Source organism: Streptomyces sp. NPDC006655, from assembly GCF_040703965.1.
In the GTDB taxonomy this organism is placed as follows: domain Bacteria; phylum Actinomycetota; class Actinomycetes; order Streptomycetales; family Streptomycetaceae; genus Streptomyces.
This window is the reverse complement of sequence record NZ_JBEYJU010000050.1, coordinates 1-57,479: the sequence shown is the minus strand read 5'-3', so window position 1 is coordinate 57,479 and position 57,479 is coordinate 1. Positions and strand designations below refer to the sequence as shown.

The 57,479-nt window shown below is 71.5% G+C and carries 48 protein-coding genes and 1 pseudogene (1 of these 49 running past the window's edge); 25 read left to right on the top strand and 24 right to left on the bottom strand.

Annotation, left to right across the window (positions count from 1 at the left end):
* From AB0958_RS26760 to AB0958_RS26720, 9 genes are all read right to left on the bottom strand, one after another.
* Positions 1–1,035 carry the 5' portion of a glycoside hydrolase family 13 protein gene (locus AB0958_RS26760; protein ID WP_366893003.1) on the bottom strand. It extends 600 nt beyond the left edge of the window, so 1,035 of the gene's 1,635 nt are visible here — the first part of the coding sequence; the start codon lies at positions 1,033–1,035; its stop codon lies off the left edge, out of view.
* Positions 1,036–1,066: 31 nt separating this feature from the next.
* The gene (locus tag AB0958_RS26755; RefSeq protein ID WP_366893002.1) at positions 1,067–1,948 is read right to left on the bottom strand and encodes a carbohydrate ABC transporter permease; all 882 of its coding nucleotides are present in this window, start codon (positions 1,946–1,948) and stop codon (positions 1,067–1,069) included.
* Complete coding sequence (locus tag AB0958_RS26750; protein ID WP_366893001.1) at positions 1,945–2,901, bottom strand: sugar ABC transporter permease; 957 nt, start codon at positions 2,899–2,901, stop codon at positions 1,945–1,947. Before AB0958_RS26750 ends, AB0958_RS26755 begins: the two co-directional genes overlap by 4 nt.
* Before the next feature lie 5 nt (positions 2,902–2,906).
* On the bottom strand, positions 2,907–4,259 hold the full coding sequence (locus tag AB0958_RS26745) for an extracellular solute-binding protein (RefSeq protein ID WP_366892999.1): 1,353 nt from the start codon (positions 4,257–4,259) through the stop codon (positions 2,907–2,909).
* A 129-nt stretch (positions 4,260–4,388) separates the two neighbouring features.
* Positions 4,389–5,384, bottom strand: coding sequence for a LacI family DNA-binding transcriptional regulator (locus AB0958_RS26740; RefSeq protein ID WP_366892998.1), 996 nt, complete (start codon positions 5,382–5,384; stop codon positions 4,389–4,391).
* A gap of 67 nt (positions 5,385–5,451) precedes the next feature.
* Positions 5,452–6,267: an ABC transporter permease gene (locus AB0958_RS26735; protein ID WP_366892997.1), complete on the bottom strand. Its 816-nt coding sequence runs from the start codon at positions 6,265–6,267 to the stop codon at positions 5,452–5,454.
* A gap of 18 nt (positions 6,268–6,285) precedes the next feature.
* Complete coding sequence (locus tag AB0958_RS26730) at positions 6,286–7,149, bottom strand: ABC transporter permease (RefSeq protein WP_366892996.1); 864 nt, start codon at positions 7,147–7,149, stop codon at positions 6,286–6,288.
* Positions 7,150–7,152: 3 nt separating this feature from the next.
* Entirely contained in the window at positions 7,153–8,346 is a 1,194-nt protein-coding gene (locus tag AB0958_RS26725; protein ID WP_366892995.1) for an ABC transporter substrate-binding protein, read from the bottom strand.
* Between the two features lie 51 nt (positions 8,347–8,397).
* Entirely contained in the window at positions 8,398–9,429 is a 1,032-nt protein-coding gene (locus AB0958_RS26720; protein ID WP_366892994.1) for an ABC transporter ATP-binding protein, read from the bottom strand.
* Positions 9,430–9,551: 122 nt separating this feature from the next.
* On the opposite strand from AB0958_RS26720, the gene AB0958_RS26715 reads away from it, so the two are divergent.
* The gene (locus AB0958_RS26715; protein ID WP_366892993.1) at positions 9,552–10,289 is read left to right on the top strand and encodes a GntR family transcriptional regulator; all 738 of its coding nucleotides are present in this window, start codon (positions 9,552–9,554) and stop codon (positions 10,287–10,289) included.
* 38 nt (positions 10,290–10,327) lie between these two features.
* Complete coding sequence (locus tag AB0958_RS26710) at positions 10,328–11,242, top strand: cache domain-containing protein (RefSeq protein ID WP_366892992.1); 915 nt, start codon at positions 10,328–10,330, stop codon at positions 11,240–11,242.
* A gap of 93 nt (positions 11,243–11,335) precedes the next feature.
* Here the strand turns inward: AB0958_RS26710 and AB0958_RS26705 are convergent, their stop codons facing one another.
* Positions 11,336–12,007 carry a hypothetical protein gene (locus AB0958_RS26705; RefSeq protein ID WP_366892991.1) on the bottom strand — a complete coding sequence of 224 codons (672 nt, stop codon included), beginning with the start codon at positions 12,005–12,007 and terminating at the stop codon, positions 11,336–11,338.
* Between the two features lie 247 nt (positions 12,008–12,254).
* Between AB0958_RS26705 and AB0958_RS26700 the strand changes: the two genes are divergently transcribed.
* Together AB0958_RS26700 and AB0958_RS26695 are read left to right on the top strand one after the other, a co-directional pair.
* On the top strand, positions 12,255–12,908 hold the full coding sequence (locus AB0958_RS26700) for a helix-turn-helix transcriptional regulator (protein ID WP_366892990.1): 654 nt from the start codon (positions 12,255–12,257) through the stop codon (positions 12,906–12,908).
* 205 nt (positions 12,909–13,113) lie between these two features.
* Positions 13,114–13,341: a hypothetical protein gene (locus tag AB0958_RS26695; protein WP_366892989.1), complete on the top strand. Its 228-nt coding sequence runs from the start codon at positions 13,114–13,116 to the stop codon at positions 13,339–13,341.
* A gap of 21 nt (positions 13,342–13,362) precedes the next feature.
* Here the strand turns inward: AB0958_RS26695 and AB0958_RS26690 are convergent, their stop codons facing one another.
* Together AB0958_RS26690 and AB0958_RS26685 are read right to left on the bottom strand one after the other, a co-directional pair.
* Entirely contained in the window at positions 13,363–14,043 is a 681-nt protein-coding gene (locus AB0958_RS26690; protein ID WP_366892988.1) for a 4'-phosphopantetheinyl transferase superfamily protein, read from the bottom strand.
* On the bottom strand, positions 13,991–14,896 hold the full coding sequence (locus tag AB0958_RS26685) for a metallophosphoesterase (protein ID WP_366892987.1): 906 nt from the start codon (positions 14,894–14,896) through the stop codon (positions 13,991–13,993). Before AB0958_RS26685 ends, AB0958_RS26690 begins: the two co-directional genes overlap by 53 nt.
* A gap of 311 nt (positions 14,897–15,207) precedes the next feature.
* On the opposite strand from AB0958_RS26685, the gene AB0958_RS26680 reads away from it, so the two are divergent.
* Positions 15,208–16,329 (top strand): ATP-grasp domain-containing protein, encoded by a 1,122-nt coding sequence (locus tag AB0958_RS26680; protein ID WP_366892986.1) that lies wholly within the window; start codon positions 15,208–15,210, stop codon positions 16,327–16,329.
* Between the two features lie 262 nt (positions 16,330–16,591).
* On the opposite strand, the gene AB0958_RS26675 is transcribed toward AB0958_RS26680, so the two are convergent.
* Positions 16,592–17,092: a cupin domain-containing protein gene (locus tag AB0958_RS26675; RefSeq protein WP_366892985.1), complete on the bottom strand. Its 501-nt coding sequence runs from the start codon at positions 17,090–17,092 to the stop codon at positions 16,592–16,594.
* 209 nt (positions 17,093–17,301) lie between these two features.
* Here AB0958_RS26675 and AB0958_RS26670 point away from each other — a divergent pair, with 209 nt between their 5' ends.
* Positions 17,302–18,288, top strand: coding sequence for a helix-turn-helix domain-containing protein (locus AB0958_RS26670; protein WP_366892984.1), 987 nt, complete (start codon positions 17,302–17,304; stop codon positions 18,286–18,288).
* Positions 18,289–18,297: 9 nt separating this feature from the next.
* Here the strand turns inward: AB0958_RS26670 and AB0958_RS26665 are convergent, their stop codons facing one another.
* Positions 18,298–18,801 (bottom strand): MarR family transcriptional regulator, encoded by a 504-nt coding sequence (locus AB0958_RS26665; RefSeq protein WP_366892983.1) that lies wholly within the window; start codon positions 18,799–18,801, stop codon positions 18,298–18,300.
* 167 nt (positions 18,802–18,968) lie between these two features.
* Between AB0958_RS26665 and AB0958_RS26660 the strand changes: the two genes are divergently transcribed.
* Together AB0958_RS26660 and AB0958_RS26655 are read left to right on the top strand one after the other, a co-directional pair.
* Positions 18,969–19,913 carry an NADP-dependent oxidoreductase gene (locus AB0958_RS26660; protein ID WP_366892982.1) on the top strand — a complete coding sequence of 315 codons (945 nt, stop codon included), beginning with the start codon at positions 18,969–18,971 and terminating at the stop codon, positions 19,911–19,913.
* Between the two features lie 178 nt (positions 19,914–20,091).
* On the top strand, positions 20,092–21,771 hold the full coding sequence (locus AB0958_RS26655; protein ID WP_366892981.1) for a carbohydrate binding domain-containing protein: 1,680 nt from the start codon (positions 20,092–20,094) through the stop codon (positions 21,769–21,771).
* A gap of 57 nt (positions 21,772–21,828) precedes the next feature.
* On the opposite strand, the gene AB0958_RS26650 is transcribed toward AB0958_RS26655, so the two are convergent.
* From AB0958_RS26650 to AB0958_RS26635, 4 genes are read right to left on the bottom strand one after another with little or no spacing between them, the layout of a single operon-like run.
* Entirely contained in the window at positions 21,829–23,079 is a 1,251-nt protein-coding gene (locus tag AB0958_RS26650; protein WP_366892980.1) for an alpha-L-fucosidase, read from the bottom strand.
* Between the two features lie 4 nt (positions 23,080–23,083).
* Complete coding sequence (locus tag AB0958_RS26645) at positions 23,084–26,128, bottom strand: glycoside hydrolase family 38 C-terminal domain-containing protein (RefSeq protein WP_366892979.1); 3,045 nt, start codon at positions 26,126–26,128, stop codon at positions 23,084–23,086.
* A 45-nt stretch (positions 26,129–26,173) separates the two neighbouring features.
* Positions 26,174–27,511, bottom strand: coding sequence for a 6-phospho-beta-glucosidase (locus AB0958_RS26640; protein ID WP_366892977.1), 1,338 nt, complete (start codon positions 27,509–27,511; stop codon positions 26,174–26,176).
* Complete coding sequence (locus AB0958_RS26635) at positions 27,508–28,272, bottom strand: DeoR/GlpR family DNA-binding transcription regulator (protein WP_360526662.1); 765 nt, start codon at positions 28,270–28,272, stop codon at positions 27,508–27,510. Before AB0958_RS26635 ends, AB0958_RS26640 begins: the two co-directional genes overlap by 4 nt.
* A 127-nt stretch (positions 28,273–28,399) precedes the next feature.
* Between AB0958_RS26635 and AB0958_RS26630 the strand changes: the two genes are divergently transcribed.
* The 8 genes from AB0958_RS26630 to AB0958_RS26595 all read left to right on the top strand — a co-directional run bounded on the left by AB0958_RS26630 (position 28,400) and on the right by AB0958_RS26595 (position 40,152).
* Complete coding sequence (locus tag AB0958_RS26630) at positions 28,400–29,452, top strand: carbohydrate kinase family protein (protein WP_366892976.1); 1,053 nt, start codon at positions 28,400–28,402, stop codon at positions 29,450–29,452.
* Between the two features lie 80 nt (positions 29,453–29,532).
* Positions 29,533–30,807 (top strand): extracellular solute-binding protein, encoded by a 1,275-nt coding sequence (locus AB0958_RS26625; RefSeq protein WP_366892975.1) that lies wholly within the window; start codon positions 29,533–29,535, stop codon positions 30,805–30,807.
* Between the two features lie 88 nt (positions 30,808–30,895).
* On the top strand, positions 30,896–31,816 hold the full coding sequence (locus tag AB0958_RS26620; protein ID WP_366893011.1) for a sugar ABC transporter permease: 921 nt from the start codon (positions 30,896–30,898) through the stop codon (positions 31,814–31,816).
* A complete protein-coding gene (locus AB0958_RS26615; RefSeq protein WP_366892973.1) occupies positions 31,813–32,685 on the top strand; it encodes a carbohydrate ABC transporter permease in 873 nt (290 codons plus the stop codon). The genes AB0958_RS26620 and AB0958_RS26615 overlap by 4 nt, the downstream gene beginning before the upstream one ends.
* A gap of 28 nt (positions 32,686–32,713) precedes the next feature.
* Positions 32,714–33,634 (top strand): alkaline phosphatase family protein, encoded by a 921-nt coding sequence (locus AB0958_RS26610; protein ID WP_366892972.1) that lies wholly within the window; start codon positions 32,714–32,716, stop codon positions 33,632–33,634.
* The gene (locus AB0958_RS26605) at positions 33,631–36,570 is read left to right on the top strand and encodes a glycoside hydrolase family 2 TIM barrel-domain containing protein (RefSeq protein WP_366892971.1); all 2,940 of its coding nucleotides are present in this window, start codon (positions 33,631–33,633) and stop codon (positions 36,568–36,570) included. Before AB0958_RS26610 ends, AB0958_RS26605 begins: the two co-directional genes overlap by 4 nt.
* A gap of 49 nt (positions 36,571–36,619) precedes the next feature.
* Positions 36,620–38,455: a LamG-like jellyroll fold domain-containing protein gene (locus AB0958_RS26600; RefSeq protein ID WP_366892970.1), complete on the top strand. Its 1,836-nt coding sequence runs from the start codon at positions 36,620–36,622 to the stop codon at positions 38,453–38,455.
* Positions 38,456–38,478: 23 nt separating this feature from the next.
* Entirely contained in the window at positions 38,479–40,152 is a 1,674-nt protein-coding gene (locus AB0958_RS26595; RefSeq protein WP_366892969.1) for a histidinol-phosphatase, read from the top strand.
* A gap of 93 nt (positions 40,153–40,245) precedes the next feature.
* Here the strand turns inward: AB0958_RS26595 and AB0958_RS26590 are convergent, their stop codons facing one another.
* From AB0958_RS26590 to AB0958_RS26575, 4 genes are read right to left on the bottom strand one after another with little or no spacing between them, the layout of a single operon-like run.
* Positions 40,246–40,701 (bottom strand): MaoC family dehydratase, encoded by a 456-nt coding sequence (locus AB0958_RS26590; RefSeq protein ID WP_366892968.1) that lies wholly within the window; start codon positions 40,699–40,701, stop codon positions 40,246–40,248.
* A gap of 14 nt (positions 40,702–40,715) precedes the next feature.
* On the bottom strand, positions 40,716–42,221 hold the full coding sequence (locus AB0958_RS26585) for a long-chain fatty acid--CoA ligase (RefSeq protein ID WP_366892967.1): 1,506 nt from the start codon (positions 42,219–42,221) through the stop codon (positions 40,716–40,718).
* 10 nt (positions 42,222–42,231) lie between these two features.
* On the bottom strand, positions 42,232–43,107 hold the full coding sequence (locus AB0958_RS26580; RefSeq protein ID WP_366892966.1) for an amidohydrolase family protein: 876 nt from the start codon (positions 43,105–43,107) through the stop codon (positions 42,232–42,234).
* Complete coding sequence (locus AB0958_RS26575; RefSeq protein WP_366892965.1) at positions 43,107–44,024, bottom strand: SDR family oxidoreductase; 918 nt, start codon at positions 44,022–44,024, stop codon at positions 43,107–43,109. The genes AB0958_RS26580 and AB0958_RS26575 overlap by 1 nt, the downstream gene beginning before the upstream one ends.
* A gap of 216 nt (positions 44,025–44,240) precedes the next feature.
* On the opposite strand from AB0958_RS26575, the gene AB0958_RS26570 reads away from it, so the two are divergent.
* Positions 44,241–44,660 (top strand): MarR family transcriptional regulator, encoded by a 420-nt coding sequence (locus AB0958_RS26570; RefSeq protein WP_366893009.1) that lies wholly within the window; start codon positions 44,241–44,243, stop codon positions 44,658–44,660.
* Positions 44,657–45,427 carry an IclR family transcriptional regulator gene (locus tag AB0958_RS26565; RefSeq protein WP_366892964.1) on the top strand — a complete coding sequence of 257 codons (771 nt, stop codon included), beginning with the start codon at positions 44,657–44,659 and terminating at the stop codon, positions 45,425–45,427. The genes AB0958_RS26570 and AB0958_RS26565 overlap by 4 nt, the downstream gene beginning before the upstream one ends.
* 64 nt (positions 45,428–45,491) lie before the next feature.
* On the opposite strand, the gene AB0958_RS26560 is transcribed toward AB0958_RS26565, so the two are convergent.
* Complete coding sequence (locus AB0958_RS26560; protein ID WP_366892963.1) at positions 45,492–48,158, bottom strand: FAD/NAD(P)-binding protein; 2,667 nt, start codon at positions 48,156–48,158, stop codon at positions 45,492–45,494.
* Positions 48,159–48,516: 358 nt separating this feature from the next.
* Between AB0958_RS26560 and AB0958_RS26555 the strand changes: the two genes are divergently transcribed.
* Together AB0958_RS26555 and AB0958_RS26550 are read left to right on the top strand one after the other, a co-directional pair.
* Complete coding sequence (locus AB0958_RS26555) at positions 48,517–48,666, top strand: hypothetical protein (protein WP_366893012.1); 150 nt, start codon at positions 48,517–48,519, stop codon at positions 48,664–48,666.
* A gap of 180 nt (positions 48,667–48,846) precedes the next feature.
* On the top strand, positions 48,847–50,256 hold the full coding sequence (locus AB0958_RS26550; protein ID WP_366892962.1) for a glycoside hydrolase family 16 protein: 1,410 nt from the start codon (positions 48,847–48,849) through the stop codon (positions 50,254–50,256).
* A 53-nt stretch (positions 50,257–50,309) separates the two neighbouring features.
* Here the strand turns inward: AB0958_RS26550 and AB0958_RS26545 are convergent, their stop codons facing one another.
* Positions 50,310–51,206, bottom strand: coding sequence for an AraC family transcriptional regulator (locus AB0958_RS26545; protein WP_366892961.1), 897 nt, complete (start codon positions 51,204–51,206; stop codon positions 50,310–50,312).
* 145 nt (positions 51,207–51,351) lie between these two features.
* Here AB0958_RS26545 and tkt point away from each other — a divergent pair, with 145 nt between their 5' ends.
* The 5 genes and pseudogenes from tkt to AB0958_RS26520 all read left to right on the top strand — a co-directional run.
* Positions 51,352–53,442 carry a transketolase gene (gene tkt / locus AB0958_RS26540; RefSeq protein ID WP_366892960.1) on the top strand — a complete coding sequence of 697 codons (2,091 nt, stop codon included), beginning with the start codon at positions 51,352–51,354 and terminating at the stop codon, positions 53,440–53,442.
* Positions 53,443–53,474: 32 nt separating this feature from the next.
* On the top strand, positions 53,475–54,617 hold the full coding sequence (gene tal, locus AB0958_RS26535) for a transaldolase (RefSeq protein WP_366892959.1): 1,143 nt from the start codon (positions 53,475–53,477) through the stop codon (positions 54,615–54,617).
* On the top strand, positions 54,617–56,185 hold the full coding sequence (zwf, locus tag AB0958_RS26530; RefSeq protein WP_366892958.1) for a glucose-6-phosphate dehydrogenase: 1,569 nt from the start codon (positions 54,617–54,619) through the stop codon (positions 56,183–56,185). Before tal ends, zwf begins: the two co-directional genes overlap by 1 nt.
* Positions 56,182–57,117, top strand: coding sequence for a glucose-6-phosphate dehydrogenase assembly protein OpcA (opcA, locus tag AB0958_RS26525; protein WP_358985571.1), 936 nt, complete (start codon positions 56,182–56,184; stop codon positions 57,115–57,117). Before zwf ends, opcA begins: the two co-directional genes overlap by 4 nt.
* A pseudogene (locus AB0958_RS26520) lies at positions 57,110–57,479 on the top strand (glucose-6-phosphate isomerase); the annotation flags it as partial. The gene opcA and the pseudogene AB0958_RS26520, both read left to right, overlap by 8 nt.

Here is a 57,479-nt window from a genome sequence, read left to right as displayed (position 1 = left end):
CTCGCGACCGTACCGGGTGGCCGTGCGGGTCACGTCGTGGTTGCACAGCACCCAGGTCGCGGGGGCGCCGACGGGCGCGTGTTCGGCGAGCGTGGTGTCGATCGACGCGCGCAGCCGGGCCGCGTCCCAGGGGCAGGACAGGAAGGAGAAGTTGAAGGCGGTGTGCAGTTCGTCGGGGCGCAGGTAGCGGGCGAAGCGTTCGGCGTCGGGGAGCCAGACCTCGCCGACGAAGACCCCGTCGTAGGCGTCGGCGACCGCGCGCCAGGAGCGGTAGACGTCGTGGAGTTCGTCGCGGTCGACGAAGGGGTGCGGCCGCGGGTGGGTGGAAAGGTCCGGCAGGTCCGGGTCCTTGGCGAGCAGGGCCGCCGAGTCGATGCGGACGCCCGCGACACCGCGCTCGAACCAGAAGCGCAGGATGTCCTCGTGCTCCTGGCGGACGGCCGGGTGGGCCCAGTTCAGGTCGGGCTGTTCGGGGGTGAAGAGGTGCAGGTACCACTCGCCGTCCGACAGCCGGGTCCACACCGGTTCGGTGGAACCGACGAACTGCGACGGCCAGTCGTTGGGCGGTAGGTCGCCGTCCGGGCCGCGGCCGGGCCGGAAGTGGAACAGTTCGCGCTCGGGACTCCCCGGCCCGGCGGTCAGCGCCGCCCGGAACCAGGGATGCTGGTCGGAGACGTGGTTGGGGACGATGTCGACGATCGTCCGGATACCCAGCTCCCTGGCTTCCGCGATGAGTTTCTCGGCCTCGGCGAGGGTGCCGAAGGCCGGGTCGATGGCCCGGTAGTCGGCGACGTCGTATCCGCCGTCCTTCATGGGTGACGGGTACCAGGGGCTGAACCACAGTGCGTCCACGCCGAGTTCGGCGAGGTACGGCAGCTTCGCGCGGACGCCCGCGAGGTCGCCGGTGCCGTCGCCGTCGCCGTCGGCGAAGCTGCGGACGTACACCTGGTAGATGACGGCGGAACGCCACCAGTCGTGGTCCTCGTGGTCCTCGTGTTCCTCGTGGTCCTTCGGGGCGTGGCTGGGCTGTCCCACTGGGCGAACCTTTCTGTCGGAGGAAGGGCCGTCAGCCCTTGGTGCCGCCCGCGCTGATCCCGGCGATGACGTGCCGCTGGAAGACGAGGAAGAGCGCGACCATCGGGATGCTGGCGATCACCATCGCGGCGATGAGCACGGTGAGCTGGATGTTCTGCGACAGCTGGACCAGGGCCACGCTGATGGGCTGCTTGTCGGTGTCGGAGAAGACCATCAGCGGCCACAGGAAGTCCTGCCAGACCCCGACCAGGGCGAAGATCGAGACGACCCCGAGCACCGGCCGGGACATCGGCAGCACGACCGACCACAGGACCCGCAGCTTTCCGGCGCCGTCGATCTCGGCGGCCTCCAGCACGTCCCGCGGCAGCTGGTCGAAGAACCGCTTCAGCAGGTAGAGGTTGAAGGCGTTGGCGACGGCCGGGAGCCAGATGCCGAGCGGGTCGTTCAGCAGACTGGTGTGGATGAGGGGGAGGTCGGCGACGGTCAGGTACTTGGGTACGACCAGGGCCTGGGCCGGGACCATCAGGGTGGCCAGGATGCCGCCGAGGATCACCTTCCCGAACGCCGGTCCCAGCCTGGACAGGGCGTAGGCGGCGGCCGTGCAGAACACCAGCTGGAAGGCCCAGGCACCGGCGGCCTGCACCACCGTGTTCCACAGGTGTTCCGGGAGCTGCATCAGGTCCCAGGCGTCGGTGTAGGCGGACAGGTGCCAGTGCCTGGGGACCAGGGTGGGCGGGGTCCGGGCGATCTCGTCCGGGGATTTCGCCGCGCCGGTCACCATCCAGTACACGGGGAACAGGAAGGCGAGCGCGAAGAGCAGGACGACGGCGGTGAAGACGCTCCAGTAGACGGCCTTCCCGCGCGGGCGGGCCAGGGTCGCCGGGGAGATCAGGGTGCGGGTCGCGCCGCTCATCCGTCCTCCCCGGAGCGGGTCAGCCGCAGGTAGCCGGCCGAGAAGACGCCGAGCAGCACCAGGAGCATCACGCTGAGCGCGCAGGCGCCGCCGAAGTCGTTGTAGAGGAAGGCGTACTTGTAGATCAGGTAGAGCACGGTGACGGTGGCGTTCTCCGGGCCGCCCCCGGTGATGACGAACGGTTCGGTGAACACCTGCATGGTCGCGATGATCTGAAGGAGCATCAGCATCAGGATGACGAAGCGGGTCCCCGGGACGGTCACGTGCCGGACGCGCTGGAGGAGGTTCGCGCCGTCGAGTTCGGCGGCCTCGTACAGTTCGCCGGGGATGGACTGGAGTGCGGCGAGGTAGATCAGCACGGTGCCGCCCATGTTGGCCCAGGTGGCCACGATCACCAGGGAGACGAGCGCGGTGCCGGTGCCGTTGGTCCAGTTCGAGGTGGGCAGGTGCAGGAAGCGCAGGGTCTCGTTGGCGAGTCCGGCCCCGGGGTCGTAGAACCACTTCCACAGCAGGGCGCTGACCACCGGCGGGATCATCACCGGGAGGTAGACGACGATCCGGAAGAACGCCTTGGCGTGCCGGAGTTCGTTGAGGACCAGGGCGAGGACGAACGGGATCGCGAAGCCGATCAGCAGGGCCAGCAGCGTGAAGGCGAGGGTGTTGCGCCAGGCCGCCGAGAACTCGGGGTCGTGCAGGACCCGGGTGAAGTTGGCGGTGCCGACCCATGTGGGGGCCGAGCCCGGGGTGTACTTCTGGAAGGAGATCACGACCGCGCGGATCGCCGGGTACCAGGAGAACAGGGCGAAGCAGAGCAGTCCGCCGAGCAGGAAGCCGTAGGCGCGGGCCTGGTCGGCGAGGCGGCGCCGCCTCCGCTCCCCCGCCGGGGGCGGCGCCGGGACCCGTCGGGCGGCGACCGCCGCCGGGGCGGGTGGTCGTGCGGCCGTCTTCGTCATGGCGGTCAGCCCCGGGCCAGGATGCCGTCGATCTTGTCGTCGGCGTCCTTGAGGAGTTGGTCGATGTCGGCGTCCTTCCTGGTGAGGACGGCGGAGACGGTGCTGTCGAGGACGGAGTAGATCTGCTGGGCGTCCGGCGGCTCGATCTTCATCCGGAGGGTCTGGTTGCCGTCCAGGAACGCCTGGTAGTTCTGCACCGGGACGTTGGCGTTGGCCTTCTTGACCTGCTGGTCCTTGGCGTCGGCGGCGCCGGTGAACAGGCGCGGCTCGGGCAGGCCGACCGGTGCGTCGTGCTTCCTGGCGCGGGCGTAGTCGCCGAGGAAGCCGTCTCCGGGGGTGAGGAACATGGAGTCGAGCCACTTCAGTCCGGCGCGGATCTGGGCCGGGCTGTCCTTCTTGCTGAACATGTAGCCGTCGCCGCCGATGAGCGTGCCCTTGCCGCCGGGCATCGGGCCGAGGGCCAGGTCCTTGTAGTTGCCGCCCTTCTCCTTGACCAGGATCGGGATGTTGTCCGGGGCGGAGAGGTACATGCCGAGCCTGCCCGAACCCATCATCTGCTGGACGTCGTTGATGACGAGCAGCTGCTTGCTGCCCATCGAGTCGTCGGTCCAGCGCATGTCGTGCAGGTTCTGGAGGACCGCGTGGCCCTCGGGGGTGTCGACGGTCGCCTTCTTGCCGTCGGCGGAGACGACGTCGCCGCCCTGGGAGTACAGCTCGGCGGTGAAGTGCCAGCCGCCCTGGTTCTGCGCGCTGTAGTCGGCGTACCCGACGGTCCCGTTGCCGAGCGCGGCGATCTTCCTGGCGTCGGCGCGGACCTCCTCCCAGGTGGCGGGCGGCTTGTCCGGGTCGAGGCCGGCCTGCCGGAAGAGCTTGCGGTTGTAGATCAGGCCCATCGAGTAGCCGGTGCGCGGGATGCCGTAGACCCTGCCGTCGACGGTGTAGATGTCGCGCAGCTGCTTCTGGATGGTGCCGTAGCTCTTCAGGTCCTTGAGGTACGGGGTGAGGTCGGCCGCCTGGTGGATGTCCACGACGTGCCTGGCGTCGGTGAAGTACGTGTAGAAGACGTCCTCCATCTGGCCGCCGGCGAGCTTGGCGTCGAAGGTCTTCGGGTCCTGGCAGGGGAACGCGTCGTGCGCGACGACGTCGATGTCCGGGTGCTGCTTCTCGAAGGCGGCGATGTCCTGCTCGAAGAACGACCGGTCGACCTTGGCGCTCTTCGGCGGTTCGCAGTTGACGGTGATCCGCGTCCTGCCGCTCGCCGTGTCGTCACCGCCCGACCCGCAGGCCGCGGCGGAGAGCGCGAGTGAGGAACAGACGCCGATCGCGACGAGAGCACGACGGTACCCGGTGCTGGACATCGGTGGACCCCCAGAGCAGGAGCGGTGGCGCCGCACCGGATCCGGTGGGCGCCGCACACTCAAGCACCGGGGTCACTGCTCCGCAAGATGTCGCGCAGAATCTGTAATTATTCGACAGGTGGTCGGATCTCAGGGACGAGGTGCTTGCGCGGTGGAACCGCGCACCACCAGCTCCGGCTCGAAGAGCAGCTCGTCTGGCGCTACGACAGTGCCGTTGACCTGGGCGTTCAGCAGCTCCACGGCCGCCCTGCCCATGGCCTCGATCGGCTGCCGGACGGTGGTGAGCGGGGGCTCGGTGCAGTTCATGAACGCCGAGTCGTCGTAGCCCACGACCGAGACCTGCGCCGGGACGCCCAGACCCCGGCGGCGGGCCGCCCTGATCGCCCCGAGCGCGAGCGGGTCGCTGGCGCAGATGATCCCGGTGACCCCCTGGTCGATCAGGCGGGTGGCGGCCGCGTGGCCGCCCTCGATCGAGAACATGGCCCGGGCGACGTGCGCCTCCGGGAGGTCCCCCACGGCCTGCGCGGCGGCCAGCTTGCGGGCCGACGGAATGTGGTCGGCGGGCCCGAGGACGAGACCGATGCGCTCATGGCCGAGCGAGGCGAGGTGACGCCAGGCCTGTTCCACCGCCACCGCGTCGTCGCAGGACACGGCGGGGAACCCGAGGTGTTCGATGGCCGCGTTGACGAGCACCACCGGGATGTTGCGGTCGGCGAGCTGCCGGTAGTGGTCGTGCGGCGCGTCGGCCTGGGCGTACAGCCCGCCGGCGAACACCACGCCGGACACCTGCTGTTGCAGCAGCAGTTCCACGTAGTCCGCCTCGGACACCCCGCCCTTGGTCTGGGTGCAGAGCACCGGGGTGAGCCCGAGCTGGGCCAGTGCGCCGCCGATGACCTCGGCGAACGCGGGGAAGATGGGGTTCTGGAGCTCGGGCAGGACCAGACCGACGAGGCGGGCGCGTTCACCGCGCAGCTGGGTGGGGCGCTCGTAGCCGAGGACGTCCAGGGCGGAGAGCACCGCCTGGCGGGTGGCCTCCGAGACCCCGGGCTTGCCGTTGAGCACGCGGCTGACCGTGGCCTCGCTTACCCCGACCTTCTTGGCCACTTCCGCAAGTCGTCGCGTCATGTGCGCAAGAGTAGCGCAATTGACGCAAGCCGTTTGCGTAGCTCGGGAAGGGGCTGCCGGGAGCGCGTCAGACGCGGCTGCCGGTCGCCGTGTCCGACGACAGCCTCTGGGCGAGGTAGATCGGGACGACCGACAGCAGGACCAGCACCGCCGCCACCACGTTCACCACCGGGGCCTGTTGCGGACGGGTCATGTTGTCGAAGATCCACAGCGGCAGGGTCTGCACCCCGGGGCCCGCGGTGAACGTCGTCACGACGATCTCGTCGAAGGAGAGCGCGAAGGCGAGCAGCCCGCCGGCCAGCAGCGCCGAGCGCACCAGCGGGAAAGTGACGTCGACGAAGGCGCGGAAGGTGTGGGCCCCCAGGTCGGCGGCGGCCTCCTCGTAGCTGCCGGAGGTGCGGCGCAGCCGGGCGACCACGTTGTTGAAGACGATCACGACGCAGAAGGTGGCGTGTCCGACGACGACGGTGAACAGGCCGAGCCCCACGCCGAGCGGCTCGAGAACCGTGCTGAACGCCGAGTTGAGGGCGATCCCGGTGACGATGCCGGGCAGCGCGATCGGCAGGACGACCACGAAGGAGAGGGCGTCGCGGCCGAAGAAGCGGTACCGGGCCACCGCGAACGCGACGAGCGTGCCGAGCACCAGGGCGATCGCGGTGGCGCCGAGCCCCGCCTTCACCGAGGTCCACAGCGCCTCGCGGGCCCCGGAGCTGTGCCAGGCGGCCGACCACCAGCGGGTGGTCAGGCCGGACGGCGGCCAGCTCGCGCTGCGGTCGGGGCTGAGGGAGTTCACCAGGACCAGCAGCAGCGGGACGTAGATCACGGCGAAGCCGAGGGCGGCGGCGACGCGCAGGGCGGCACGGGCGGACCGGGAGAGTCGCATGGGAGGTGTCCCCCGTCGTCAGAGGCTGCTCAGCGCGCCCGTACGCCGCATCGCCAGCAGGTACAGCACGATGACGACGACCGGGACGGTGGCGAGCGCGGCGGCCATGGGCAGGTTGAGTTCGATGTCGGCGTAGACGAGGTTGCCGATGAGCTGGGTCTTGCCGCCGACGATCCCCACGGTGATGTAGTCGCCGAGGCTGAGCGAGAAGGTGAACACCGACCCGGCGGCGACGGACGGCAGCACCATCGGCAGGACCACCGACCGGAAGGTCCGCCCGGCTCGGGCACCCAGGTCCGCGGACGCGTCCAGCAGGTCGTCGGGCACCCGCTCGAGGGCGGTGTGGATCGGCAGGATCATGTACGGCAGCCACAGGTACGTCAGGGTGACCACGGTGGCCGGCAGGCCGAAGCCGGGGCCGTTCAGCCCGAACGGCCTCAGCAGCCAGTCGGCGAGGCCGCCCTCGGACAGGATCAACCGCCAGGCGTACACCTTGACCAGGTAACTCGCCCAGAGAGGGGTGAGGATGGCGACCACGAGGAGCGGGCGCCGGCTGGGCCTGGCGACCCGGGCGGTGTAGAAGGCGACGGGGAAGGCGATCACCGCGCACAGGGCGGTCACCGCGAGGGCGACGCCGACGCTGCGCAGGATCACCTGCCGGAACACGGGGGTGGTGACCAGTTCGTGGAAGTTGTCGGCCGACCAGACCTTGACGACCTGCGAGGTGAAGGAGTCCGTCGTCCAGAAGGCGGAGACGAACAGCACGGCCAGCGAGCCGAGGTAGAGCACGGCCAGCCACAGCAGCGGGGCGGTCAGCAGCAGCGCGAGGCGGAGCCGGGGGCGCCGGTGCAGCGCCCCCGCGGTCCGGGTGAGCACGGTCATGGCTCAGCCCTTGATCTCGGTCCAGGCCTGCACCCACTTGGCGTACGGCACGCACGTGACGTCGGTGCGGCCGTCCAGGCACTGCTCGATGGGGGTGTTCCAGAACGCGATGTTCTTCCAGTAGCTCTCGTCCGCCGCGTGGTAGGTCGCGCAGAAGTTCCTGTCGCTGGTCAGGTCGCAGGCCTTGGCGTTGGCCGGGGCCTCGCCGAAGTACTCGGCGACCTCGGCGTTGACCTTCGGGGAGACGATCCAGTTCAACCATTTGTAGGCGCAGTTGGGGTGCTTGGCCTTGGCGGAGACCATCCAGGTGTCGGACCAGCCGGTGGAACCCTCCTTGGGTACGAAGGCCTTCACCTTGGCGCCCTCGCCGGCGGCCAGGTTGGCGATGACCTGCCAGCTGGTGCCGATGACGGAGTCGCCGCTCTTGAAGGCGGAGATCTCCTTGAGGTAGTCGCTCCAGTACTCGCCGATGTCCGCGTTCTGCTTCTTCAGCAGGGCCACGGCGGCGTCGAACTGCTTCTGGTCGAGGGCATAGGGGTCCTTGATCTTCAACTCGGGCTTCGTGGCCTTGAGATACAGGGCCGCGTCCGCGATGTAGATCGGCGAGTCGTAGGCGGTGACATGGCCCTTGTACGTCCCGGCGTCGTCGAAGACCGCGGCCCAGGACGTGGGCGCGGGGCTGACCTTCTGGGTGTTGTACATCAGGAGGTTGGCGCCGCGGCCGTGCGGGATGCCGTACATCTGGCCCTTGACCGAGTTCCAGGCGCCGTTCTTCAGACCGCTGAAGACGTCCTTGTAGTTCGGTACGAGCTTGGTGTTGACCGGGGCCGCGTCCCCGGAGGCGATCAGGCGCAGCGAGGCGTCCCCGGAGGCGGAGACGGCGTCGTACTCGCCGGTCTTCATCAGTTTGACCATCTCGTCGGAGCTGGCCGCGACCTTGGAGTGGACCTGGCAGCCCGTCTGCTTCTCGAAGTCGGTGACCCAGTCCACCTTGGGGTCGTCGGAACCGTCCTCGACATAGCCGGCCCAGGCGATCAGGTTCACCTCGCCCTCGGACGTGCCGAGTGCGGCGGGCGGCTTGAGGTCGGGCGGGTCGAAACCGTTCGCGGAGCCGCCGGAACCGGAGGACCCGCAGGCGGTGGCTGCCAGCAGCAGCGCGACGGCCGCGGCCGAGGTGAGGGGACGAGGAAGGCGCACGACGCACTCCAGACGTGGGGGACGGCGGATCCTGACGTGAGGGACGGCGGGTCAGTCGGGGACGCGGACGCTGTGCCGGCGCTGCCAGCGCAGCCGGACGCGGGTGCCTCGGTAGGCGGCGACGTCCTCGGCGGAGGTGTCGAGGTTCTGCTGGAGCGCGGTGAGCCGGCCGCCGCCGTCCAGGTCGACCAGGAGGCGGGTGGCGTCACCGAGGTAGACCACGTCGGCGACGGTGCCCAGCGCGGTGGCGTGTCCTTCCTCGTCCGGGTCGGCGGTCTCCCCGAGGACCCGGATCTTCTCCGGCCGGACGCTGTGGGTGCCGCTCTCCCCGAGCACCCGCAGGGCGGTGTCCCCGGTGAGCAGGTTGGAGGTGCCGACGAAGGAGGCGACGAACGCGGTGGCGGGGCGTTCGTAGATCTCGGCCGGCGTGCCGACCTGCTCGATGCGGCCCTGGTGGAAGACGGCGACGCGGTCGCTCATCGTCAGGGCCTCCTCCTGGTCGTGGGTGACGAAGACGAAGGTGATGCCGACCTCGCGTTGCAGGGCCTTGAGTTCGGTCTGCATCTGCTCGCGGAGTTTCAGGTCCAGGGCGCCGAGCGGCTCGTCCAGGAGCAGCACGCGGGGACGTCCGACGAGGGCGCGGGCGAGGGCGACGCGCTGGCGCTGGCCGCCGGAGAGCTGGGCGGGGCGGCGGCCGCCGAAGCCGTCCAGGCGGACCTCGGCGAGGGCCTTGCGGGCGCGGACCAGGCGTTCGGCCTTGGGGATGCCGCGGACCTTGAGGGAGTAGGCGACGTTCTGCTCGACGGTCATGTGCGGGAACAGGGCGTAGTCCTGGAAGACCGTGTGCACGTCCCGTTCGAAGGGGGCGCGGCCGGTGACGTCCTGTCCGGCCAGTTCGATCACTCCGGAGGTGGGGGGCTCGAAGCCGGCGATCATGCGCAGGACGGTCGTCTTGCCTGAGCCGGACGGGCCGAGCATCGAGAAGAACTCGCCGTCGCGGATCTCCAGGTCGACCCCGGCGACGGCGCTCGTGTCGCCGAACGTCTTCCGCAGATCCCGCAACCGGATCGCACTGCCCCCCATGGCGGGAACCTTCCTGCCGTCCTTCTGCGTTGACCCTGGCGAACGGAAAGATATGAAGTCATAGTTCAAATCTCAAGACCCCGTCAAGGTAAAGCTTGGGTCAACGCATAGGGTGGTGGGCCGTGAGACAGCAGCGGACCGGCGGCGCCCGAGAGGCCGTCTTCGCCCCCGTGGACGGCGGGGCCCGGGTGCATGCGGTGGTGCGCCGGATAGGAGACGCCATCGACCTGGGCCTGCTCGCCGACGGGGAGCAGCTGCCCGGCGAGACCGAGCTGGCCGGACAGCTCGGGGTGTCCACGGTGACCCTGCGGGAGGCCCTGATGGCGCTGCGCCAGCAGGGTCTGGTCGTCACCCGGCGGGGGCGCGGCGGCGGGAGCTTCGTGTCCTCCCCCGAGACGCCCGACCAGGAACGCCTCAGGGACCGGCTGCGCGACTGGAGCACCGAGGAGCTGCGCGACCTCGGCGACCACTGGGCGGCCCTCTCGGGCACCGCCGGGTACCTCGCCGCCGAGCGCACCGAGGACCACGATCTGGAGCCACTCCGGCGCACCGTCGGGGAGTTGGGCAGGGCGCCGGACGCGCCGGCCCGCGGCCGGCTGTACGGCCGCTTCCACGTCGAGCTGGCGGCCGCCGCCCAGTCGGCCCGGCTGACCCGGGAGCAGGTGGCGCTCCAGACGGAGGTCGGGGCGCTGCTGTGCCTTGTGCTCGGCGACGACGAATATCGTGAAGAGGTGGCGGACCGTCACCGGGACGTGATCTCGGCCGTGCAGGATGGGGCGCACACATCGGCCAGGGAGCTGGCCGAACGGTGCGTACGGGACTCGACGGCACGGCTCATCGCGCTGCGTCTGGCCCGGTAGGCGCACCGCGCCCGCTCCCCCGTCCGCGGGAGGGCACCATGCGCCGCAGCACCGCCCCCTCCGGTCCGGCGCCCGGCACGCTCGACGCCGCCGCGGAGTGCACGGCCGGGGAATGCGCGGCTGCGGACTGCACGGCCGGGGAGTACGCCGCCGGGGACTGCGCTGCTGCGGACTGCACGGCCGGGGAGTACGCCGCCGGGGACTGCGCGATCGGGCAGTGCGCGGCCGAGAGGTACGTGGCCGCGCGGGTCGGCGGTGCCCTGGAAGCGGTGTTCGACGCCGTGGCCCAGACCCGCGCGGACACCGCGGCGCTGCTCGCACGGGTGATCGCCGAGAGCCGCCGGCCCGTGACCGCGGACCTGGCCGCGCTCCGCCCCGGACTCCATCTTCGGCTGGCCCGGCAGGAGTTGGTGTCCGGCGTCGGTTTCGTGGCGGCACCCGGCGTGCTGGCCGACGTGCCGGCCTGGCTGGAGTGGTGGCAGAGCGACGCCGGCGGGGACGTACGTCCGCTGCTCCTCGACCTCGATCCGCGGACCTCGGCGTACTCGGACTACACGCACTGGGACTGGTTCGCCCTGCCCCGGGACACCGGGCGGCGGGCGGTGGCCGGGCCGTACGTCGACTACCTCTGCTCGGACGAGTACAGCCTGACGCTGTCGGCGCCGGTCGAGGTGGCGGGCCGCTTCCTCGGGGTGGCCGCGGCCGACGTGTACCTACGGCACTTCGAGGCGGCCGCGCTGCCCCTGCTGCGGGAGCTGCCGGGACCGGCCCGGCTGGTCAACGCCCGCGGGCGGGTGGCGGCTTCGACGGACCCGGGTCAGCTGGCCGGCGCACTGGCCAAGGGCCCGGACTTCGCGAGCGTACTGACGACCGGCCGGCCGGACACCTTCGGCCGACTGCGTCTGACACCCTGCCGGGGCGTGCCCCTGGTGCTGGCCGTGGACGGGTGGTGAGGGCGGGGCGGGGCACGACTGGCGGGGGCCGTGGTGTGAGGAGTGGGTGTCCGGCCCGGCGCCGTCGGCGACCTGAACGCCGGCGGTGCCGGGTCAGCCTTCGGGGGCCGGGACGACGCTCAGATGGGGGCCCAGGCCACCGGCTCGGCGCGAACGGCGCGGGGCGGTGCCGGGGCGGGGGGTGGCGCGCAGCACCAGGGTGTAACGCGCGTAGCCCATGTCGAGAAGGGTCTTGGGGGTCTCGCCGACCACCCGGCACTCGATGGCGCCCAGCAGCGGGTCCGGGTGCCGCAGCGGGCGGACCGCGCCGTCGAGTCGGGCGCCCTCCTCGCCGACCGCGCGCAACCAGTGCGGCAGACCCTGCCGGAAGGCGGCCTCCATGATCGGGTCCTGGGCGATCTCCCGTCGGAGCGACTGGAGTTCGTGGTCGTGCGCATACCGCTCGAGAGTGGTCTTGAACTGCGCCAGCATCGGCAGGCACCAGCCCGCCTCGTGGCCACCGAGCACCGCGCCGGCGTCGGGATGGAACAGCACGAAGCGGAGGAAGTTGTCCCCCGGCATGGCCGTGGGATGCGGGGCGACCGCCCCGAAAAGTGTCTCGAACGCGCCGTTGGCGAGCACCACGTCCCACCGGTGGTCCACCACCAGGGAAGGGAACGGCAGCGCGTCCAGCAGCAGCGCGTAGTCCTGGAGATACGCCTGGCCCTCAGGACTTGCGGGGACGGGCCGCGGCGCCGGTCGCCGCCCACCTGCCTGATATGCCATCGGGAGGTCACCCCTCTTGCCTATGCGGCCTTCTCGCGGCGATGTGATCCTGCTGCCCCACCTGGAGTCATGTCAACTATCGTGGCATTTCATGCCTGTTGACGGCCGAAATTGGCCACAGTTGTGGCGAGACCTGGATGCGAGTTCGAACGAACCGCTAATCTCCGGGAGGTTCCACGCCGGCGCGTCCACGGCGACCGCTTGTGAGAAACCCCTGATTCCCCTGAGAGACACAGGAGTTCTGTCGGTGACGGATGGCTACCAGGATCCGGGCGCCACGGCGACCGCCCAGCTGCCGGCCGTCGTCGCCCGCGTCACCGCGCTGGCCGACCGGCTCGGCGTGGCGCACCCCGAGGTCTTCGACATCGGCCGGCTCTCGTACGCCAGCGGTGTGCCCGAGCCCGTGGTGCGGGCGCTGTTGAACGGCCGGCCCGCGGGCGACGAGCCGGACGTACAGGAACGCTTCCTGCAACGCCTCGACCTGCTGCGCCGCACCCGGCTCAAGCCCAACGGGCGCAGACACACCCAGCAGGAGATCGCGGACGGCGCGGGCATGTCCCGGCAGCAGGCCGGCGCCCTGCTCAACGGCGACCGGCGGCCGACCATGGAACACTGCGACGCCCTCCAGCGCTTCTTCCGCGTGCACGCGGGATTCCTCACCGCCGAGGACTCCGAGGCCCTCGCGGGCACCCTCCAGCGCGTCGAGCAGGAGTTGCTGCAGAAGCTGGCCGACCGGGAGCGGGCCGCGGCCGCGGCCGCCGAGGACCCGTTGGAGCGGCTGCTCCAGGACCACGGGGTGCGGGGCATCGCCTGGCGGGCCGCCCAGTTGCCCACCGACCAGCACCGGGACAAGGTCGCGGAGTGGCTGGACATGCTCCTGGAGAGCGTCAACCGGACCTAGGGCCCTCCCTCCGACGGTCGCGGAACCGACCCTGCACGCTCGGCGTCCGCCGCGCCCGGTCGCGCATCCGCTGAGCGGGCGAACCGGGGTGTGGTCGCACCCCGTTGTCAGTGCCGGGCGGCAAGCTGGGGGGTGCGCACCGCACCTGCGGTACGCCCGCGCCCTCCGGGCGTGCGACCGCGACGACCGACGGGGAGACCGACCGATGCCCACCGCCGTACTGACCGACCGCGAGCGCACCGCCGTCCAGGCCTATCTGCGGCTGCTGGGCACCGTCCGCGCGGCCTTCGACGGACCGCCCGACGGCGCCCGTCCCTTCGTGGTCCCACCCGCCGTGCTCGCCGAGGCCGAGGCGGCCCTGGCGGGCGCCGGACTCAGGGGCAACGAGGAGGAGTTCTTCCGGCTGCTGCACGACTGGTGCCCACCCACCTGAGCCGACGGGGCGCGGGGCCGCTCAGGCGTGCGGTACGACCACGGCGGAGGTCAGCATGGAGTGCGCCACGCTCCAGCGGCCCTCGAAGAACCCCAGCCGCTGCCCGCCCACCTCCGGTCCGGGGACCAGGAGGCGGGCGCGCAGGGTGCCGTGCGGCCGCTCGCCTGGCTCCGGGACGAGTTCGATGTCGGCCTCCATGAAGTCCAGCCACTTGCCGGTGAGGGGGAACCACGCCTTGTAGACGGACTCCTTGGCGCTGAACAGCAGCCGGTCCCAGTGCACGTCGGGCCGCCCTGCGGCGAGCCGGTCGAGGCGCTGCTTCTCGGCGGGCAGCAGCACGGCCTCGGCGACCCCCTCGGGCAGCGGGGCGTGCGGTTCGGCGTCGATGCCCAGGGAGACCAGGTCGGTGGCGCGGACCAGGGCGGCGGCGCAGTAGCCCTCGCAGTGGGTCATGCTGCCGAGCAGCCCGTCGGGCCAGCGCGGGGCGCCGCGTGCGCCGCTCAGGACGGGCTGCGGCGGGACCCCGAGCTTCTCCATGGCGCGCCGGGCGCAGGCGCGCACGGCGGAGAACTCACGGCGCCGTTTGGGCACGGCACGCGCGACGAGCGCCGCCTCCTCCGGGTAGAGGGGGGCTTCGTGGATCGCGTCGTCACCGAGCATCTCCACGGCCACCACCGACTCCGGGAGCAGCTCCTCGATCACCGGTTCCGACCTCCATCGGCAGAATGCGGCGCAGCTCGCCCGGGGGCCGGGAGCGCTTGCGCCACTCGCGGGGATATCCCACGGAGACCTCTTCGAAGCGGACCCCGTCCAGCCAGGTGGTCCGGGGGATGTGCAGATGACCGTAGACCATGGTCGCGACGCGGAACCGGCGGTGCCAGTCGGCGGTGCGGGTGGTGCCGCACCACATGGCGAACTCGGGGTGCCAGAGCACTTCCGTGGGGTGCCGGTCCAGCGGGTAGTGACCCGCCAGCACGGTCGGCAGGTCCTCCGGCAGGTCGGCGAGCCGGCGCTCGGTGGCCTCGACCCGGGCCCGGCACCAGTCCTCGCGGGTCGGGTAGGGGTCGGGGTGCAGCAGGTACTCGTCGTTGCAGACGATGCCGGTGCCGTGCGCGTAGGCGAGGCCTTCCTCCTTGGTGGCGCAGCCCGCCGGCAGGAAGGAGTAGTCGTACAGCAGGAACAGCGGGGCCACGACGACCGGGCCGCCCTGGCCCTCCCAGACCGGATAGGGATCCTCGGGGGTGACCACGCCCAGTTCCCGGCAGAGCCCGACGAGGTGCTCGTAGCGGGCGACGCCGCGCAGCGTGACGGGGTCCTTGGGGTGGGTCCACAGGTCGTGGTTGCCGGGGGCCCACAGCACCTTGCGGAAGCGGCCCGCGAGCGTCTCCAGCGTCCAGCGGATGTCGGCGACGGTCTCCGCGACGTCTCCGGCGACGATCAGCCAGTCCTGGTCCGTTTCCGGACGCATCCGCTGGACGAGTTCGCGGTTCTCCGGGTACGAGACGTGCAGGTCGCTGATGGCCAGCAACCGCCCGGCACCGGCCGTGGACTCCACCCCGTACCCCTTCCGATCATGCCGTCGCTCCCACGAGAGCACATTATGTCGCCGGAGAACAAGAGGCCCTGTCGGCCTGCCGCCGGACCGTCAAGGAAACCGGCGGCGACGGCGCAGGAAAACGCGCGTGGACAGGCCGGGGAAATCCGTAACACTCGCGTTGCACGCGGGGCCCCTCGGAAGCCGTATGATCCCCCCAACACCACCGCCACGAACTTCCCTTCGGACAGGGCGGTTTGGTGACCCTCCAACCACCCTGCCCGGGCACGGGCCCGCTGACCCCTGCCCGAAAACCCCGAAAGGCGGCTTTAATGCGCTCTCGCGTACGCGTCTGGCTCAACCGCACGTACGCGGAGAACGTGTTCTTCATGGAGCAGCTGCGGAGAAATCCCAGCGACCGGGCGGTCGAGATCCATGCGACGCACGGCGACGCCGACTCCCCCGTGCTGGCCGCCGCGGACACCGCCGACCTGGAGCCGGAGGGCCTGTCCCCGGCGGGCTACGTCGAGTACGCGCTCGACCAGTGCCGGCGCCGTGGCATCGACGTCTTCGTGCCCCGGCTGCACCAGTCGACGATCGTCGCCCACCGGGCGGACTTCGAGTCGGCCGGTACGGCGCTGCTCGCGCCGACGCCGGAGGGCACCGCCGTCTTCGAGGACAAGGCGACCGCCTACGACGCGGTCAGCTCGGTGGGGGTCCCGGTACCACCGTGGTTCCGGGTCCGCACCGCGGACGAACTGGTGGCCGCGGTCGAGGAGTTGGAGGCGGGCGGGCACAAGGCCTGCTTCAAGCCGGCCACCGGTGCGGGTGGGGTGGGATTCCGGGTGATCACCCGCGCCCCCTTCTCGCTCTTCCACCTCAACGGGTTCCCCGGGCCGCACGTCCAGCTCGACCTGGTCGTGGACGCGCTGCGGCGGGCCGAGCACCCGGTGAACTGGCTGGTGATGCCGCGGCTCGAGGAGCCGGAGGTGTCCGTGGACTGCCTCACCGGGCCGGACAACCGGCTCCGGCTGGCCGTGGGCCGGACGAAGAAGGGCCGCCGGCGCGGCTTCACACTGGACGAACAGTGGCTGGAGCCGGCGCGGATCATCGCCGAGGGCTTCGGGCTGCACTATCTCTCCAACATCCAGTTCCGGATGTTCGGTGACGAGCCGGTGCTGCTCGACGTCAACACGCGCCCCGCGGGCGGCCTGCACCAGCTGTCGCTGTGCGGGGTCAACGCGCCCTGGGCGGCTGTGCAGTTGGCGTTGGGCGAGGACCCCGGGGTGATCGAGCCGCCGTTCCTGGGGCAGGACTACGCGGTGGTGTCGGGGCCGAAGCCGGTGCTGCCGTCGGTGCCCGTGCCGCGGGAGGAGGCCGACGTCATGCCGGCGCCGACCCTGCCCGTGGAGGTGGAGCCGGTCGACGCCGCGGCCGCGGTGCTGCCGCTCTAGGCAGTGGCCCCGGGCAGTGCCCGAGCGGCACCGCGCCGGGCTCGGCGCGCACAGGGGCCGTGCAGGCAGGCCACGGGCCCGGCGTCCGCCGCGCCCGACGGCATCCGGTCGAGCACCGCCCCTTCCGGCTCCCTGCCAGGCACCATCCGTTCCGGCTCCCGCTCCGGCACCATCCGTTCCGGCTCCCGGTCCGGCACCGCCCGCTCCGGCACCGCCCGCTCCGGCACCGCCCTGTCCGGCTCCCTGGCCACCGGCGCGCAGGTCAGAGGAACTCGCTCCGGTAGGTCTCGGCCAGCTCGGCCGCGCGGCGTCGGCGCTCCATGAGCTCGTCCTCCGACAGCTGCGGCGGCGGCGCGTCCTTGCCCGCGACGACATCGCCGATGCGCAGGAAGTACTCGTCCTGGCCGGCGGGGGTGCACATGCACAGCATGCGGGCCGGCGCTCCCGAGACGTTGCGGAAGTTGTGCGGTGCGTTGGCCGGCACGTTGATCGTGGACCCGGCCCGCACCGTGTGCTTCTCGCCGCGGAAGGTGAACTCGATCTCGCCCTCGAGGATCGTGAACATCTCCTCGAAGTCGTGCCGGTGCGGGGGCGGGCCGCCGCCGTCGGGCACGCGCATGTCGATCAGGCAGTACCGGCCGTCGGTCTGCTCGCCGGTGATCAGCATGGCGTACGTGTTGCCCACCAGCGAGACGTACGTCGTGCCGGGGTCGTCCGGGTGCGCCACGGTCAGCGAACGGGACGGATCGTCATCGGGAATCATCGCGGTCTTCTCCTCGAAGGTCGGGTCGGGCCGGAAGCGGCCGCCGGCGTGACGGCGCCCTCGCCCCCGGGCGGCGCGGTCGGCGGCACACGCGGGCGGGAGATCGTCAACGGTCGCAGCCAACAGTAGGAACGGCCGCGCGCAGGGGGCGTGTACGTTGGCGACACCGGATGGGATCCGGGCGACATCTTGAGCGGCGCGGAGGGCACATGAGCAGCGGGCCGCGTTCCCGCGGGACGAGCGGCGGGGTGGGCGCGTTCACCGCCGACGCCGACTCCACCGGCCCCGGCCGGGAAACATGGGAGTCCTTCGTCGGCATCTGGAACGACCGCATGGGAGACCTGTACCCCCTGCCGGAGTTCAGCGCCGCCACGGTCGACGGCTTCCAGGGGTCGATGCGCTCGGTGCTCCTGGAGGACACCGCCGTCAACGAGCTCTGGAGCTCTTCGCCCGTGAGCACCCGGGCGGTCGGCACGCACGAGCACGACCACATCAGGCTGTACGTCGGGCTGCGCGGTGCGACGACCCTGCGGGATCCGCACGACCAGGGCGGTGACGCCCACATCCCGGCCGGCACCTTCTTCATGCACCACGTCGTGACGGAGAACCACTTCCACACCACGCCCGAGATCGGCAACCGCATCTTCATCTTCCCCGGTGACGCCTTACGGTCCCTGGTGGCCGGGAAACCCCGCACAGGCCGCAACAGCTCGCCCGCGGCGCGGATCCTCCTGGCCCACACCACCATGCTCCAGCGGACCGTGAGCGACCTCGGCCCGGCGGCGGCGCACGCGTCCCGCAACGCCCTGCTCGAACTGGCCAAGGGTCTGGCCCTCGACCACTTCGACGACCGCGAACCCGTCTTCACCCCGGCGCTGGCGCAGGCGGCCAGGGAACTGGCCGACGCCCGTCTCACCGACGCCGGCCTGTCGCCCGCCACCGTCGCCGCGCACCTGCACGTCTCCGTCCGCACCCTGCAGCGGGCCTTCGCGAGTCCGGACGAGTCGTTCAGTGCCTACGTACGCCGTCGGCGCCTGGAGGAGGCGGCCACGGCACTCACCGCCCCCGGGTCACGCCTCACCGTGTCCGAGGCCGCCGCGCGCTGGCACTTCACCGACAGCAGCCACTTCATCCGTGCTTTCAAGAAGCAGTACCGGGAGACACCGGCGCGGTTCGCACGCCGGCCGACCCGGTGACGCGGGTCCTCAGACTCCGCCTTTGCGGCGGCGGGACGCGGCCGAGCGGGGCGGCGCCGAGCGCATGTGGTCGCGCACCGGCGCCAGCAGATCGGCGAGAGCCTGGACGTCGTCGGGCGAGAGCGGTGCGAACAACAGGCCGCTGACGACCTCGACGTGACCCGGCAGCACCTTCGCGAGCAGCTCACGTCCGGCGTCGGTGAGAGTGACGGTGACGCTGCGCTCGTCGTCCGGTGCGGGAGCACGGACGACCAGGCCCCCCTTTTCGAGCAGACCCACCTGGTACGTCAGGCCGCTGCGGCTGTAGACGACGCCGTCGGCCAGGTCGGTCATGCGGTGGCTGCCCGTCGGCGAGTCCCCGAGGCGGGCCAGCAGCTGGAACTGCACATAGCTGAGATCACCGGCCTCGCGCAGCTGCTGCTCGACGGCGTGCCTCAGCAGGCTGGCCACCTCGACGAGGTCGAAGTAGGCGCCGAGCTGCACGGGGTCGAGCGACGGTGACGGATCAGGCATGGCCGGAGTCTACTGCTTCGAATTCGAAGAGCGTGGCGCTCGGCCGGGCGGCCACCCGTCCCCGCACCCAGGATCGACACTTGCTTCGAATTCGAAGTAGATGTACGGTCGTCACCAGTTGCTTCGAATTCGAAGCAAGACCGGCCGTGACGAAGGCGAGAACCGACATGAAGGCAGTGCGTTTCCACGAGTACGGCGAGCCCGACGTCCTGCGCCACGAGGACGTGGCGCTGCCCGTCCCCGGCGCCGGCGAGGTCCGCATCCACGTCGCCGCGACCTCGTTCAACCCCGTCGACGGCAACATCCGGGGCGGCTTCATGCGCGGCCCCATCCCGGTGGAGCTGCCCCACACCCCCGGCATCGACGTCGCCGGCACGGTCGACGCGCTGGGCGAGGGGGTGGCCGGCATCGCGGTCGGTGACGACGTCGTCGGCTTCCTGCCGATGGACAGGCCCGGCGCCGCCGCGGAGTACGTCCTCGCGCCGGCCGAGGTCCTGACGTCCGCACCCAAGGACCTCCCCCTGGCGGACGCCGCCGCACTGCCGCTGGTCGGCCTGACCGCATATCAGGCCCTGTTCGACCACGGCAGGCTGACGGCCGGGCAGCGCGTGCTGATCAACGGCGCCGGCGGCGCGGTCGGCGGCTACGCCGTGCAGCTGGCCAAGAACGCCGGTGCCCATGTCATCGCCACGGCCGGTCCGCGCAGCCGCGACGCGGTCAGGTCCGCCGGGGCCGACGAAGTGATCGACCACACCACCACCGGCGTGCCCGCGGCGGTGTCCGAACCGGTCGACGTCGCACTCAACCTCGCCCCGGTCGACCCGGCCGAACTGGCCGCGCTGGTCCCCCTGGTCCGTTCCGGCGGCGTGCTGGTGAACACCACGGTGTGGATGCCCGCCCCCGGCGACGAGGAGCGCGGCGTGCGGGGCATCGACCTGTTCGTCCGCAGCGACGCCGAGCAGCTGGCGCGGCTGGTGGCGTCGGTCGACCGCGGCGAGCTGCGCGTCGACGTCGCCGAGCGGGTACCGCTGGCCGAGCTGCCGGCCCTGCACGCACGGGCCGCCCAGGGCGCGGTGCACGGCAAGGTCGTCGTCGTCCCGCCCGCCGCCTGACACCGCTCCGCCACGGGAGAGCAACCCGTGGAGGCGCGAGGAAGTCACCCCACCGGTCTGGACCAATTTCCGCCCGCCTTCTTGACAGGCGGATTGGTCCATACCAACTTGGTTGCGCACACCCTGCACTCGCACCTTCGTGCACTCCCGAACACCCCCATCCCCTCAGGGAGATCGCGTGCGCAACCCACTCGGACGTCCCAGACACCGGATACTCGCCCTGCTCGGATCCGCCGCCCTCGCGCTCGCCGGGGCCATCGCGCTGCCCGGTACCGCGCAGGCGGCCAACGTCCTCTCCAACCCCGGCTTCGAGTCGGGGAGTCTGTCTCCCTGGTCCTGCTCCGGGAACCTCGGCTCGGTCGTCTCCTCCCCGGTGCACGGCGGCACCAAGGCCCTCGCCGGGGCCGCGAGTTCGAGCGACACCGCGCAGTGCGCCCAGACCGTCGCGGTGCAGCCCAACACCACGTACTCGCTCAGCGGCTGGGTGCGCGGCTCGTACGTCTACCTCGGGGTGACCGGCGGCGCCTCCACCTGGACGACCTCGCCGTCCCAGTACAGCCAGCTGACCGTCTCCTTCACCACCGGCGCCGCGCAGACCAGCGCCCAGATCTACGTCCACGGGTGGTACGCCCAGGGCACCTACTACGCCGACGACATCAGCCTCGACGGCCCCGGCGGCAGCTCCGACACCCAGGCGCCGACCGCGCCCGCGAACCTCACCTCCACCGGGAAGACCTCGTCGAGCGTGTCGCTGTCCTGGTCGGCCGCGACGGACAACGTCGGGGTCACGGCGTACGACGTCTACCGCGGGTCGACCCTGGCGACGAGCGTCTCCGGGACCTCCGCCACGGTGAGCGGACTGGCGGCGAGCACGGCGTACACCTTCACGGTGAAGGCACGGGACGCGGCCGGCAACGTGTCGCCCGCCTCCAACGCGGTGTCGGTGACCACGAGCGCGGGCACCGGCGGCGGGAGCGGCTTCAAGCAGGCCGCGCCCTACCTCTACGAGGGCTGGGGCGACCCGCCGAACCCGGCCACCGTGATGAACGCGACCGGCATCAAGAACTTCACCATGGCCTTCGTGCTGGACTCCGGCGGCTGCACCCCGGCCTGGGACGGCAGCCGGCCGCTCACCGGCGGCGCCGACCAGACCGCGATCAACCAGATCCGGGCGGCCGGCGGTGACGTCACCCCGTCGTTCGGCGGCTGGCAGGGCAGCAAGCTCGGCGCCAACTGCTCCTCCGCGAGCGCGCTGGCCGGGGCGATCCAGAAGGTGATCGACGCCTACGGCCTCAAGTCCGTCGACATGGACATCGAGAACACGGACGAGTTCGAGAACGAGGCCGTGCAGGCGAAGATCCTGACCGCCCTGAAGACGGTCAAGGCCAACAACCCCGGCCTGCGGACGATCGTCACCTTCGGGACGTCCACCACCGGTCCGACGTACTACGGCAACCGGCTGATCGAGCAGGCGCAGTCGATCGGCGCCGACATCGACGTCTTCACGATCATGCCGTTCGACTTCGGCGGCGGCTCCGACATGTACGGCAACACGGTGAACGCGGCCGAGGGCCTGAAGGCCAAGCTCAAGTCCACGTTCGGCTGGGACGACGCGACGGCCTACGCGCACATCGGGATCTCCGGCATGAACGGGCTGTCCGACCAGCAGGAGAACACCACCCCGGCGATCTGGACCCAGATCCGTGACTGGGGGAACTCGCACCACATCGCCCGGCTCGCGTTCTGGGCGGTCAACCGGGACCGCGGCTGCGCGGGCGGCGGCGTGGTGAGCAACTGCTCCGGGATCAGCCAGAGCGACTGGCAGTTCACCTCGATCACGGCCGGCTTCACCGGCTGAGCACCGAAAGCCGTGGCGTGGGGGTACCTGGGCCGGGTACCCCCACGCCTCGGCCGTCTAGAACCGTCCGGAGCCCCGGTACAGCTCCAGTTCCCCGTCCAGTTCGACGGCGAGGACGGTGGCGTACGGGTCGAGGTCGGCCGCGGCCGGCGGGTCGATCCAGAGCACGCCGACGGCCTCGTGCAGTCCGCCGACCACCCGGTGCCCGAGCTCGGTGCCGCTGCCCACCACGGTGACCCGCCTGACCTTCGTGGCCAGACCGCGGACCCCGATCTCGGCGCGCGGGGCGTCGAACAGGGTGAGGTACAGGGTGCGCCGGTCGGCGGAGAGGGTGCTGGGCCCGTAGTGGTGCCCGGCGGGCAGCCCGCGGCCGGTCCCGTACACCGCCACCGCGTGCCGCCGGATCCACTCCCCCAGCCCTTCCAGACGCTCCACCTGCGGCTGCGGGATGGTGCCGTCCTCCATGGGGCCGACGTCGAGCAGCAGATTGCCGCCGCCCCCGATGGTCTCGGTGAAGTAGCGGATCAGCTGGGCGAGCGACTTGTGGTTGTGGTCGTGGTGCTGGTATCCCCACGAGTCGTTGATCGTCAGGCACAGCTCCCAGGGGCCGTCCGGCGGCACGACGGGGGCGCCCTGCTCGGGGGTGGCGTAGTCGCCCTCGCTGAGCATGCGCGCGTTGAAGACGACCTGCGGCACGTACGAGCGGATCAGCGCGGCGAGTTCGGGGATCCGCCACTGCTCCTCGCTGCGGTCCCACTCCCCGTCGAACCACATCAGGTCCGGCCGGTAGCGGGACGCCAACTCGGTTATCTGGCCGTCCCGGTAGGCGATGAAGCGGTCCCAGGCGGCCAGGTCCTCGTCCTCCGCCGCGACTTCGGAGTAGCGGTTGTCCTCCTGCTCGGGCGGCCGGCCCGGCTTGCGCGTGGACGCGTAGTCGGGGTGGTTCCAGTCGGAGTGCGAGTAGTACAGGCCGACCTTCAGCCCCTTCTCGCGCAGGGCGTCGGCGTACGGGCCGACGTAGTCCTTGCCGAGGTTCAGGTCGCCGAACTCCGTGTCCCACAGGGCCACACCGTCGTGGTGGCGGCTGGTCAGCACGGCGTACCGGGCGCCGGCGCGGGCGAACAGGTCCGCCCACGCCTTCGGGTCGTACGCGGCGCCCGTGAACCGGCCCAGCTGGGACATGTACTGGTCGTGCGGCACGATGTCGTCGTAGAAGGACCAGGACTCCTGGACCCCGTCGACGGCGTAGATGCCCCAGTGCACGAAGATCCCCAACTTGGCGTCGGTGAACCACGGTTGCATGGCCATGCGGTCAGCTCCTGCGCAGCCGGAGGGTGAGGATCTGGAAGGGGCGCAGCTCCACCGGGACGGAGTCGCCGTCGGTGGCCGCCTCCTCCAGCGGGCGTTCCAGCAGGTCGGTCACCTGGGCGCCGGCCAGTGCGAAGCCGGTGCGCAGCACCCCCTGGGCACGGCCGCCACGGGACTCGTAGAGCCGGACCACCACGTCGCCGGAGGCGTCGTCGGCGAGCTTGACCGCCTCGACGGTCACGCCGTCGCCGTCCACCGAGACGACCGGCTCCGGCTCGCCCGCCGAATCCGCCACCCGCAGCGGGAGGTTGAGGGCGTAGCCCGCCGCGACCGCGTCCTCGATGTCCGCGCCGGGCAGCAGGGAGTAGGTGAGGCGGTGGCGGCCCTGGTCGGCGCCCGGGTCCGGGACGCGCGGGGCGCGCACCAGGGAGAGCCGGACCGTGGTGGTCGTGCCGCCGTCCTCGCGGACGGTGCGGGAGACGTCGTGGCCGTACGTCGAGTCGTTGATGACGGCGACGCCGTAGCCGGGCTCGCCGACGTGCACCCAGCGGTGGCCGGAGACCTCGAAACGGGCCGCCTCCCAGCTGGTGTTGGTGTGCGTGGGCCGCTGCACGTGACCGAACTGGATCTCGGCGGAGGAGTGCGCGGCCCGGATGTCCACCGGGAAGCCCGCCTTGAGGAACTTCTCGGCCTCGTGCCAGTCGATGTCCGTCTCGAAGTCGATCCGGGGGCTGCCGGCGCGCACCGTGATCGTCTGGACGATCATGGATCCGTTGCCGAACGGACGCGTGACGCGGATCGAGCCGAGCAGCGGGTCCGCGTCGACGACCGTGATCTCCGAGGGGTCCAGCAGGTCGGTGTAGCGGTTCTTGTAGTGCTTGTCGACGTCCCAGGCGTCCCAGTAGTTCGGCAGGTCGGTGTGCAGGCGGAGCAGGTTGCCCTGGCCCGCCAGGACCTCGCGGTTCGCCCGGAGGTCGCGGACCGACGACAGGGTGCCGTCCTCGGCGATCTCCACCCGGACGAGTCCGTTGTCGATGACGCGGCCCTCGACCGTCACGGCCCCCGGGGCCTCGGTGGCGGCCGTCAGCGGGGCGCTGCCGCTCGCGGGGACCTCGACGTAGACCGGGGTGCCGGCGGTGTCGCGGACGACCTCGGCGCGGTCGTAGGGGCTGGTGTTGAAGACCCGGGCCGTACCGCCGCCCAGCGCCGCGACCGCCTCGGCGGTGAGCGTCTCCAGCTCCTCGGCGACGCGGGCGTACTCGGCCTCGGCCTCGCGGTGCACCCAGGCGATCGAGGAGCCCGGCAGGATGTCGTGGAACTGGTGCAGCAGGACCGTCTTCCAGAGCCGGTCGAGTTTCTCGTGCGGGTAGCGGTAGCCGGGCGCGTGCAGTGCGGCCGTCGTCGCCCACAGCTCGGCCTCGCGCAGCTTGTGCTCACTGCGCCGGTTGCCCTGCTTGGTGCGGGCCTGCGAGGTGTAGGTGGCGCGGTGCAGCTCCAGGTAGAGCTCGCCGACCCAGACCGGGGCGTCCTCGTACTCGGCGCGGGCCTTGGCGAAGAAGGCGTCCGGGTGCTCGACCTCGACGCGCGGGGAGCCCTCAAGGTTCTTCAGGCGGCGGGCGCGCTCCATGATCTCGCGGGTGGGGCCGCCACCGCCGTCGCCCCAGCCGAACGGGGCCAGGGAGCGGGTGGCGGCGCCCTTCTCGGCGTAGTTGCGGACCGCGCGGGACATCTCCTCGCCGCTGAAGCGGGCGTTGTAGGTGTCGACGGGCGGGAAGTGGGTGAAGATGCGGGTGCCGTCGATGCCCTCCCACCAGAAGGTGTGGTGGGGGAACGTGTTGGTCTGGTTCCAGGAGATCTTCTGGGTGAGGAACCACTCGTTGCCGGCCAGCTTGGCGAGCTGCGGGTAGGCCGCGTTGTAGCCGAAGGAGTCGGGCAGCCAGACGCCCTTGGTCTCGATGCCGAAGTGCTCGATGAAGAACCGCTTGCCGTGCACGAGCTGGCGGGCGATCGCCTCGCCGCCGGGGAGGTTGCCGTCGGACTCCACCCACATGCCGCCGACCGGGGCCCACTGGCCCTTCTTCACGGACTCCTGGATGCGGGCCCAGACCTGCGGGTAGTTGTCGCGGACCCACTCGTACTGCTGGGCCTGCGAGCAGGCGAAGACGAACTCCTCGTACTCGTCCGCCAGCGATGTCACGTTGGAGAAGGTGCGGGAGGTCTTGCGCTTGGTCTCGCGGATCGGCCACAGCCAGGCCGAGTCGATGTGGGCGTGGCCGACGCCGGAGATGATGTGCGCGCTGGCGTGCGCGGGCTTGGACAGGGCCGGCTTCAGGGCCTCGCGGACGGCGGCCGCCGAGCCGGAGATGTCGTCCAGGTCGAGCAGGTCCATCGCGTGGTCGAGGGCGTGCGCGATCTCGTGCCGGCGCGGGTCGTGCTCGCCGAGCTCCAGCATCAGCTCGCGCAGCACCTGGATGTCGAGGTCGAGGTGCCAGACGTTCTCGTCGAGGACGGCGATGTCGGCGCGCTTGAAGGTGTAGAGCGGCTTGTCGCCGGCCGTCAGCACATCGCCCAGGCAGGTGGGCTCGCGGAAGTCGTTGGCGAGGATGTCCGGGTTGGAGGCGGCCTCCACCAGGTAGTCGATCACCTCGCCGCCGGCCGCCGGGTTGGCGATCGGCACGTACTGGTTGAGGGGGTTGACCGCCTTCAGCGGGGTTCCGTCGGTGAGGTGGACCAGGGCCTCGGCCTGGTTGCCCGGCCAGTCGCCGACGAACCCGAGGTCGATGACGGCCTCGACCCGGCGGCCCGCGAACTCCGCGGGCACCTCGCCGCGCATCCGGAACCAGGTGGTGCCCCAGGGCGGACCCCACGGGGTGTCCATGGCGAAGGGCTCGTAGGAGGCGGCCGCGGCCTCCTCGAAGGGGACCGGCTCGCCGGGGGCCTGCCAGGCGGTCACCTCGAAGGGGACGGTGGCCGCGTGGATCGCGGGCCTGATGCGCTGGTTCTGGAGGCGCTCTACGCGCTCCTCGATCCGGCGGCGTTCGTCGTGCATGGAAGTCTCCAGAAGAGGGATGGAAAGCGCTTTCCGAGCGGCTGGCTACTTAAGATACGCGAGGCCTGGATGGGCGTCGGTGTACCCCTCCACCAGGCGGCGGGCGACGTTCACCGAGTCGACCAGCGGGTGCAGGGCGAACGCCTTGACGGCCGTCGCACGGGAGCCGGACTCGGCGGCGGCGAGCACCTCGCGCTCGACGGCCTTGACCGCGCAGACCAGGCCGGTGGCGTGGTCGGGCAGCGGGGCGACGGCGACCGGGTGGGCGCCGTTGGCGTCGACCAGGCAGGGCACCTCGATGACGGCCTCGCCGTCGAGCACCGAGAGGGTGCCGCGGTTGCGGACGTTCAGGATCAGCGTGGTGCGCTCGTCGCGGGCGATGGCCCGCATCAGGGCCAGGGCGACCTTCTCGTAGCCGCCGGACAGGTCGTCGGCGTCGCGCTCGCCGGCGCCGGCCGTCTCCCGGTTCTCGGCCATGTAGGTGGCCTCCCGCTCGGCGCGGGTGCGGTCCCATACGTCCAGGGCCTTCGAGCCGGGGTCCGCGACCGCCTCGTAGAAGTGCGCCTGCTGGTCGCGCAGGAAGGCGCCGCGGGTCTTCTCGGCCTGCTGGTAGGAGCGGACGGCCTCGCGGTTGAAGTAGTAGTAGTGCAGGTATTCGTTGGGGATGGCGCCGAGGGACTGGAGCCAGTCGACGCCGAAGAGCTTGCCCTCCTCGAAGGAGCCGAGCAGGTCGGGGTCGGCGAGCAGGCGCGGGAGCTCGTCGCGGCCCGCGATGTGCAGGCCGCGCACCCAGCCGAGGTGGTTGAGGCCGACGTAGTCGATCCATGCCTCGCGGGGGTTCGCGCCGAGCACCCGGGCGATACGGCGGCCGAGGCCGACCGGGGAGTCGCAGATGCCGATGACGCGGTCGCCGAGGTGGCGGGACATGGCCTCGGTGACGAGTCCCGCGGGGTTGGTGAAGTTGATGACCCAGGCGTCTGGGGCGAGCCGGGCCACCCGCCGGGCGATCTCCACGGCGACCGGGACGGTCCGCAGGCCGTAGGCGATGCCGCCTGCGCCGACGGTCTCCTGGCCGAGGACGCCCTCGGCCAGGGCCACCCGCTCGTCGGCCGCACGGCCCTCCAGGCCGCCCACCCGGATCGCGGAGAAGACGAAGTCGGCGCCGCGCAGCGCCTCGTCGAGGTCGGTGGTGGCGGTCACGGCGGGAGCGTCGGGAACGACGGCCGCCTGCTCCGCAAGGACGCGGGCCACCGCCGACAGCCGTCCGGCGTCGAGGTCGTGCAGGACGACCTCGGTGACCCGCCCCTCGCCGCGGTCGGTCAGCAGTGCGCCGTACACGAGCGGCACCCGGAACCCGCCGCCGCCCAGAATCGTCAGTTTCACGCTAGAGCCTTTCCTGCCAGGACCATCTCGACACCGGCCTCCTCCAGGGCGGCCCGGGTCGCCGGGTCCACCGGCGCGTTGGTCACCACCATGTCCAGGTCCTCGGGACCGCAGACCTTCGCCATGCCCGTACCCGGGAACTTGGCGGCGTCGGCGAGCAGGACGACCTTGTCGCTCGCCTTGATCATGGCGCGCTTGACCGGCACCTCCACGACCGTCGTGTCCATCACCTGCCCGCCGGGGCGCACCCCGCTGGTGCCGAGGAAGAGCCAGTCGGCGTGCAGCTGACGCAGGTTGTCCTCGGTGAGGAAACCGACCAGGGAACGGTACTCGCGGCGGAGCATGCCGCCGAGCAGCACCAGCTCTATGCCCTCGTCGTCGGCGAGCTCCTCGTAGACCACCAGGTTGCTGGTGATCACGGTGAGCCGGCGGCCGTGCAACTGGCGGGCCAGCCGGTAGGCCGTCGTGCCGATGTCCAGGAGGACCGACTGGCCGTCGGCGACCAGGGCCGCCGCGCGGGCCGCGATGGCGTCCTTCTCGGCCACGCGCACCTCGGCGACCTCGGCGAAGGGCTGGTCGCCCTCCTCCGCGACGGCACCGCCGTGCACCCGCGTGAGCAGCCCGTCCTCTTCCAGTTTGAGCAGGTCGCGCCGGATCGTGGCGGGGCTCACACCCAGTTGCTCGGAGAGATCGGTCACGGCCGCGGGACCGCCCGAGCGCAGGGCCCGCAGGATGAGTTGATGTCGTCGTTCTGCCAGCACGCGGCGAACACTACTCGTCATCTTCAATCAAATCCATGCTCAGTTCTGCTCGGGTATTGACCAATCTCGCAGAGCGGCGCACGATTCCGGTCATCGAAATGACGAGTTTTGACGAGAGGCTGCGCGCGTGGACGACGACAGGCCCGATGTGCTGCTGACCGGGCTGCTCTTCTACGACCTCGTCCTGACGGGGCTCGGGAAACCGCCGACACCGGGCGAGGAGATCTGGACGGCGGGCATGGGCTGCGGCCCCGGCGGCATCGCGAACCTCGCGGTGGCCGCGTCCCGGTTCGGCCTGCGTACCTCGCTGGCCACGGTCTTCGGCGACGACTTCTACGGCGCGTACTGCCGGGACGTCCTGAGCGACCAGGAGCACGTCGACCTCTCGCTCTCCCGCGTCGCGGACCGGTGGCCCACCCCGGTCACGGTCTCCCTCGCGCACGGCGACGACCGCGCCCTGGTCACCCACGGCTCACAGCCGCCGTACTCGCAGGACGCGCTGATGGGCGACCCGCCCGAGGCGCGTACCGCACTGGTGCACCTCGAGGCCGAACCGCGCGAGTGGATCGCCAAGGCGGCCGCGAACGGCACCCACGTCTACGCCGACGTCGGCTGGGACCCCACCCAGCAGTGGTCCCGTGCTCTCCTCGACCAGCTCGCACTGTGCCACGCCTTCCTCCCGAACGAGGCCGAGGCCATGGCCTACACCCGCACCGACAGCGCCATGGCCGCGCTGGGCACGCTCGCCGAACTGGTCCCGGTGGCGGTGGTGACACGCGGCGGCGCCGGCGCGCTGGCCGTCGACCAGCACACCGGCGAGTACGCGGAGGTCCCGGCCCTCGCGGTGGACGTCCTCGACGCGACGGGCGCCGGAGACGTCTTCGGGGCGAGCTTCGTGGCCGCCTCGCTGGGCGGCTGGCCGCTGGAGGAGCGGCTGCGGTTCGCCGTACTGGCCGCCGGCCTCTCCGTCGGCCGGCCCGGCGGGGCACTCGCGGCCCCCGGCTGGTACGGCGTCGACAGCTGGTGGCGGTCGCTGACCGACCCCGGCCTCCGGCGCACCTACGGCTTCCTGGCCGACCGGCTCCCGGCCGACCCCGGGCCGCCGGTGCGGTACGCCCCCGTGACCCCGCCCGCCCCTCGGGCGCTCGTCGGCCCACGCGCCTCCGCAGAGCGGCACTGACCCTCGAACCCCCAGGCACGTCGAACCCCTTGGCACGTCGAACCCCTTGGCACGTCGAACAGGAACAACAGGAGTGACCCGTGGACCTTTCACGTAGAGGCTTCCTCCAGGCCGCAGTCCTCACCGCGGCCGCGTCCGGTCTCACCGTCGCATGCGGCGGCTCGGGATCGGGCGGCACCAAGAACGGCAAGGACCTCACCCTGTGGTACTGGGGTGGCGCGCTCAGCGACAAGGTGGTGGCCGAGGCGAAGACCCACTTCAGCAGCTCGGTGAAGCTGACCTCCGCCTCCATCGGCGGTGACTTCAAGCAGAAGCTCACCACCACCCTCGCCGCGGGCTCCTCGGTGCCCGACATCACCGGCATCAAGGGCGAGGACATGGCGTCCTTCCTGCCCAACGCCTCGCGCTTCCTGGACCTGAACGACCTGGGCTTCAAGAAGATCTCCTCGCAGTACCTGAGCTGGAAGAGCAAGCTCGCCCAGACCAAGGACGGCAAGCAGATCGGCTTCCCGATCGACATCGGCCCCACCGCGCTCTTCTACCGCGAGGACCTCTTCGCCAAGGCCGGGGTGGCCACCGACCCCGCCAAGGTCGCCGAACTGGTCAAGACCTGGGAGGACTACTTCCAGCTGGGCACCGAGCTGCAGAAGAAGAACCCCGGCACCTACCTGGTCAACAACATAGGTGCCGTCTTCACGGTGGTGGTCGGGCAGGGCACCCAACGCTTCATCGACAAGAACAACCACTTCATCGGCGACCAGGACCACATCCGCGCCGCCTGGACCACCGCGGTCCGCCCCTACACCCTGGGCATCGACGCCAAGATCAACGACAACACCTGGAACGCGGCCATCGGCAAGAACCTGCTCACCGAGCTGGGCGCGGCCTGGCACGCGCTGGACATCGAGCAGGCCGCCCCGGGGACCAAGGGCAAGTGGCGGGTCTGCGCCAACCCGGTCGGCCCGTCCAACCAGGGCGGCTCCTACCTGGCCCTGCCCAGCCAGTGCCGGAACCCCGAAGAGGCCTTCAAGATCATCAGCTGGATCCTCAGCCCCGCCAACGACGCCCGCGGCTTCACCGACGCCGCCATCTTCCCCGCCGCCCCGGCCGCCTACGCGATGCCGGCCATGACGGGCCCGGACGCCTTCTTCGGCGGGCAGAAGATCATCGAGGTGTTCGGCCCGGCCGCCAAGGCCATCCCGGACAGCTACGAGGCGCCCGCGGACGCCGCCGTCATGGCCCCCTACATGACGGAGCTGACCAACATCGAGGCGAAGGGCAAGAAGCCCGACGACGCCTGGAAGGACGCGGTCAGCCAGGCCAAGCAGATCGCCCGGCGACAGGGGGTGAGCTGAGGTGTCGTCCCCTCCGGTGACCGGTCCCGCCGCGGTGCCCGAACACCGCGGCGGGCCGGCCCCGGCCCGGTTCCGCCCGCGGCGCTCCGTGCCCGCGGGCCACGCCCGGCCCCTGCGGCGCGGTCCGCTGTCGTACTGGCGCCAGTACCTGGCGATCTCGCCGTTCTACCTGATATTCATCGCGTTCTCGTTCTTCCCCGTCTTCTACTCGCTGTATCTGGCCTTCCAGCGCTGGGACGGCCTGGGCGACATGCAGTTCGTCGGCCTCCAGCAGTTCAGGTTCCTGTGGTCGGACCCGGTCTTCTGGCTGTCCATCCGCAACACCCTGGTGATCTGGGTGCTGTCCACCGTCCCCACCCTCTTCGGCGCCCTGGTGCTGGCGACGCTGCTGCACTCGGTGCGCCGCTTCAAGGGCTTCTACCGCATCGCCCTCTACGTCCCGAACGTCACCTCGATCGTGGCCGTTGCGATCTTCTTCGGCGCGGTGTTCAGCAACAACTTCGGCCTGGTCAACGCGATCCTGGGCACGGTCGGCATCTCACCGGTGCCGTGGCTGAGCAACCCGTGGCTGATCAAGGTGGTCATCGCGCTGCTGATGACCTGGATGTGGACCGGCTACAACATGATCATCTACCTGGCCGGCCTCCAGGCGATCCCGACGTCGATCTACGAGGCCGCGAAGATGGACGGCGCCGGACCCGTCCGGACCTTCTTCCAGATCACCGTCCCGATCATGCGGCCGATCATCCTGTTCACGGTCGTCATCTCGACCATCAACGGTCTGCAGAGCTTCAGCGAACCCCAGGTCCTGTTCGCCAACAACGCCGCCAACGCGAACCTCGGCGGCCCCGGGCAGGCCGGTCTGACCACCTTGCTGTACTTCTACCAGTCGGCCTTCCTCAACAACGACTACGGCTACGGCGCGGCCATCGTGTGGGCCTTCTTCGTACTGATCATCGTGCTGGTCGCCGTCAACTGGCGCATCACACAGCGAGGGAGGAAGTCATGACGACCGCCGACCCCACCACCGGGGCCGCCACCGAGCGGCGGCGGCTGCGCCGCCCCAAGGGCCTGACCGCCCACGTCATCCTGATGCTGGCCGTCGTCCTCTCGGTCTTCCCCTTCCTGTGGACGATCGTCATGGCGACCAACACCACCCAGGACATCTACAAGAGCCCGCCGAAGTTCACCTTCGGCTCGCACCTGCTGGAGAACATCCGGCACGTGCTGAACACCATCGACTTCTTCGGGTCGATGCTGAACACGGTGATCGTCGCGTGCGTCACCACCGTCCTGGTGCTGTTCGTCGACTCGCTGGCGGCCTTCGCCTTCGCCAAGTTCGACTTCCCCGGACGCAAGGTGCTCTTCGGCACGCTGCTGCTGTTCATGATGCTGCCGCTGCAACTGGCGGTCCTGCCGCAGTTCATCCTGATGTCCAAGATCGGCTGGGTCGGCACCCTCCAGGCGCTGGTCCCGCCGGCCCTCGCCAACGCCTTCGGCATCTTCTGGCTGCGCCAGTACATCGAGAACGGCGTGCCCGACGAACTCCTCGACGCCGCGCGCATCGACGGCGCCGGGTTCTTCCGCCAGTACTGGAACATCGCGCTGCCGATGATCAGGCCGGCGCTGTCCTTCCTCGCCATCTACGCCTTCGTCGGGGCCTGGAACGACTACGTCTGGCCGCTGATCGTGCTCACCGACCCCGCCCATGTGACGCTCCAGGTGGAACTCGCCCAGCTCAACGTCGGCCACACCACCGACTACAGCATGGTCATGGCCGGTGTGCTGATGGCCGCCCTCCCCCTGGTCATCGTCTTCGCGGTCTTCGCCCGGGGGTTCATCGCGGGCGCCACCGAGGGAGCGGTCCAGGGCACCTGACCCGGGATCACGACGGAAGGGGCGGGCGATGACGTACGACGCCGGTGGGGCGCGGCCCGGGCACGGCCGGGTGCTGGTGGTGGGCATGGACGGCCTGCGCTTCGACCGGCTGGCCCTCGCGCCGCTCACGGCGCCGGTGCTGCACGCCCTGATGGCCCGGGGCGCCCACGGCACCAGCCTGCTGCCGTACGGCGAGGTGGACGGCCAGGCCGCGGGCGGACCGTCCACCAGCATGGCCTACACCGACTCCGGACCAGGCTGGTCGAGCGTGCTGACCGGGGTGTGGCCCGACCGGCACGGGGTGACCGGCAACGACTTCGCCGGCGCCGACCACGCCCGCCACCCCGACTTCCTGAGCCGCGCGGTCACCGCCCGCCCCGGGCTGCGCGCGGTCGCCGTGGTGTCCTGGCCGGAGCTGGTCCGCCGCGGCATCCTCGGCGCGACCGCCGGGCAGGTGATGCAGTACGACGGCGAGAGCGACGGCTACGCCACGGCCGACCGCCTCGTCGCCCGTACCGCGGCACGTCTGCTCACGGAGGACACCCCGGACGTCCTGTTCGTGTACTTCGGCTCCACCGACGAGGCCGCGCACGCCGCCGGCCCGTTCTCCGCCCGGTACGACGACGCCCTGCGCGCCCAGGACGCCCACCTCGGGCACCTCCTCGGCGCGATCGCAGCCCGCCCGGCCGACGAGCGGTGGACCGTCCTCGTCACCACCGACCACGGCCATCTCGACACCGGCGGGCACGGCGGCGACACCCGCGCCGAGCGGGAGGTCTTCGTCATCCTGGCCGAGCCCGAACCGCCCGCCCGCCACCGGCTCGACACACCCCGACTCATCGACATCGCCCCCACCGTCCTGAACCGCCTCGGCATCCCCGCCGACCCCGCCCGGGACCTGCCGGGCCGGGTCCTGCCGCCGCCCGCACCGACTTCGGAATGGTCATGACCGACGCACATCCGCTGTACGACCCCCTGACGGCCCTGCGCCCCTGGGAGGCACCCGAGGTGACCTCCTGGGGGCGCCTGCCCATGAACGCCGTCGACCGGCGCTCCGGAGCGCTCCCCCTGGACGGCGACTGGCGCTTCCAGTTGCTGCCGGCTCCGGACGCGCCGGTCGGCGGTGCCTGGACGACGGCGCACGTGCCCGGCGCCTGGACCGTGCAGGACACCGGCGACCTGCCGCAGTACACGAACGTGCGGATGCCGTTCCCCGAGTTCCCGCCGCACTCCCCCACCGCGAACCCGACAGGGGTCTACGAGCGTGAGCTGGACGTCCCCGCCGCGTGGGCGGGGCGCCGGATCGTGCTCCAGGTGGGCGCCGCGGAGAGCGTGCTGCTCGTGCACGTCGACGGGCGGCCGGTCGGCGTCTCCAAGGACTCGCACCTCGCCGCCGAGTTCGACCTGACGGCGGTCGTCCGTCCCGGTGAGCGGTCGGTGCTGCGGCTGACCGTGGTCAAGTGGTCGGACGCCACGCACATCGAGGACCAGGACCACTGGTGGCACGGCGGGATCACCCGCTCGGTGCTGCTGTACGCGACCGACCCGCTGCGGCTCGCGGACGTCACCGTGCGGGCCCGGCGGGACGGCGAGCTGCGGGTGGACTGCCTGGTGCGCGACGACCGCGGGGCGCTGCCCGACGGCTGGTACGTCACCGCCGACCTGGACGGTCGACCCCTCGCGCAGGACACCGAGTTCGACCGGCTCAACGCCGAGGACGACCGGGTCTCCGACTTCCTGGGCGAGGCCCGCATCCAGGCCGTCGTACCCGAGGTGCGCACCTGGAACGCGGAGGAGCCCGAGCTGTACGGGCTGACCGTGCGGCTGCACCGCGCGGACGGCACGGTCGCCGACACCTCGCACCACCGCGTCGGCTTCCGGGACGTCGAGATCGTCGGCCGGGACCTGCTGGTCAACGGCGAGCGGGTGTTCGTCCGCGGCGTCAACCGGCACGACTTCCACCCGCTGACCGGGCGGACGGTGTCGTACGACGACATGCGGGCCGACCTGGTGGTGCTCAAGCGGTTCGGGTTCAACGCGATCCGCACCTCGCACTACCCGAACGACCCCGCGCTGTACGACCTCGCCGACGAACTGGGTTTCTACGTGGTGGACGAGGCGGACATCGAGTCCCACGACCACGCGCACGAGATCGCCGACGACCCGCGCTACCTGAACGCCTTCGTGGACCGGGTCTCACGGATGGTGCTGCGCGACAAGAACCACCCCTCCGTCATCATCTGGTCGCTGGGCAACGAGTCCGACTACGGCGCCAACCACGACGCGGCGGCGGGCTGGGTGCGACGCCACGACCCGACCCGGCCGGTCCAGTACGAGGGCGCCGCCAAGCGCGGCTGGGCCGACCCGGACGTGGCCTCCGACATCGCCTGCCCGATGTACGCGCCGCTGGAGGACTGCGTGGCGCACGCGCTGTCCGGGGAGCAGACGAAACCGCTGATCCAGTGCGAGTACTCGCACGCCATGGGCAACAGCAACGGCACGCTCGCCGACCACTGGGCCGCCATCGAGTCCACTCCGGGTCTTCAGGGCGGGTTCATCTGGGAGTTCTGGGACCACGGAATTCTCCAGCGGGTGAGCGACGGAAGACCGGTCGGGCGCACGGGCGCCGGACTGTATGACAACGGTGTCGCCGCGCCCGGCCACCGCTGGGCGTACGGCGGCGACTTCGGCGAGGCCCTGCACGACGGGGCGTTCGTCGCGGACGGCATCGTCTTCCCCGACCGCACCCCCAAGCCCGCGATGTACGAGCACCGAGAGATCGCGGCGCCGGTCCGCATCCGGTGCTTCAAGCACGAGGGCGTGGTCCTCGCCAACCACCAGCACTTCCGGGGCCTCGACTGGCTGACGGGCACCTGGGAGCTGGCGCTGGCCGACGGTCGTACCCTGACCGGTCCGGCGCGGCTGCCGGAGCTGCGGCCCGGTGAGACCGCGGCCGTACCGCTGCCGTTCGCGGTGCCGGCGGACGGCGGGGAGGCCTGGCTGACCCTGCGGGTCACGGTCGCCGAGGACCAGGCGTGGGCGCCGGCCGGTACGGAGGTCTGCGCGCCGGGGATCCGGATCCGGGCGGCGGACGCGCCGGGGCAACCGGTGGCATCGGGACCCGCCGTCGAGGTGGACGAGGAGGGGCTGTTGCGGCACCCGCTGCTGACGGCCGCGCCGACGCTCTCGCTGTGGCGGGCGCCCACCGACAACGACGAGCTCGGCGGGACTGCGTCGCGCTGGCGGGCCTGGGGGCTGGACCGGCTGGTGCGCAAGGTGGTGTCGATGCGCAGGGACGGCGGCTCGGTGGCCGTGGTCGCGGAGTACGCGGGCACCGTGGGGGTGGTACGGCACCGGCAGGAGTTCACACCGGTCGAGGGCGGGGTCCGGGTCGACGAGTCGGCCGAGCTGCCCGAGGAGTTCACGGACGTGGCGCGGGTCGGCTCGGTCTTCGAGACGGTGGCCGGGCTCGACCTGTTGGACTGGTTCGGTCAGGGTCCCTGGGAGTCGTACCCCGACCGCGCCGCCGGAGCCCCCGTCGGCCACCACCGGCTGCCGGTGGACGAGCTGTTCACCCCCTACCTGCGGCCCCAGGAGAGCGGCGGCCGGCACGGCGTCCGACGGTTCACGCTGTCGGCGCCGGACGGCACCGGACTCGCGGTCGAGCTGGACGAACCCCGCCAGGTCTGCGTCAGCCGCTACCGCGCCGAGGACCTCACCGCCGTCACGCACCACGACGAACTCGTGCCGCGGGCCGGTTGCGTGGTCCACATCGACGCCGCGCACCGGGGCCTGGGTACGGCCTCGTGCGGTCCCGACACCTTCCCCTCCTACCTCGTCGCACCGGGTATCCACCGCTGGAGCTGGACCCTGCGCGTCCGCTGAGATCCCCCCACGCCCTCCGCCGTCACTTCTGCTTACTCACGGAGCACTCGTGTGTACTTCTCATGACCCCCTACAGGGCGAGGCCGCGCAGGCCGGAGCCGGAAGACGCACCTTCCTCAGGGCCACCGCGCTGCTGGGCGCCGCCGCCACGGCCGCCGGCGCCGGGGTGGCGCTGCCGGCCGTCGCCGAGGCGTCCGCCGGCTCCCGCCGACGGCCCGACACCGAGAGCCGTCGCTTCACCCTCGCGGTGATGCCCGACACCCAGTACCTCTTCGACGGACCGAGCATCGACCCGGCGCCCGTCGAGGCCTCGCTGCGGTACCTGCTGGACCAGGCGGAGGAGGACAACATCGTCTTCCTGTCCCACCTGGGCGACCTCACCCAGAACGGGGCCGTCGAGGAGTTCGACGCGATCAGCAGGGCGTTCCGGATCCTCGACCGGCGCGAGGTCGGCTACAGCGTGCTGGCCGGCAACCACGACATCACGTCGTCCACGGACGACCAGCGTGGCGCGTCACCCTACCTGGACGCGTTCGGCCCGCAGCGGTTCAAGGACAAGCCGACGTTCGGCGGTGCCTCCCCGGACGGCTACCACACCTACCACCTGTTCCGGGCGGCCGGGCGCGAGTGGCTGGTCCTGGCGCTCGACTGGCGGCTGTCGGCGAAGGGCTACGCCTGGGCGAAGAACGTCATCGCCTCCCACCCGAAGGCACCGGTCATCCTCACCACGCACGAACTGGTCGTGGGAGACGGCGAGCTGTCGTCGTACGGGCAGCAGCTGTGGGACCAGCTGGTCGACGACCACGACCAGATCTTCCTCACCCTGAACGGCCACTACTGGCCGGCCGGTCGCGTCACCCGCAAGAACGCGGCGGGCAACGAGGTGCACCTGCATCTGACGAACTACCAGAACCGGTACTTCGGCGGCGCGGCGATGATCCGCCTCTACCACTTCGACCTGGACCGGAACGTCATCGACGTGGAGACGGTCTCGCCGTGGATCCTCGGCCGGGCCAAGAAGGGCCTCAACGAGCTGGAGCGGCAGGAGATCGAACTCAGCGGCGACGCCGACCGGTTCTCCGTCGACATCGACTTCGCGGACCGCTTCGCCGGTTTCGCCCCGGTGCCCGCCCGTCCGGCCCGGCCCGCCTCGCAACTGCTGGTCCGGGGCACGGCCGCGTACTGGCGGTTCGACTCGGCGGTCTCGGGCACCGTCCGCGACCTGTCGGGCAACGGCAACGACCTCACCGTGGTCTCGGTGGGCGGCGGCACCCTCGGCTGGTCGGCGGACCACCACCCGGACCAGCCGGGCCACGGCAGCCTGGAGTTCACCGGGTACAAGTCGCCGCTGAAGGGCGCGTATCTCCAGACGATCGGTGGCGCACCGCTCAACACGGCCACGTTCAGGGACGGTTACACCATCGAGGCGTTCTTCCGGCTGCCCGCGGACTGGGACCCCGGCCACCACGCGTGGGCCGGCGTCGTCAGCCGCCGGGGTACCGGCGGAGCCGCCGGCAAGACCGGCGACGACCCCGACGAGCCGGTGGCCACCCTCTCGCTGTCCAACGACCGCGAACCGCAGTGGGCGATGCGCCCGCTCAACCAGGAGGGCATCGCCACCAACTGGGGCCAGGAGACACCGCTGGAGACCTGGTGCCACCTCGCCGTCGTCAACGACGGCAGGCACACGACCCTGTACGTCGACGGCTGCCCGGTGGTCCGCAACCCGAAGGCCGCCGCGGTGGGCATCACCTCGGTCGGCGAGCCCTGGCTGCTCGGCGGCTACACCTACGCCGACACGATCGACCAGATCCTGTACGGCCGTCTCGGCGACGTGCGGATCGTCTCCCGGGCACTGCCCGTCTCCTCCTTCATGACCCACTGACCCCCGTGACGAGGATCTTCTCCATGACCGAGCAGCAGCTGCCCACCTGGGCCGACCCTGCCGTCTCCGCCGCCGAGCTGGACGCCCAGGGCATGTCGAGGCGCGGACTCCTGCGCAGCGCGGGCCTGTTCGGCGCCGCGTTCGCCCTCGGCTCCGCCGCCACCCCGGCGTTCGCCGCCTCCCTGGGCCGGCCGCGCCTCGGCGGCGCCGACCCGCGCCTCGCCTACCTGGTCGGCGACCACCACGTCCACTCCGTGTACAGCCACGACGCCAAGTACACGTTCACCCAGCAGGCCCGGGCCGCCGCGAAGTACGGCCTGGACTGGATGGTGTTCAACGAGCACTCCAACTTCGGGCACGCCTACTACGGCGCCGAGCTGGAGCACGCGGAGATCCTCAAGGCCCGTGCGGCGAACCCGCGCCAGCTGATCTTCCAGGGCCTGGAGTGGTACATCCCGGCCGCCGAGCACTGCACGGTGTTCGCCGCGCCCGGCCCGCACGAGACGGACCTGCTGACCGCGTTCGAGCTGGCCTACGACGGCAAGCTGCTGGAGTACACCGAGGGTTCCGCCGGCGCGGCCGACACCGCCCGCAACGAGGCCCACGCGGTCAAGGCCATCCAGTGGCTGGCCGAGCAGCGCCGCACCGGCTATGTCGACGACGTCCTCGTGCTCGCCAACCACCCGCTGCGCCTCGGCATCGACTCGCCGCACGAGCTGCGCAACTGGCGCGACGCGGCCGCCGAGATCATGATCGGCATGGAGGGCGCGCCCGGCGCCCAGGGCGCGGCGATCCCGGGTTGGCGCGGGGCGACCTCGATCCGCGGCGAGTACGAGAACAAGCCCTCCGCCCAGTCCTGGGCGGGCTATCCGGCGGACGCGTACCTCACCTACGGCGGCTTCGACTGGGCGACGGCCACGGTCGGCGGCCTCTGGGACGCGATGCTGTCGGAGGGGCGCCTCTTCACGATCACCACGAACTCCGACAACCACCGCACGGTCTTCGACACCTGGAAGAACGGCGACTGGCCGGCCGGGCAGAACTTCGACAACACCGGCAAGCTGCCCGACCCGGTGAACACCGACACCCCGCAGCCCGGCAGCGACTTCTGGCCCGGCGAGTTCAGCCGTACGCACGTCGGCGTCACCCGCTACGGCTACCGCGCGGTGATGGCGGGCCTGCGCGCGGGCCGGGTCTGGCTGGACCACGGGCACCTGCTCGACGGTCTCGAGGTGCGGCTGAAGCGGGACTGCGACCACGGTGACGGTGTCACCCTCGGCGGACGGCTGCGGGTCCGCAGGGGCGAGCGGCTCACCCTGAACGTGACGGTGACGACCGCGTCCCGGGTCAACCCGCAGGGGATCCTTCCCCAGTTGGCGCACGTCGACGTCATCCGGGGCGCGGTGCGCGGTCCGGTCGCGGACCGCGACACCTGGCAGGCGCCCGACACGAAGGTCGTCCAGAGCAAGGACGTCAGCGGCCGCAAGGGCACCTACACCCTGCGGATCCCGCTCACCGCGGGCGACGAGTCCTGCTACGTCCGGCTACGCGGCAGCGACGGCAACCGGGGCGGCACGGGCTATCTCGGCGCCTCGATCGACCCGCACGGCCCGATCCCCCACGAGCCGGGCAACGGCGACCCGTGGGCGGACACGTGGTTCTACTCGAACCCGATCTTCGTCGACGTGGTGAACTGAGCTGAGCCGAGCGCCCCGCAGGGGCGCGGGGAACTGCGCGCCCAGCCCCCACCGGCCCGCAGTTCCCCACCACGTCGGCTCTCAGGCGAAGCCCTACGCGTAGAACCGCGACAGACTCTGCAACACCGCGGCGGGCTTGCTGCCGCCCTCGATCTCGATCGTCCCGTCGACGGCGATCTGCACCCCGCCCGGCACGTCCTCGACCTCCGCCAGCCTCGCGGCCAGCCGGATCCGGGAGCCGACCTTCACCGGGGCCGGGAAACGCACCTTGTTCAAACCGTAGTTGACCTTCGTGGTGACGCCCTGGACGTCGAGCAGCTCGGTGAACAGGGGGATGAACAACGACAGGGTGAGGTAGCCGTGGGCGATCGGGGCGCCGAAGGGGCCCGCGGCCGCCCGCTCGGGGTCGACGTGGATCCACTGGTGGTCGCCGGTCGCGTCGGCGAAGGTGTCGATGCGTTCCTGGGTGACCTCGATCCACTCGCTGGTGCCCAGGTCGCTGCCCGCGAGCTTCTTCAGTTCGTCGAGGCCGTTGACGGTGACACCCATGTCGCTTTCCTTACTCATGAGGTGGTGCCGTAGCGCTTGCGCACCCGGGACTTGAGGAGCTTGCCGGAGGCGGTGCGCGGCAGTTCGTCCGCGAGCACCACCGATTTGGGGAGCTTGTACTTGGCGAGCCGGCCGGACAGCGAGGCGAGCACCTCGTCGGGGTCGAGGTCGGCGCCCTCCCGGGGCACCACCACCGCGCGCGGCACCTCGCCCCACTTGTCGTCCGGCACCCCGATGACCGCGCACTCCACGATGTCGGGGTGGGCGAGGAGCAGGTCCTCGATCTCGGCGGGGTAGATGTTCTCCCCACCTGAGATGATCATGTCTTTCAGGCGGTCGACGATGTAGACGTAACCGTCCTCGTCGACGCGGGCCGCGTCCCCGCTGCGGAACCAGCCGTCGGCGAAGGAGGCCGCCGTCTCCTCCGGCAACCCCCAGTAGCCGGGCATGACATGGGGGCCGCGGACCACGACCTCGCCGGGCTCGCCGACGTCGACCGGGGTCAGGTCGGGCCGTACCACCCGTACGTCGCTGAAGAAGTGCGGTACGCCCGCCGAGCCCGCCTTGCCGAGGGCGTGCTCGGCGTCGAGGAAGAGGGTGCCGGGCGAGGCCTCCGTCATGCCGTAGCCCTGAAGGAAGGTCAGGCCCCGCTCCTGGTACGCGGCGATCAGCGGGGTGGGCACCGGGGAGCCGCCGCAGGTGAGGATGCGCAGGGAGGAGAGGTCGGCGTCCGGCCAGCGCGGGTGCCGGGCCACCTGGTCGAACATGGTCGGGACGCCGAACATGAAGGTGATCCGGTGCTGTTCGATCAGGTCCAGGGTCGTGGCCGGGTCGAAGGACTCCACCAGGACGCAGGCACCGCCCTTCAGGAGGACCGGCAGGGTGAGCATGTTGAGGCCTGCCGTGTGGAACAACGGGGCGGAGACCAGGGCGCGTTCGTCGGCGATCAGGTCGGTGTCGACCAGCACGTTGAGCGCGTTCCAGGTCAGGTTCCCGTGCGTGAGCATGGCGCCCTTCGGGCGTCCGGTCGTCCCCGAGGTGTACATGATGATGCAGGTGTCGTCGGGGACGACGGGCTCGTCGATCGGGTCGTCGGCCGCCTCGGCGAGCAGTTCCTCGTACTCGGGGCCGACTTCGACGTAGGTGCGGACGTCGCTGGTGCCGGGCAGGCCCGCGACGAGACCGGCGTGCGAGGGGCCGTAGAGCAGGGCCTTGGCTCCGGAGTCGGAGAGCTGGTAGGCGATCTCGGGACCTGCCAGGCGGGTGTTGAGCGGGACGAAGACCGCTCCGAGGGTGCCGGCCGCGAACAGGGTCTCCAGGTAGGCGGGGTGGTTGGGGCCGAGGTAGGCGATGCGGTCGCCGCGCCGGACGCCCCGGGCGCGCAGGGCATGGGCGAGGCGGGTGGTGCGGTGGTGCAGGGTGCGGTAGTCGGCCGGCCGGCCGTCGTGCACCAGCGCCGTACGGTGCGGGGTCTTGCGGGCCCGGCGTGCGGGCCAGGACCCCAGTCCCTCGTTGCGCATCTGCGACCCCTTACGGCTTGGTCAGCCCGAGCAGACGGGCGGCGTTCTCCTTGAGGATCTTCGGCCGGACCTCGTCCTTGATCGGCAGCTTCGCGAAGTCGGCGAGCCAGCGGTCGGGGGTGAGGACGGGGAAGTCGGAGCCGAACAGGACCTTGTCCTTGAGCAGTGTGTTCGCGTACTGCACGAGCTGCGGCGGGAAGTACTTCGGCGACCAGCCGGACAGGTCGATGTGCACGCCCGGTTTGTGGGTGGCGACGGCGAGGGCCTCGTCCTGCCACGGGAAGGAGGGGTGCGCCAGGATGATCTTCAGGTGCGGGAAGTCGGCGGCGACGTCGTCGACGTGCAGCGGGTTCGAGTACTTCAGACGGATCCCGCCGCCGCCCGGGACGCCTGCCCCGATGCCGGTCTGGCCGGTGTGGAAGAGGGCGATGGTGCCGGTCTCCTCGATCACCTCGTAGAGGCCGTAGGCCACCGCGCGGTCGTTCGGGAAGAAGCCCTGGATGCTGGGGTGGAACTTGAAGCCCTTCACCCCGTACTCCTCGACCAGCCGGCGGGCCTGCCTGATGCCGGCCTTGCCGCGGAAGGGGTCGACGGAGGCGAAGGGGATCAGCACGTCGGAGTTGGCCGCGGCGGCTTCCGCGACCTCCTCGTTGGGGACCGGCGGGGTGCCGGTGGCGGACTCGGCGTCCACCGTGAAGATCACGGCGGCCATGTTCCGTTCCCGGTAGTGGGCGGCGGTCTCCTCGATCGTCGGCTTCCGCTTGCCCTCGACCTTGAAGTAGGCGGCGGAGGCGTCGTGCAGGTCCTCGTCGAGGGAGGCGTGGCCCCGCGAGGAGACCTCGGCGTGGGTGTGGACGTCGATCGCGGTCAGTGCCTCGATGTCCATCACGCCTCCGGCAGCTTGGGCGCGGGGATGCCCACGGACTGGAGTTCGGCGCCGACCGAGGTGGGGAAGGCGTCGGCAAGGGTCTCCGGGGTCCAGCCGCCGTCGGCGTAGGCCGCCCGGATCTCCTGCGGGTGCGACCAGAGTGCCACCTTGTCGCCGCCGATGCCGATGGCCTGGCCGGTGATCCCCCGGGCGGCCGCGGAGGCGAGGAAGGGGACGACGGCCGCGCAGTCCTCGGGGGTGCCGAAGCCCTCGCCCTTGCGCAGGAAGTCCGGGAGCGGCTCGCCGCCCCGCATCGCCTCGATGTAGGGGGCGAAGGCGGGGATCGTCTCGGTCATGGCGGTGGCGGCCACCGGGACGATCGCGTTGACCGTGATGTTCGCGCGGCTCAGCTCCATCGACCAGGTACGGGCCATGGCGGCGATGCCCGCCTTGGCGGCGGCGTAGTTGGTCTGGCCGAAGTTGCCGCGCTGCCCGGCCGGGGAGCCGACCAGGATCAGGGTGCCGCCCTCGCCCTGCTCGCGCATCCGTACGGCGGCGGCGCGGGCGCAGGTGAAGGTGCCCTTGAGGTGGGTGGTGACGACCGCGTCGAAGTCGTCGTCGGTCATCTTCCACAGCACCTTGTCGCGCAGGATGCCCGCGTTCGTGACCAGGACGTCCAGGCGGCCGAACTCCTCGACGGCCCGGTTCACGAGCCGGTCGGCGGCCTCGGAGGTGCCGACCGGGACCACCTCGGCGACGGCGGTGCCGCCGGCCTCGGTGATGGATTTCACGGCCTGCTCGGCGACGGCCTCGTCCACGTCGTTGACGACCACGGACGCACCGTGGGCGGCGAGGGCGTGCGCGTAGGCGAGGCCGAGACCCCGGCCGCTGCCGGTGACGACGGCGGCCTTGCCGGTGAGATCGATGGTGGGCACGGCTGGTCCCTTCACGTGGGTCGCATGGGGGTGTGGCTGCGAGATCGAAGCTAAGAGCAATAATTGTTGACGTCAATAGTTGTTGCCGTCCCACGGGTGCGTCATGCTGGACTCCGTGCCACCGACCGCCCCGTCGCCGGGGCCCGTACCAGGGAGCCCGCCATCGCCCGCCAGCACACCGAGAAGACTCCCTCCATCGACGCCGACGAGCCGTGGATGCGCGGGCTGCACGCGGACACGGGCTACCTGCTGTACCGCCTCGGCCTGCGGTCGGGGCAGTTGTTCAACACGTCCCTCCAGGAGTCGGGGCTGCGGCTGCGCCACTACGCGGTGCTGCGGTTCCTCGCCACGTCGCAAGGGGTGCTCCAGCGGGAGCTGAGCACCCGGCTCGGCTACGACCCGAGCGCGATCGTCGGCCTGGTCGACGACCTGGAGAAGCAGGGCCTCGCCGAGCGGCGCCCCGCCCCCGACGACCGCCGCAGCCGGATCGTCGTCCTCACGGAGAGCGGCCGCGCCTTCCTGCGGGACACGGACGAGGCGGGCCGGCGGGTGACGAACGACCTGCTGGCCCCGCTCGACCCCGCCGAGCGCGCGGCCCTCCACGCGCTCCTGCTGCGGGTCGCCGACCGGCCATGACCACCGTCGCCCGCTCCGCGCCGGACCGGCTGCTGGCGGTCCTGGCCGCGTTCGACCACGGGCATCCGGCGCTGAGCCTGACCGACATCAGCCGCCGGGCCGGGCTGTCGCTGACCACCGCGCACCGGCTGGCCGGCGCGCTCACCGAGTGGGGCGCGCTGGAGCGGGACGCGGACGGTCTCTACCACGTGGGGCTGCGCCTGTGGGAGCTGGCGGCGCTCGCCCCCCGGGGTCTCGCGCTGCGCCAGATCGCGCTGCCGTACCTGGAGGACCTGTACGAGGCGACGCACGAGAACGTGCAGTTGGCGGTGCGGGACGGCACCGAGGTCGTCTACATCGAATGGCTTTCGGGGCGTTCCGCGGTGGGTGTGCACATCCGGGTGGGCGCGCGCTGGCCGCTGCACGCGACGGGCGTGGGGCTGGCACTGCTGGCGCACGAGACCCCGGCCTTCCAACAGGAGTACTGCGCGGGACCGTTGACGGCCTTCACGCCGTACACCATCACGGATCCGGTGCGGCTGCGCCGCTCACTGGCCGAAGTGCGCCGCGGCGGAGTGGCGGTGAGCAGCCGTCAGGTCACCGACGACGCACTGTCGGTGGCGGCCGCCGTCCGCGGCGCGACGGGGCAGGTGGCCGCGGCCGTCTCGGTGGTGGTGCCCCAGACCGACGCCCAGGTCCCGGCCCTGATCCCGGCGGTCCGCCTGGCGGCCCGCGGCATCTCCCGAGCCCTGGGCTGGCACCCGGAACGCACCGTCGCCGACGGGTAGCCCCCGGCCCGGGCGGAACCGACACGCCGTCGGCTGGGACCGGGGACCCCGGGGTGGTCGTCGGTCAGGAGGGGAGGGTTGCGCGCAGGCGGCGGTCCCGGGGGGTCCCTCTGCGGTCCAGGCGGGTGTCCAGGAGTCGGCGGGCCGCGTCGCAGCGGCCGGCCGCGACCAGCGCGTACAGCAGGGTCTCCTCGACGACCTCGCGCTGGGCCGCGCTGCCGCCGACCCTGGCCAGCACCGGCAGCAGGGCGTCGAGCCCGCGGGCCGCCTCCTGGAACCGCTCCTCGACCAGTGCCGCGAACGCCTCGCACAGCGGAGCGATCACCTCCCGCTGCACCGGGTCGGCGCCGGCCGCGTGGTCGCGGAGCCGGTGCAGCGCCGGCAGGTCCCCGGCGGCGGTGAGGGCGACGGCCGCGTGCAGCGCGGTGAACGCGGTGGCGGGCCGCTCCAGCACCTCCCGGGCCACCGAGTCGAGCACGTCCGCCGTCGGCAGGTCGCCCTCCCAGCTGTCGCTGAGCCGGGCCCGCCACAGCAGCGACCCCGAGTCCACCAGCGCCCGCACGCCATGCACCCGACCCGGTGCGAGCTGGCCGAACCAGCGGCGGCGCACGGCGCCCGGGTCGTCGAGGGCGAGTTCGTGCAGGGCGATGTGCCAGGAGAAGTGCGCCCGGTGCACGGCGCCCCGGCCCCGCCCGGCCATCCAGCCGTCGAGCCAGTCCCGGCCCGCCTCGTGCGCCCCGGACTCGTAGTGGACGTGGGCGAGGGCGTGCACCGCGTGCCCGGAGGCGGGCTCGGCGGCCAGCGCGCGGCGGGCCAGCTCCCCCGCCTCGTGCAGCCGGCCCTGCTCCTGACGCAGGAAGGCCAGCAGCGAGGTGTGGAACCAGTGTCCGTCGTACACGGGCGAGGTCAGTTCGAGCAGCCGCAGCGCGTCGGCGTCGTGCAGATCGCTCACCCCGGAGAACGCGATGGTCGGCACGGCCGCCGCGAGCGCCAGCGCGTCTCCCGGGTGCTCCCGCAGATGCCGTACGAGCGCCTCGTCCCCGTCGTCACCGGTCACCCGACGCGTCACCACGTCCACGAAGGACCGCTCGCGCTCGTCCGCGTGCTCGCGGGCCGCGCGCTGGGCGTCGGCGAGGGCGCGGGGCACGTCGACGGCGGCGGCGCACTCGTGGCCGAGCAGGGCGAGGGCCGCGTGGCCGAGGGCGAAACCGGGGTCCAGGGCGACCGCGCGCGCGAAGGCGTCCTCCGCGCCGGAGCGCACCTTGAGGACCCGGTCGAGCCCGCTGCGGTAGGCGGCGGCCGCGTCGGCGCGGGTGGACAGGGGCTGCCCGTGACCGTCGACGGGCCGCCGCCCGGGCCGCCTGCGCTCCGGGGGCGGCAGCAGCTGCCGCGCCAGTTCGGCCGCCTGGACCCGGATCTCGGGTATCGCGGTGGTCTCCCACAGTTCGCCCCGGCGCGGCGCCCCGAGCGTGAACAGGGGCAGCGGGGTGCGGCCCCGGGCGTCGAGGAGCCGGCCGTCGCGGGTGGCCGCACCCATGCCGAGGGGCCCGGGGACGGCCGTGCCCGAGCCGAACAGCCCCCGCCACAGCGGGTCGTCGAGGTGGCGGCCGGGGCCGGTGCAGTCGACGACCCAACCGACGTGCAGGGTACGGCCGTCCGAGAGCTCGACCGCGAGACCACCGGTCCCGGCGGCCGTCACCCGGGTGACCGTGCCGGTGTGGACCCGCAGGCGGCGGGCGGTGCGGGCGCGGGAGACGTGTTCGGCGGTGGCGGGGGCCATCCGGTGGCGGTGGGTGTTCCACAGGGCACCCTCGCGGGCCAGGAAGTCCTCGCGCTCCTGGGGGGTGAGACTGCGCCACAGCCGTGCGGTGTGCGGACGGAGACTGTCCAGGGCGGGGCGCCAGTCGCCGTGGGTGCGCACGGAGCGGCTGACATGGCGCCAGACCACGCGGCGCAACCGGCCCAGCGAGGTGTCGTCGAGGCCGTCCGGTGCGGGCATGTCCCCGGCCGCGCCGAGGGCGTGCGGCTGGGGCAGCAGTCCGTTGCGGGAGAGGGCGTGCAGGGTGCGATCGGGCCGGTCGAGGGTCAGGGCGAGGTCGACGGCGGTCAGGCCGGTGCCGACCAGCAGGACGTCCTCGGGGCTGTCCCGTAAAGGGTCCAGGGCGCCCGGTGTCCAGGGGGCGCCGACGAACCGGGGCGAGGTGCGCAGCTCGGCGGGCGCCCAGCGGGCGGTGGCACCGGCGGGACCGGTGGCCAGGACGGCGCCGTCCACCGTCAGGGGTCCCCCGGCGGCGAGGTGGAGCTCCACCCGGCCGTCGGGAGTGCCGGTACAGCTCCGCGCGCGGGTGCGCAGCCGGCGCACCGCGACCGTGTCGTGGGCCCGGACGAGGGCCTGGCCGAGGGTGTCCGCGAGGTAGGCGCCGTAGCGGTAGCGGGTGGCGAAGTCGGCGCCGTCGACGGTGGGTTCGCCGTGCCGGCACAGCCAGCGGACGAAGTGCCCGGGGTCGTCCGGGTAGGCGCTCATGGCGCCCGCGGGCACGTTGAGGCGGTGCCGGGGGTCGCGGGTGGCGTAGGCGGTGCCCCGGCCCGCCTCCGGGGCCGGGTCGATCAGGACGAGGTCGAGCGGAGTCCGGCGGCGGTGCGCGGTCTCGCAGAGCTGGACGGCGGTGAGGGTGCCCGCCGCCCCCGCTCCCACGATGGCCACGCTCTGCCGTGTGCGGACGTCGGTCACGGAACACCTCCGGTGGCTCGGCGAACCCGGTGTTTCCGGTGAGTTCCTCCCGGGCGTTCACACTGTGTTCAGGATCGGGGGCGCGGACAACCCGGGTTCCGGCCGACTCGTCCGCAGAGATCCCGCCGGTCCCGCCGGCACCCGCTCCTCGTCGGAATCTCAGGGGTCACCCCCGTGATTCGAAGGAGTCGCCCGGACAACGAGCGCAGGATGCCCTGACAGAGGTGGACAAGTCAGGAAGGCGGGTCGTGGGCGTCCAGCACATGTCGAACCGGTCCGCACGGCTGACGGGGAAGTGGTCCCGGTGCGGGATCCTCGCCGCTCCGGGCGCGGTTCCGGCGGGTGCGGCACTGACCGGATGCGGTTCCTCGGCGGACGCCTCGGCAGCTACGGACGGCAGGGGAGCCACGGCCTGAACTCCGGTGAGAGGACCGTCCACCCGCCCACCGGCCTCAACGGCTGGAACCTGTCCTGGGCCGACTGGCAGGCGGGCAGCGCCGTCCGGTGAACGACCGGCCGGCTTCAGAGCGTGAACTCGGTTGAGAAACCAGGAGATTCTTTGTTTTAACTCTTGACGGCCGCAGGCACGGGGAGCACATTGGGCCCACTTTGAGAGCGCTCTCAGATCCTTCCGGCGCTCCCGGAGACCCACCCGCGCTCCCCACTTCCGTACCCGAGAGGCCCCCCCATGAGTGAACCCTCCGGTATACCGCCCGCGGACCACAGAAGGCGGCGTTCCGTGCGCCGTGCCCTGGTCGCCGCCTTCGCCACCTTCGGCCTGGCGGTCACGGCGGCCGCCACCACCACTCTCCCCGCCAGCGCCTCCGCGCCCGGTGTGCCGTCCGGCTGGAGCCAGGTCTTCCTCGACGACTTCAACGGCACCGCGGGCACCGGCGTCAACACCGCCAACTGGCAGTACGACACCGGGACCTCGTATCCCGGAGGCGCCGCCAACTGGGGCACCGGCGAGATCGAGCGGATGACCTCGTCCACCAGCAACGTCGCCCTCGACGGCAACGGCAACCTGAAGATCACGCCGGTCCGCGACGCGGCGGGCAACTGGACGTCGGGCCGGATCGAGACCACCCGCACCGACTTCCAGCCCCCGGCCGGCGGCAAGCTGCGCGTCGAGGCCCGCATCCAGATGCCGAACGTGACCGGCACCGCCGCCTACGGCTACTGGCCGGCGTTCTGGATGCTGGGCGCGCCCTACCGGGGCAACTACCAGAACTGGCCGGGCGTCGGCGAGCTGGACATCATGGAGAACGTGCAGGGCCTGAACAAGACCTGGGCGACCATGCACTGCGGCACCAGCCCGGGCGGCCCCTGCAACGAGACGACGGGGCTGGGCAATTCGACCGCCTGCCCCAACACCACCTGCCAGTCCGGCTTCCACACCTACACGATGGAGTGGGACCGCTCGGTGAGCCCGGAAGCGATCCGCTTCTACGTCGACGGCGTCAACTACCAGACCGTGACGGCCGGTCAGGTCGACGCAACCACCTGGGCGAACGCCACCAACCACGGCTTCTTCGTCATCCTGAACGTGGCGATGGGCGGCGGCTTCCCGGACGCCTTCGGCGGCGGCCCCACCAGCGCCACCGAGTCCGGCCACCCGATGGTCGTGGACTACGTGCAGGTCCTGCAGTCCGGTGGCGGCGGTACCACCACCCCGCCCCCCGGCAACCGGGACGCGTACAGCCCCATCCAGGCCGAGTCGTACGACAGCCAGTCCGGGGTGACCGCCGAGACCACCACCGACACCGGCGGCGGCCAGGACATCGGGTACGTGGCCAACGGCGACTGGGCGCTCTACAAGGGTGTCAACTTCGGCTCCACGGCGGCCACCCAGTTCTACGCGAGGGTGGCGAGCGGCGCGGCCTCCGGGGTGAGCGGACTGGTCCAGGTCCGGCTCGACAGCCCGTCCAACGCCCCCGTCGGAAGCTTCGCGGTGGCCAACACGGGCGGCTGGCAGACCTGGACGACGATCCCGGCGAACATAGGCTCGGTGACGGGCACCCACGACGTCTATCTGACCTTCAGCAGCGGCCAGCCGGCCGACTTCGTCAATGTGAACTGGTTCGACTTCGGGCGCTGACCCGCGAGGCGGGCACGCGGCGGCGCCGGGAACTCCCCGGCGCCGTCGGCGCGTCAGCGCAGCTCCGCCCTGAACGCCACCGGGGTCTGCCCGGTGTGCAGTTGGAAGAACTTGGAGAAGTTCGCCGCGTCGGGGAAGCCGACGGCCGCGCCGACCCGGCCGATGGGCAGGTCCGTGTGGGCCAGGAGGCGCTTGGCCTCCAGCACGACCCGTTTGTCGATGAAGCCCTTCGGGGTCTGACCGGTCGCGGCGCGGACCGCGCGGACCAGGGTGCGCCGGGAGTAGCCGAGGGTGTCGGCGTAGGCGCTGACGCTGTGGTTCGTGGCGAAGTCCTTCTCCACCGCATCCCTGAAAAGGGTGAAGGTCGTATCGGCCTGACGGCGTGCCGCCTCCGCCGAACTGGCCGCGAGGTGGGCGAGGCGCAGCAGCAGCGCGGTGAGGGAGTGCCGCAGCACCGAGGCATGGAGGGCCGCAGGGAGGGTATCGGCGTCCTCGTACTCGCGTTGCAGGTTCGCCAACGCCGCCTGCAACGCGCTGAGCTGCGGTTCGTCGGGGTGGAGCAAGGGTGGCAGGTCGTAGCGGTACAGACCGGTCGCCTCCACGATCGCGCGCGGCAGGAAGCCGGGCTGCATGGTCAGGACGGTTCCGCGGTACTCGCAGGTCGGCGAGAAGCGGTGCACCTGCCCGGGCCGGATCCAGAGCAGATCGCCGGCCTGTGCCTCGTACTCGGCGAAGTCGATCATGTGGCGGACCGGACCCGCGGTGAAGAGCATGACCACGTGGAAGTCGATGCGGTGCACCCGCTCCAGCGGGGCGTCGGCGTGCCACCGGCGGCCGGCCCCCATGGGGCCGACCTGCATGCCGACACCGCCGACGCTCAGATCCACCGGAAAGGGGAAGGTTCTGATGACGTCACCGTCACCCGCCGCGCCGGGCGTTCTGTCCGCCATGTCCTTCTCGTGCCGTCCCTGTCGAAGATCCGTGTCCCACTTTCACCACAGAGTGACACACCCCGACCTTCCCTCCATTAAGTCAGACTTTTACTTTTGAACGCGTCAGGCCAGCCAGAACGCTTCGAACGAGGACTTCTTGAAGATGAGCACGCACACAGCAGCCGGCTTCGACGACGGCTTCGAGTGGACCGACCTCGACCGACGCGCCGTGGACACCGCGCGCCTGCTCGCCGCCGACGCGGTGCAGAAGGTCGGCAACGGGCACCCCGGCACCGCGATGAGCCTGGCCCCGGCCGCGTACACGATCTTTCAGAAGGTGATGCGTCATGACCCGGCCGACCCGGAGTGGACCGGCCGGGACCGGTTCGTCCTCTCCCCCGGGCACACCTCGCTGACGCTCTACACCCAGCTGTTCCTCGCCGGGTACGAGCTGGAGCTCGACGACCTCAAGGCCTTCCGCACGCACGGGTCGAAGACGCCGGGCCACCCCGAGTACGGGCACACCGCCGGTGTCGAGACCACCACGGGACCGCTCGGCCAGGGCGTCGCCAACGCCGTGGGCATGGCCATGGCCGCCCGTTACGAGCGCGGCCTGTTCGACCCGGAGGCCCCCGAGGGCACCTCCCCCTTCGACCACATGATCTGGGCGATCGTCTCCGACGGCGACCTGGAGGAGGGTGTCTCCGCGGAGGCCTCCTCGATGGCCGGCCACCAGAAGCTCGGCAACCTCGTCTTCGTCTACGACGACAACCACATCTCCATCGAGGGCGACACCGCGACCGCCTTCTCCGAGGACGTGCTGAAGCGGTACGAGGCCTACGGCTGGCACACCCAGCGCGTCGAGCCCACCGCCGAGGGCGACGTCGACCCGCGGGCCCTGTACACGGCGCTGAAGGCGGCGCAGGCCGAGACCGGACGGCCCTCGATCATCGCGATGCGCACGATCATCGCCTGGCCCGCCCCGAACGCGCGGAACACCGAGGCCGCGCACGGCTCCGCGCTCGGCGACGACGAGATCGCCGCCACCAAGCGCGTCCTCGGGTTCGACCCGGAGCAGTCCTTCCAGGTCGACGCCGAGGTGCTGGCGCACGCCCGCCGCGCCCTGGACCGGGGCGCCGAGGCGCACGCGGCCTGGGACAAGCGCATCGCCGAATGGCGCACCGCGCACCCCGGGCAGGCCGCGCTCTTCGACCGGGTCGTGGCCGGTCAGCTCCCCGAGGGCTGGGAGTCCGCGATCCCCGTCTTCGAGGAGGGCAAGGCGGTCGCCACCCGCGCTGCCTCCGGCAAGGTCCTCCAGGCGCTCGGCCCGGTGCTGCCCGAGCTGTGGGGCGGCTCCGCCGACCTCGCGGGCTCCAACAACACCACGATCGACAAGACGTCCTCCTTCCTGCCCGCGGGCAACCCGCTGCCCGAGGCGGACCCGTACGGCCGTACCGTCCACTTCGGCATCCGCGAGTTCTCGATGGCCGCGGAGATGAACGGCATCGCCCTGCACGGCAACACCCGGATCTACGGCGGCACCTTCCTGGTGTTCTCCGACTACATGCGCAACGCCGTGCGGATGTCGGCGCTCATGCAGCTCCCCGTGACCTACGTCTGGACGCACGATTCCATCGGCCTCGGCGAGGACGGGCCCACCCACCAGCCCGTCGAGCACCTGGCCGCGCTGCGCGCCATCCCGGGGCTGAACGTCGTCCGCCCGGCCGACGCCAACGAGACCGCGACGGCCTGGGCCGAGATCCTGAAGAGGCACGCCACGCACCCGGCCCCGCACGGGCTCGCGCTGACCCGCCAGGGCGTGCCGACGTACGCGCCGAACCCGGACGCGGCCAAGGGCGGCTACGTGCTGCGCGAGTCGTCGACCGAGACCCCGGAGGTGGTCCTGATCGCCACCGGTTCCGAGGTGCACCTCGCCGTCGCGGCCCGCGACCTCCTGGAGGCCGAGGGCATCGGCACCCGGGTGGTGTCGATGCCGTCCGTGGAGTGGTTCGAGGAGCAGCCGCGCGAGTACCGCGAGAGCGTCCTGCCGCCGGCCGTGCGGGCCCGGGTCGCTGTGGAGGCCGGGATCGGCCTGACCTGGTACCGGTTCGTCGGCGACGCCGGCCGGATCGTCTCCCTGGAGCACTTCGGCGCCTCCGCGGACGCCGGCACCCTGTTCGCCGAGTTCGGCTTCACCCCCGAGAACGTGGCGGCCGCGGCCCGCGAGTCCCTGGCCGCCGCCCGCACCGCCTGATCGACCAGCCAGAAACAGTTCAGTAGAGGAAGATGATCACTGTGACCGAAGCAACCGCCACCGCGGGAGCACTCAAGCGCCTCTCCGACGAGGGTGTCTCGATCTGGCTGGACGACCTGTCGCGCAAGCGGATCAGCACCGGAAACCTCGCGGAGCTGGTCGCCACGAAGAACGTCGTGGGCGTCACCACCAACCCCTCGATCTTCCAGGCCGCCATCGGTTCCGGCGAGGGCTACGAGGAGCAACTCGCCGACCTCGCCGTGCGGGGTGTCACGGTCGACGAGGCCGTGCGGATGATGACCACCCAGGACGTGCGGGCCGCCGCCGACGTGCTGCGCCCGGTGTACGACGCGACGGGCGGCCGGGACGGCCGGGTCTCCATCGAGGTCGACCCCCGCCTCGCCCACGACACGGCGGCCACGGTCGCCGAGGCCCGCCAGCTGGCCTGGCTGGTCGACCGCCCCAACGTCATGATCAAGATCCCGGCGACCAGGGCGGGCCTGCCCGCGATCACCGCGGTCATCGCCCAGGGCATCAGCGTCAACGTCACGCTGATCTTCTCCCTGGACCGCTACCGCGAGGTCATGGCCGCCTACCTGGCGGGCCTGGAGCAGGCCGCCGCCAAGGGCCTGGACCTCGCCACGATCCACTCCGTGGCCTCCTTCTTCGTCTCCCGCGTCGACGCGGAGATCGACAAGCGGCTGACCGTGCTCGGCACGGACGAGGCCCTGGCCCTGAAGGGGAAGGCCGCGCTGGCGAACGCCCGGCTGGCCTACGAGGCGTACGAGGAGGTCTTCGCCGGCGCCCGCTGGACCGCGCTCGCCGGCGCGAACGCCAACAAGCAGCGTCCGCTGTGGGCCTCCACCGGTGTGAAGGATCCCGCGTACAAGGACACCCTGTACGTCGACGAGCTGGTGGCACCGGGCACCGTCAACACCATGCCCGAGGGCACGCTGAACGCGACCGCCGACCACGGTGACATCCACGGCGACACGGTGACCGGCGGCTACGCACAGGCACGCGCCGATCTGGCGGCCGTCGAGAAGCTGGGCATCTCCTACGACGAGGTCGTGGGCAAGCTGGAGGACGAGGGCGTCGCCAAGTTCGAGGTGGCCTGGCAGGAGTTGCTGGACGCCGTCACGAAGTCCCTGAACAGCAAGGGAGTCGATGCGTAATGAGCGAGACAGCCAAGGAGGTGCGGGTGCCGGTGGTGCCCGCCGCCGACTGGGACAACCCGTTGCGTGACGCGCGCGACCGGCGGCTGCCGCGGGTCGCGGGCCCGTCCGGTCTGGTCATCTTCGGCGTGACCGGCGACCTGTCCCGCAAGAAGCTGATGCCGGCCGTCTACGACCTGGCCAACCGCGGACTGCTGCCGCCGGGCTTCTCCCTGGTCGGCTTCGCCCGCCGGGACTGGGAGGACCAGGACTTCGCCCAGGTCGTCCACGACGCGGTGCGCGAGCACTCCCGGACCCCGTTCCGCGAGGAGGTCTGGCAGCAGCTCGCCGAGGGCATGCGGTTCATCCCCGGCGACTTCGACGACGACACCGCGTTCAAGCAGCTCAAGGCGGCCGTCGACGAGCTGGACAGCTCCCGGGGCACCGGCGGCAACTTCGCCTTCTACCTCTCGGTGCCGCCGAAGTTCTTCCCGAAGGTCGTCCAACAACTGAAGAAGGTCGGCCTCGCCACCCCGCCGAAGGGTTCCTGGCGGCGGGCGGTCATCGAGAAGCCGTTCGGCCACGACCTGGCCTCGGCGCAGGACCTGAACGCGGTCGTGCACGACGTCTTCGACCCCGACCAGGTGTTCCGCATCGACCACTACCTGGGCAAGGAGACCGTCCAGAACATCCTGGCGCTGCGCTTCGCCAACCAGATGTACGAGCCGATCTGGAACCGGTCGTACGTCGACCACGTCCAGATCACCATGGCCGAGGACATCGGCATCGGCGGCCGGGCCGGCTACTACGACGGCATCGGCGCCGCCCGTGACGTCATCCAGAACCACCTGCTCCAGCTGATGGCGCTGACCGCCATGGAGGAGCCGATCGCGTTCGACGCGGACGCGCTGCTCACCGAGAAGCTGAAGGTGCTGAAGTCGGTGCGGCTGCCCGACGACCTGGGCCTGCACACCGTGCGCGCCCAGTACGCCGCGGGCTGGCAGGGTGGCGAGAAGGTCATCGGCTACCTCGACGAGGACGGCATCGACCCGAAGTCGAAGACCGACACCTACGCGGCCGTCAAGCTGGGCATCGACAACCGCCGCTGGGCGGGCGTCCCCTTCTACCTGCGCACCGGCAAGCGCCTGGGCCGCCGGGTCACCGAGATCGCGGTGGTCTTCAAGCGGGCCCCGCACTCCCCGTTCGACTCCACGGCCACCGAGGAGCTGGGCGAGAACGCCATCGTCATCCGGGTCCAGCCCGACGAGGGCATGACCGTCCGGTTCGGCTCCAAGGTGCCGGGCACGTCGATGGAGATCCGGGACGTGTCGATGGACTTCGCGTACGGCGAGTCCTTCACGGAGTCCAGCCCGGAGGCGTACGAGCGGCTCATCCTGGACGTGCTGCTCGGCGACGCCAATTTGTTCCCCCGTCACCAGGAAGTGGAAGAGTCCTGGAAGATCCTCGACCCGATCGAGACGTACTGGGCGAAGCATGGCAAGCCCGCGCAGTACGAGTCGGGCACCTGGGGACCGAAGGAAGCCGACGAGATGCTCGCACTAGACGGACGGAGCTGGCGCAGGCCATGAAGATCGACCTGACCGACACCACGGCAAGCAAGATCAACAAGGCGTTGGTGCAGGGTCGCCGCGCCATCGGAACCCCCGCGGTGGGCATGGTCCTGACGATGGTGATCGTCACGGACGAGGAGAACGCCTACGACTCGATCAAGGCGGCCGAGGAGGCCTCGCACGAGCACCCCTCGCGCACCCTGGTCGTCATCAAGCGGCACGCCCGCACCCTGCGCGACCGCACCAGCTCCCGTCTCGACGCGGAGGTCCGGGTCGGCTCCGAGGCCGGCACCGGCGAGACGGTCGTGCTGCGCACCTACGGCGAGGTCTCCGACCACGCCGACTCGGTGGTGCTGCCGCTGCTGCTGCCGGACGCCCCGGTGGTGGTGTGGTGGCCGGTGGAGGCCCCGGACACCCCGTCCAAGGACCCGCTCGGCGCGCTCGCGCAGCGCCGGATCACCGATCTGTACGCGGTCGAGCGGCCGATGCAGGTCCTGGAGACCCGCGCCCGCAACTACGCGCCCGGCGACACCGACCTCGCCTGGACCCGGCTCACCCTGTGGCGGTCCATGCTGGCCGCCGCCCTGGACCAGGCCCGGGTCACGGTGACCTCGGCGGCCGTCGAGGCCGAGGCCGACAACCCCAGCGCCGAACTCCTCGCCCGCTGGCTGGAGGCCCGCCTCAAGGTCACGGTGGACCGCGTGGTCTCCGAGGGGCCGGTCGTCACGGCGGTGCGCCTCGGCACCGCGAACGGCGACATCGTCATCGACCGCCCCGAGGGCCCGCTCGCCAGCCTGACCCTGCCCGGTCAGCCGCCGCGCACCCTGGCCCTCAAGGTCCGCCCCACCTCCGAACTGATCGCCGAGGAACTGCGCCGCCTCGACGCCGACGAGATGTACGCCATTGCCCTGCGCGCCGAGGGCACCAAGGAGACCGTCTCCCATGCCTGACACCCCCGAGCTCACCCACCGGCCCGAGTGGGCCGCCCTGGAGGACCACCGCGCCCAAGGGCAGCCGGTCCTGCGTGAGCTGTTCGCGGCCGACCCGGCGCGCGCCGAGCGCTACGTCGTGCGGGTCGGCGACCTGTACATCGACTACAGCAAGCACCTGGTCACGGACGAGACCCTGGCCCTGCTCCAGGAACTGGCCGCCGCGACCGACGTGTTCGGGCTGCGGGACGCCATGTTCCGCGGCGAGAAGATCAACATCACCGAGGGCCGCGCGGTGCTGCACACGGCGCTGCGCGCCCCGCGGGACGCGGTGGTCGAGGTCGACGGCGAGAACGTCGTACCGCGGGTGCACGCGGTCCTGG

What these genes read in the sequence shown, in the direction of transcription:
- AB0958_RS26570 (WP_366893009.1), top strand. Translation starts at nt 44,241, where the DNA reads ATGCGCGGGCTGCACGCGGACACGGGCTACCTGCTGTACCGCCTCGGC.
- AB0958_RS26695 (WP_366892989.1), top strand. Translation starts at nt 13,114, where the DNA reads ATGCCCACCGCCGTACTGACCGACCGCGAGCGCACCGCCGTCCAGGCC.
- AB0958_RS26555 (WP_366893012.1), top strand. Translation starts at nt 48,517, where the DNA reads ATGCGGTTCCTCGGCGGACGCCTCGGCAGCTACGGACGGCAGGGGAGC.
- AB0958_RS26590 (WP_366892968.1), bottom strand. Translation starts at nt 40,701, where the DNA reads ATGGGTGTCACCGTCAACGGCCTCGACGAACTGAAGAAGCTCGCGGGC.
- AB0958_RS26750 (WP_366893001.1), bottom strand. Translation starts at nt 2,901, where the DNA reads ATGACGAAGACGGCCGCACGACCACCCGCCCCGGCGGCGGTCGCCGCC.
- tkt (WP_366892960.1), top strand. Translation starts at nt 51,352, where the DNA reads ATGAGCACGCACACAGCAGCCGGCTTCGACGACGGCTTCGAGTGGACC.
- AB0958_RS26740 (WP_366892998.1), bottom strand. Translation starts at nt 5,384, where the DNA reads ATGACGCGACGACTTGCGGAAGTGGCCAAGAAGGTCGGGGTAAGCGAG.
- tal (WP_366892959.1), top strand. Translation starts at nt 53,475, where the DNA reads ATGATCACTGTGACCGAAGCAACCGCCACCGCGGGAGCACTCAAGCGC.
- AB0958_RS26595 (WP_366892969.1), top strand. Translation starts at nt 38,479, where the DNA reads ATGACCGAGCAGCAGCTGCCCACCTGGGCCGACCCTGCCGTCTCCGCC.
- AB0958_RS26680 (WP_366892986.1), top strand. Translation starts at nt 15,208, where the DNA reads ATGCGCTCTCGCGTACGCGTCTGGCTCAACCGCACGTACGCGGAGAAC.
- AB0958_RS26665 (WP_366892983.1), bottom strand. Translation starts at nt 18,801, where the DNA reads ATGCCTGATCCGTCACCGTCGCTCGACCCCGTGCAGCTCGGCGCCTAC.
- AB0958_RS26720 (WP_366892994.1), bottom strand. Translation starts at nt 9,429, where the DNA reads ATGGGGGGCAGTGCGATCCGGTTGCGGGATCTGCGGAAGACGTTCGGC.
- AB0958_RS26710 (WP_366892992.1), top strand. Translation starts at nt 10,328, where the DNA reads ATGCGCCGCAGCACCGCCCCCTCCGGTCCGGCGCCCGGCACGCTCGAC.
- AB0958_RS26705 (WP_366892991.1), bottom strand. Translation starts at nt 12,007, where the DNA reads ATGGCATATCAGGCAGGTGGGCGGCGACCGGCGCCGCGGCCCGTCCCC.
- zwf (WP_366892958.1), top strand. Translation starts at nt 54,617, where the DNA reads ATGAGCGAGACAGCCAAGGAGGTGCGGGTGCCGGTGGTGCCCGCCGCC.
- AB0958_RS26585 (WP_366892967.1), bottom strand. Translation starts at nt 42,221, where the DNA reads ATGCGCAACGAGGGACTGGGGTCCTGGCCCGCACGCCGGGCCCGCAAG.
- AB0958_RS26735 (WP_366892997.1), bottom strand. Translation starts at nt 6,267, where the DNA reads ATGCGACTCTCCCGGTCCGCCCGTGCCGCCCTGCGCGTCGCCGCCGCC.
- AB0958_RS26730 (WP_366892996.1), bottom strand. Translation starts at nt 7,149, where the DNA reads ATGACCGTGCTCACCCGGACCGCGGGGGCGCTGCACCGGCGCCCCCGG.
- AB0958_RS26580 (WP_366892966.1), bottom strand. Translation starts at nt 43,107, where the DNA reads ATGGACATCGAGGCACTGACCGCGATCGACGTCCACACCCACGCCGAG.
- AB0958_RS26670 (WP_366892984.1), top strand. Translation starts at nt 17,302, where the DNA reads ATGAGCAGCGGGCCGCGTTCCCGCGGGACGAGCGGCGGGGTGGGCGCG.
- AB0958_RS26755 (WP_366893002.1), bottom strand. Translation starts at nt 1,948, where the DNA reads ATGAGCGGCGCGACCCGCACCCTGATCTCCCCGGCGACCCTGGCCCGC.
- AB0958_RS26615 (WP_366892973.1), top strand. Translation starts at nt 31,813, where the DNA reads ATGACGACCGCCGACCCCACCACCGGGGCCGCCACCGAGCGGCGGCGG.
- AB0958_RS26565 (WP_366892964.1), top strand. Translation starts at nt 44,657, where the DNA reads ATGACCACCGTCGCCCGCTCCGCGCCGGACCGGCTGCTGGCGGTCCTG.
- AB0958_RS26650 (WP_366892980.1), bottom strand. Translation starts at nt 23,079, where the DNA reads ATGGCCATGCAACCGTGGTTCACCGACGCCAAGTTGGGGATCTTCGTG.
- AB0958_RS26645 (WP_366892979.1), bottom strand. Translation starts at nt 26,128, where the DNA reads ATGCACGACGAACGCCGCCGGATCGAGGAGCGCGTAGAGCGCCTCCAG.
- AB0958_RS26550 (WP_366892962.1), top strand. Translation starts at nt 48,847, where the DNA reads ATGAGTGAACCCTCCGGTATACCGCCCGCGGACCACAGAAGGCGGCGT.
- AB0958_RS26660 (WP_366892982.1), top strand. Translation starts at nt 18,969, where the DNA reads ATGAAGGCAGTGCGTTTCCACGAGTACGGCGAGCCCGACGTCCTGCGC.
- AB0958_RS26745 (WP_366892999.1), bottom strand. Translation starts at nt 4,259, where the DNA reads ATGTCCAGCACCGGGTACCGTCGTGCTCTCGTCGCGATCGGCGTCTGT.
- AB0958_RS26675 (WP_366892985.1), bottom strand. Translation starts at nt 17,092, where the DNA reads ATGATTCCCGATGACGATCCGTCCCGTTCGCTGACCGTGGCGCACCCG.
- opcA (WP_358985571.1), top strand. Translation starts at nt 56,182, where the DNA reads ATGAAGATCGACCTGACCGACACCACGGCAAGCAAGATCAACAAGGCG.
- AB0958_RS26545 (WP_366892961.1), bottom strand. Translation starts at nt 51,206, where the DNA reads ATGGCGGACAGAACGCCCGGCGCGGCGGGTGACGGTGACGTCATCAGA.
- AB0958_RS26610 (WP_366892972.1), top strand. Translation starts at nt 32,714, where the DNA reads ATGACGTACGACGCCGGTGGGGCGCGGCCCGGGCACGGCCGGGTGCTG.
- AB0958_RS26605 (WP_366892971.1), top strand. Translation starts at nt 33,631, where the DNA reads ATGACCGACGCACATCCGCTGTACGACCCCCTGACGGCCCTGCGCCCC.